This window comes from uncultured Algibacter sp. (assembly GCF_947495675.1).
GTDB lineage: Bacteria > Bacteroidota > Bacteroidia > Flavobacteriales > Flavobacteriaceae > Algibacter_B.
Genome location: NZ_CANLZX010000024.1, coordinates 1 through 56,564, shown reverse-complemented (window position 1 = coordinate 56,564; position 56,564 = coordinate 1). Strand labels below are relative to the sequence as shown.

Here is a 56,564-nt window from a genome sequence, read left to right as displayed (position 1 = left end):
AAGTATGTTATATGCTTTTTCAACAGTATCTATTGAGAGGTATAAATATTCACTTAACCTATTTATAGATGGTATTTTATGATCAATTTTAAAGTTTCCTGAAAAAATATTGTCAATGATTGAGTCTACAATTTGTTGATACTTCGGAATTCGAGAATCTTCGTCAATTTTAATAAACTTAAGTGTTTCCATAATTAATTAGAAAATAAATATCTTTTGTTAATGAAGCAATCATTAACTATGATATAGTAAATAAACAAATATAGGTTTTGAAAAAACCGAAAGAATCCTGCGCTGTCCTGTCGATAATAATTAAATACCTTTAGATATTTTAATAATGTAAATATACATTTTATAAAATGTAACAGATTTATTAAAAAAATGGGAATAATTATAACAATATGATTTTTTTGTAATAATAATAAAAGATTAGAGTGTTAGTTTTAATTCGCTGTAAATCATTGTATTAATAGAAAAATGTATATAAAAACATACATTTTTATATGTAATATTAACAATTACCACATAGTACAGGATAGAAAAGTTTATTTTCAAATATATTTTTGATATCATTATTCATTATAACATTAAATATGGAGAAAAGTACAAAGAGTTTTAAATATGTTGATTATTTATGGGACGAAGAAAAAGCATTAGCTCTCGGTGATAATCAAGTAGATTTATTTTTATACCGTTCTAATATTTTAGGAGCAGATTTAAGAATCACTAATTATGGTGGTGGTAATACAAGTTGTAGAACCATAGAAAAAGACCCACTAACTAATGAAGATGTTGAAGTGATGTGGATTAAAGGTTCAGGAGGAGATATTGGTACCTTAAACAGAGCAGGTATTGCTGGTATATATACAAAACGATTACGAGATTTAAAGAATGTTTATGGTGGTTTGCAAGATGAAGACCGTATGGTTGGGTTGTTTAATCATTGTATTTATGATTTAAACAGTAAGGCACCATCAATTGACACTCCTTTACATGGTTTATTACCATTTGCACATATAGATCACTTACACCCAGATGCTCTTATTGCAGTAGCAGCTGCAAAAGATAGTGAGCAAGTAACCAAAGAAATTTGGGGCGATACTATGGGGTGGGTGCCTTGGCAACGTCCAGGTTTTGATTTAGGGCTTCAAATAGAAAAATGTTTAGCTGATAATCCAGGGATTCGTGGTATCGTATTAGGTAGTCATGGTTTATTTACTTGGGGAGATACTTCTTATGAATGTTATATGAATAGCTTAGAGGTTATAGAAATGGCCTCTGAATTTATAGCCAAAAAAATTAAGGAAAAAGGAAGCGTATTTGGTGGGCAAAAAATCGAGAGTTTACCAAAGGCAGAGCGTTTAGATAAAGCAGCTCAAATTATGCCTTTATTAAGAGGGTTATGTTCCTCTGAAAATAGAATGATTGGTCATTTTTCTGATACCGATGTGGTAATGGAATACATAAACAGTCATGATTTAGAGCGTTTGGCGCCAATGGGTACCTCATGTCCAGATCATTTCTTAAGAACTAAAATACAACCATTAGTACTAACTTTAGATAAGAATGAAGACTTGTCAGATTCTGATGCTATTTTGAAAAAACTAGAGCCGGCGTTTGAAACTTACAGACAAGAATATGCTAATTACTACAATACATGTAAGAAGGCTAATAGTCCTGCAATGCGTGATGCAAACCCGGTAATTATTATATATCCAGGAGTAGGGATGTTTAGTTTTGCAAAAAACAAGCAAACAACTCGTGTAGCTAACGAATTTTATATTAATGCTATTAATGTAATGCGTGGTGCCGAGGCGATTACAGCCTACACTTCATTACCAAGACAAGAAGCTTTTGATATTGAATATTGGTTACTAGAAGAGGCTAAATTACAACGTATGCCTAAAGAGCAACCATTATCTCGTAAAGTAGCTTTTGTAACAGGAGCAGGTGGTGGTATTGGTAAAGCCATAGCTGATAAATTAGCAGCAGAAGGCGCCAATGTTGTATTAACAGATATCAATGAAGACAGTCTAAAAGAAGCACATGCTACTTATAAAAGAGATGTTTCAACATATGCTATTTGTGATGTAACTAGTACAGAGTCTATCGCATCAGCTTATAAAAAGGCATGTATTGAGTTTGGAGGTGTAGATATTATTGTACATAGTGCAGGTTTAGCAATTTCTAAACCTCTAGAAGATACTACAGATAAAGATTGGAATATATTGCAAAATATTTTAGTAAAAGGCCAATTTGATTTGGCAAAACAATCAGCAGCAATTATGCGTAAGCAAGGATTAGGAGGGAATTATATTGCTATAGCCAGTAAAAATGGATTAGTAGCAGGACCTAATAATGTAGCTTATGGTACTGCAAAAGCAGCACAACAGCATATGGTACGTTTATTAGCTGCCGAATTAGCAAAAGATAAAATAAGAGTAAATACTGTAAATCCTGATGGCGTAATTGTTGGAAGCAAAATATGGGAAGGAGCATGGGCAGAAGGTAGAGCTAAAGCCAATGGAATTACAGTCGAAGAATTGCCAGCTTTTTATGCAAAAAGAAACTTGTTAAATGAAATTATAACTCCAGATGATATTGCCAATGGCGTATTTTCTTTAGTTGGAATTCTTGATAAGTCTACAGGAAACATTATTAATGTTGATGGTGGTATGGCAAATGCATTTGTAAGATAATAATAGTAAAAATAATTTAGTAAGTTGTTTAGTTTAGTAAAGGAAAACTTCCATGGTTTCAATTTGAAGTTTATGGAAGTTTCTTTTATTTAGAAGATGTTTAAATCATGAAAATACAAAAAGAACAAATCGCAGATTACAATCAAAAGGGGTTAGAAAGTCACAATGAAAGTTTTGATTTTTTAGCAAGTAAATTAACTAAAAACGGTCATGATGTAAAGACTATCGTTTCAAAATTAGCCGAATTTCAGGTGGCTATTCCAAGCTGGGCATTAGGCGCAGGTGGAACTCGTTTTGGACGTTTTTCTTTTTATGGAGAACCTTCAAGTTTAGAACAAAAACTAGATGATGTTGGTGTGCTTCATAGTCTAACTCAAACAGCTGGAGCAGTATCACTTCATATACCATGGGATATTCCTTCTGATTATGCTGCTATTAAAGAACAAGCAGATGCTTTAAATATCAAATTTGATGCTGTAAACTCAAATACATTCCAAGATCAAAAAGATGCTGCAGAAACATACAAATATGGTTCTTTAAGTAACACAAGTCAGGCTGTAAGAGAACAAGCCATTCAGCATAACTTAGATGTTATTAAAATTGGAGATAAATTAGGTTCTAAAGCATTAACAGTTTGGTTAGCAGATGGTTCTAGTTTCCCTGGTCAAAACAACTTCCAAACAGCATTCCAAAATACACAAGACAGTTTAATAGACATATACAAAGGTTTACCAGACGATTGGAAAATGTTAGTAGAGTACAAGCCATACGAGCCAAACTTCTACAGTACAGTAATTCAAGATTGGGGTGCATCACTTATGTTAGCAAATGGCTGTGGTGATAAAGCATATACGCTTGTAGATTTAGGGCACCACTTACCAAATAGTAATATCGAGCAAATTGTTTCAATATTACAATTAAAAGGTAAATTAGGTGGTTTCCACTTTAACGATAGTAAATATGGTGATGATGATTTAACTGTTGGAAGTATCAAACCTTATGCGTTATTTTTAATATTTAACGAATTAGTTTATGGTATGCAAAACAACCCACAGAATCCAGATTTAGCTTGGATGATAGATGCAAGTCATAACATAAAAGATCCTTTAGAAGATTTAATACAGTCTCTAGAAGCTATTCAAGAAGCTTATGCTAAAGCATTATTAATAGACCAAAACGAACTAAGAACAGCACAATTAAATAACGATGTTGTTAAGTGTCAAGAAATCTTACAAAGCGCTTACAGAACAGATGTAAGACCATTATTAGAAAAAGCCCGTTTAAATAGCGGAGGTGTTATAAGCCCAATAAATGCATACAGAGCCCTAGATGTTAGAGGCGGACTTATAAAAGAAAGAGGTAAACATACTGTAGCTACAGGACTTTAAGCAATGTAGTATGAAAAAGGTAACCGCAGTTTTTGATATAGGTAAAACCAATAAAAAGTTCTTTTTATTCGATAAGAATTTTAAAGAAGTTCACAAAGAATATATTTCTTTTGAAGAGATAAAAGATGAAGATGGACATCCAACAGAAAACCTGCCAGAACTACAAAAGTGGTTAAAAAAGGTTTTTGATAGAATTCTAAAATCTAATAAGTTTGAAGTTAAGGCCATTAATTTTTCAACTTACGGAGCAAGTTTAGTTCATATTGATGAAAATGGAAATCCATTAACACCATTATATAACTATACTAAACCACTACCAGAAAGTATCATTTCGACTTTCTTTGAAACTTATGGTCCAAAAGAAGATTTTTTAAAAACCACAGGTTGTGCTGATTTAAGTATGTTAAATTCTGGTTTGCAGTTGTATTGGTTAAAAAAAACTAAACCAGAAGTTTATAAGAAAATAAAATATTCTTTACACTTACCACAATACTTAAGTTACATATTTACAAGTATTGCTTTAAGTGAATATACAAGCATTGGTTGCCATACAGCACTATGGGATTATGGTAAGAAAGATTACCATAGTTGGGTTTATAAAGAAGGTATTAATAAAATTTTACCAACAATAGTCTCAACAGAAACCAGTATTAATATGAATTATAATGGCAATCGCATCAAAATTGGTGTTGGTATTCATGATAGTTCTGCTGCACTATTACCTTACGTAAGAAGTATAAGAAAAAAGTTTGTTCTTATTTCTACAGGTACATGGAGCATCGCATTTAATCCATTTACAGAACAACCAATTTCTGAGGATACAGAAGATAAAGATGCTATTAATTACATGCGTATTAATGGAAAACCTGTAAAAGCATCGCGTTTATTTTTAGGTAACGAATATAAGTTACAGGTTGAAAAATTGAATACACTTTTTGGAGTTGATGACGATTATCACCGTAATGTAAAGTTTAATTATGATACATATTACGAAGTTATTGAAGACTTTAAGCATTGTTACAGATGGGAAAGTGTTGAAGACGAAGATATGCCTGAGAAAACACAAATATCTTATAATAATTACGAAGATGCTTATCATCAATTAATGACAGAGTTAGTATTGCTTCAAATTAAATGTATAAAAAAAGCTATTGGTAATGATACCATATCTAGACTTTATGTTGATGGTGGTTTTAGTGACAATGATTTATATATAAAACTATTGACGCACTATTTAAGAGATAAAAAACTAAGGACAACTAATGCCTCTTTAGGATCTGCTTTAGGTGCTGCAATTTCAATTTCAGACACTAAATTGAATTCTAAATTCTTAAAAAAGAATTACGCACTTAAAAAGCATGTACCTTTTATTGTAAAAAGTTAACCTATAATAACACACTAATATTTTTGAGATTTAAATTTTCTCAAAACATTCAATTTTCAAATCATACAAAATGTCAAAAAATATAAAATTAATTCACCCCAGAAACCAGATTACAGAAATTATAGATAGAATCTATAAAAGAGGGATGACAACAACATCAGGCGGTAACATATCTATTATCGATGATAATGGTGATATTTGGGTAACACCATCAGCAATTGATAAAGGGTCTTTAAGATCATCAGATATCATTTGTGTAAAAAAAGATGGAACTATTATAGGAAAACATAAACCATCTTCAGAATTTCCATTTCATAAAGCTATTTATGAAGCTAGACCAGATATTAAATCAGTAATTCATGCACATCCTCCAGCATTAGTATCATTCAGTATTGTACGTCAAATACCTAATACTAATATTATTTCTCAAGCTAAACATGTTTGTGGTCCTATAGGATATGCAAAATATAGATTACCAGGAAGTGAAGATTTAGGAGAGGTTATCGCAGATGAATTTAAAAAAGGATATAAAGCAATTATCATGGAAAACCATGGTACTGTTTTGGGAGGTAGTGATTTAACAGATGCTTTTGAGCGTTTTGAAGCTTTAGAGTTTTGTGCAAGTACTATTTTGTATGGTTCACAAATTGGAACGCCTAACTATTTAACAGATACACAAATTGATGAGTTTGAAGCTCAAGCTACTGGTGTATTACCAGAAATGGAATCTACTCAATATGAATCTGATGAAATTGAAAAGCGTTTAGAAATATGTAAAATTGTACAACGTTCTTGCCAACAAGGTTTAATGATAAGTTCTTACGGAACTGTATCAATGCGATGGAAAGACAACGACTTCTTAATAACACCAACAGGTATTAATCGTTGGGATATAGATCTTGATGATATTGTTCAAATTAAAGATGGACATAGAGAAGCTGGTAAAACACCGAGTAGAGCTACATGGATTCATCAAGAAATTTACAATCGTAATCCAGATGTAAATTCAATTATCATGACACAGTCGCCTTATTTAATGGCATTTGGAGTTACAGGCGAATATCTAAATGTAAGAACAATTCCAGAAAGTTGGATCTTTTTACAAGACATTAGTTCTGTAAAATATGGTGATCATTTTAGAAAAAACAATAACTCACAAATAGTAGATAATTGTTCAACAGCTGTAATTATAGAAAATGATTCAGTCATTATTACTGGAGATAAGCTATTACAAACCTTTGATTATTTAGAGGTTGCAGAGTTTAGTGCCAAATCAATTGTTCTTGGTAATTCTCTTGGAGAAATGGTAGCTATTAATGATGAACAAGTAGAAGATTTAAGGAAAAAGTTTTTAACATAAAAAAAATACATGGCTATAAATTTTGACACCCGTTATCCATCGGTTGATGATTTGAGAACTAAAGCTCAAAAAAAAATCCCCAAGTTTGCTTTCGAGTATTTGGATGGAGGCTGTAATGAAGATGTTAATTTAATTAGAAATACTTCAGAACTTAGAGAGGTGCAACTTAAGCCAAATTATTTAAGAAAACACCATGGCTCATCATTAAAAACCAATTTATTTGGTATTGAATATGATGCGCCTTTTGGTATTGCACCTGTGGGTTTACAGGGTTTAATGTGGCCTAATTCGCCAGAAATTTTGGCTAAAGCGGCTTTTGAGCATAACATACCCTTTATTCTAAGTACTGTAACCACAACAAGCATAGAGCGTGCAGCAGAATTAACAGAAGGCAAAGCCTGGTTTCAATTATATCATCCAACAGAAGATAGTCTTAGAGACGATATAATAAAAAGAGCAGAAACAGCAGAGTGTCCTGTTTTAGTTATTTTATGTGATGTACCAAGTTTTGGTTTTAGACCAAGAGATATTAGAAATGGTCTGGCAATGCCTCCAAAAATGAATTTGACCAATATCTTACAAGCCTTTGGAAGACCTCATTGGAGTTTGCAAACATTAAAACATGGCATTCCAAACTTTGCTAATTTATTACCTTATATGCCTAAAAATTTAGACTTAAAACAATTAGGTAAATTTATGGATCAAACATTTTCTGGTAGGCTAAATGAAGAAAAAATTAAGCCTATAAGAGATATGTGGAAGGGTAAATTGGTATTAAAAGGTGTTGCTTCGCATTATGATGCAGAACAAGCTATTAGATTAGGTTTAGATGGTATTATTGTATCTAATCATGGTGGCAGACAGTTAGATGCTGGAGAATCAACAATAAAACCACTTTCTAGTATTGCCGAAAAATACGGCGACCAAATTGAAGTCATGATGGATAGTGGTATCCGTTCTGGTCCTGATGTAGCAAGAGCCATGGCAAGTGGTGCTAAATTTACTTTTATGGGCCGTTCTTTTATGTATGGTGTCTCTGCACTTGGTAATAAAGGTGGCGATCATACTATATCATTATTAAAAACCGAATTACAACAAGTTATGGAACAATTGTGTTGCGAAAAAACAACAGATTTTCCATTTCATTTAATTAAATAAATTTTACTTATAAACTGATTTTTAAAAAATTTAAGCTCACTATATTTTATTAAATAGAAATAAGTTTTTATGCTTTAAAAAGATACAAAAAAACCAACATAAACTTTATGAAACATTATAAGCAATATATTAACGGAAAATTCGTAGACTCAAAGTCTACATCGGTTATTGAAATTTTAAACCCTTGTACAGAAGAGGTCATTAGTACCATTTCTACTGGTACAGTTGAAGACGCAAATAATGCACTTGAAGCGGCACAAGCTGCTCAACCAGCATGGGAAGCTTTACCAGCTATTCAAAGAGCAAGCTTTTTACATAAAATGGCAGATGTTATTAGAGAAAACAGAGTTTTTCTAGCAGAAACATTATCAAAAGAACAAGCCAAAGTTATTGGTTTAGCTCAAGTTGAAATTGATGTAACTGCAGATTATTTTGATTATAATGCAGGATGGGCAAGACGTATTGAAGGAGAGATTATACAAAGTGATCGTGAAAAAGAACATATATATCTTCATAAAGTTCCTATTGGAGTAGCTGTAGGTATTTGTCCTTGGAACTTTCCATTTTTTGTAATGGCTCGTAAAGTTGCAGCTTCTTTAATTACAGGTAATACATGCGTTATTAAACCTAGTTCTGAAGCACCAAATACAGTCATGGAATTTGCTGATTTTATTCAAAAAATTGATTTGCCTGCTGGTGTTTTAAATTTTGTTTGTGGAGCAGGTAGAACGGTTGGTAATGCACTTTCAAAAAGTCCTATTACAGGAATTATTAGTTTAACAGGTAGTGTAGGTGCAGGTCAACAAATTATTACCGCTGCAGCAGAAAACATTACTAAAGTATCTTTAGAGTTAGGAGGTAAAGCACCAGCAATTGTTTGTGCAGATGCTAATATGGAATTAGCTGTAAACTCAATAGTAGCTTCAAAGGTGATTTTTAGCGGACAAGTTTGTAACTGTGCAGAACGTGTTTATGTAGAAGATAGTATTTATGATGAGTTTGTTGAAAAAATTACTAAAAAAATGAGTGAAGTAACTGTTGAAGATGCTTTAACAGGAACAAATGCTGATATGAGTAGTTTAGTATCAAAATCTCAGATAGATAAGATTTCTGAAATGGTAGAATTTGCTAAAAAAGAAGGTGCCGAAGTTTTAGTAGGAGGTAAGCGTCATGAAAAATTTGACAGAGGTTATTTTTATGAGCCAACACTTTTAACTAATGTGTCTCAGCAATCTGAAATTATTCAAGAAGAAGTTTTTGGACCCGTATTACCAGTTATGAAGTTTGATACTTTAGATGAAGCTATTGCGTTATCTAATGACTGTCAATTCGGATTAACATCTTCAATATTCTCTGAGAATTATAATAATATTATGCGTGCAACAAATGGGTTACATTTTGGTGAAACCTATGTAAATAGAGAGCATTTTGAAGCCATACAAGGTTTTCATGCAGGTTGGAAAAAATCTGGAGTTGGTGGAGCTGACGGTAAACATGGTATGGAAGAGTATTTACACACACGTGTTGTATATGCTAAATACTATTAATTTAAATAAATTCACATAAAAAAAACTCAGCTAATTTTAGCTGAGTTTTTTTTTATAATATTTTAAATAATTTTTACACTAATAGAACGGTTAAGCTCATAGCTCCATGAGCACCAACAACCAAACATTGTTCTATATCTGCGGTTTTAGATGGACCAGAAATAAAAACTCCAAAATCTCGTTCTCTTTTGTCAATTAAACTATAGGCTTGAAGCATATGTAAACATATCTTATCTTTTTCAAGAATAATAACCAAGTCATTTGTAATAAAAGGAAGTGCTCTTACAATGCTGTTGTAGGCAGTAACCCAGATTGCACCATTTTCTGAAACTCCAAGTTCACCTTCAACAATTGCTAGGTCTATATGTTCTAGACTATGAGGGTCTGTGTTTTTTGAAATTTTAATGCTTCCTAAACTGGTTTTTGCACTAGTGTTTGCTATTTGTGTTGCATTTGGGTACAGAGTCTTAATTTCAGCATCTATAGCTTTGGTTTCAATTTCTTTTATGGAACCTCCTACTAAAGCAATATTATTTTTAAATACTTCTAATAAATTAATGTCTTCATCAAACGCTTTTTCGTTAATTTGTGGTAATGGTAACAAATCTGGTTTGTTTTTTTTAATTGACTGTAATATTGCTTCTCTACCCATTTTTATTTCTTTTTTTATACCATTCATCAAAATTCTCATTTTTCACTTCAGGCAAATCTCTTGCTTTTCCCCAAGCATTTAATTTATTATAAATCATAAATCTTGGAAAATGTTTTAAAGCAAATCTGGCCGATTTTCCTGCTAGTCCATATAAGCTTGGTTTAGATAATACTACACCGGCAACTTTTAAAATCGATTTTTTTACTACAGGTTGTTTTTGTTCTTTAACAATTACTTGTCGCCATTTATAAAGTTGCTCATGAATATTAATTTTTACAGGACATACATTAGAACAAGATCCGCATAAGGTAGATGCAAACGGCAAAGAACTGTGTTTTTTCATATCTTTTCCTGGTGACAAAATAGAGCCTATAGGTCCAGGTATGGCATAATCATAACTATGGCCACCGCTTCTTCTGTAAATTGGACATGTGTTCATACAAGCACCACAGCGAATACAATGTAACGATGCTCTAAAATCTTCTCTACTTAGTTGTTCGGTACGCCCATTATCAACAATTACAATATGCATTTCTTTTCCATCATCAGGTTTATTAAAATGCGAAGAATAAGTGGTAATAGGTTGCCCTGTAGCACTTCTAGCTAGTAAACGTAAAAATACTCCTAAGTGTTTTTCTTGAGGTATAATTTTTTCGATACCCATACAAGCAATATGTACTTTTGATAAGTGCACACCCATATCGGCATTTCCTTCATTGGTGCAAACAACAAAACCACCAGTATTCGCAATTGCAAAATTAACACCTGTTATTGCCACGTCTGCTTTTAAAAATTTATCTCTTAAGTGTTTTCGGGCTTCACTAACTAAATATTCTGGATTTCCTTGGCTAGGTTTTGTATTTAAATGTTCTTGAAATAAAACATCAACTTCTTCTTTTGTTTTATGTATGGCAGGCAGTACAATATGACTTGGGGGCTCTTCTGCTAATTGTACAATACGCTCACCCAAATCGGTGTCTATAACTTCAATGCCCTTTTTTTCTAAAAATGGATTTAAATGGCATTCTTCAGTAAGCATAGATTTACTTTTAACAACTTTTTTTGCTTGATGCTTTTCAAGAATGCTATTAATAATGTTGTTATGTTCTTCGGCATTTGAAGCCCAATGTACATGTACCCCATTTTTTTTGGCATTAGTTTCAAACTGAATTAAATACTCGTCTAAATTTGATAAAACGTTTGCCTTGATGCTAGATCCTAATTCACGTAAGTATTCCCAGCCTTGAACTTTATGGGCAGATGTATCTCGTTTTTCTCTTACATACCACAAAGCCTTATCATGCCAGTTAACTTTAGCTTCATCTTTATTAAATACCTCTGCTTTTTCTGCGTGATTCATAATTATAAACTGCTATTTAATATTTCGGCAATATGCATCACCTTTAAGGGTTGTTTATTTCTATTAATCAAACCTTCAAGGTGCATTAAACAAGAATGATCTGCTCCTGTTATTACTTGCACGTCGCTATCTAAATGATCTTTAATACGGTCTTTACCCATTTTAACAGATATGGCTTCTTCAAAAACCGAAAATGTGCCTCCAAAACCACAGCATTCATCTTTTCTATTTAAAGGCATTAATTGAAGTCCTTTAACTTCATTTAATAAATCTTCTTCAGTAGAAAAATGTTCGCCCATTACCTCAGAGCAAGATCCTAGTTTTAAACCTCTTAATCCATGACAACTTTTGTGTAAACCAACTTTATAAGGGAATGAGGCTCCTATATCTGTTTTACCAAGAATTTTTACAATGAATTCACATAGCTCATAAGCATTGTTTCTAACTCTTTTAACTTCAGGAGTTTGTTCTAAAATATCAAAATGATGTTTAACATGATATATGCAGCTACCTGATGGCCCTACTATATAGTCATACGCTTTAAAGTTTTCTACAAAAACCTGGCAAGCTCCTTTTGAGTCGTCCTCGTAACCAGAGTTGCCTAAGGGTTGTCCACAACAGGTTTGTCCTTGCGGATAGTAAACATCAACCCCCAGTTTTTCTAATAATTCTAGAGTGGCTATTCCTACTTGTGGATATAACTGATTGATATAGCATGGTATAAATAAACCTACTTTCATCTATATTTTAATTAATTTTTTAATCTTTTATAAACTATGATAAAAATAGACTATTATTAAAAACTAGCTATCCTGCTCTCTCCTGAGATACGTTAGTTTTCTAGATTAGTTTTTTCTAAGTATTTAAAGTATCATTAATTGATAAATTTTTGAAAAAGATTTTAAATTAGCACTAGATTTTTCAACTTTTAATATAACCATACAGTACAGGATAGAGTCTTAATCTTCAAAGTTTATTTTCGTATCAAATATTTTTAATATTTCACGAATAAGCGTTGCTTATTATAAACAGGATAAAGCATTCTACTTATAAATATTATAAGCAAGTACTTTAGTTACTTCATACCATTGCTAAATAGCATGTTGTAAATAAAATTGATAAACTAGTGAAATAATTAAATATGCGATATTTAAGAATTTGTTAAAAAACTAAACACAAAATTATGCAAGCAATATTAGGAGTATTATTTCATTCATTAGGAGGGGTTGCCTCGGGGAGTTTTTATATGCCTTTTAACAAAGTTAAAGGTTGGGCATGGGAAAGCTATTGGATGGTTGGTGGTTTAATGTCGTGGTTGATTGTACCACCCTTAGCGGCCTATTTAACCGTTCCAGGATTTATGGATATTATTTCTGCGGGTTCTAGTACTATTGTTGGTTTTACCTTTTTAATGGGGTTATTATGGGGCGTAGGCGGATTATCCTATGGGCTTGGTGTTCGCTATTTAGGTATGTCTTTAGGTAATTCGGTAGTTTTAGGGTTTTGTGCTGCATTTGGAGCTGTTGTACCTTCTATATACTATAATTTTTATCCAGAGGCAGGAAAGGTGTCTTTTACAGATATGTTAGGGTCTTCTGGTGGTCAATTAGTTTTACTAGGTGTTTTAGTCTGTTTAATTGGTATTGGTCTTTCTGGGAAAGCCGGAATTATGAAAGAAAATGAGCTAACAGATGAACAAAAAAAGGAAAGTGTATTAGAATTTAATCTAGTAAAAGGGTTAATTGTAGCTGTGCTTTCTGGTATTTTAAGTTCTTTTTTTAGTTTTGGAATTGAAGCTGGTAAACCTTTAGCAGATGCCGCTGTAGAAGCAGGTTACGATCATTTATTTGCTAATAATGTTACTTTTGTTGTTATTCTTTGGGGTGGTTTAGTTACCAATTTAGTTTGGACAACCATATTAAGTATTAAAAACAAATCTTATAAAGATTTTACTAATAAAAGTACACCAATTCGTAACAATATTATATTCTCTGCATTGGCAGGAACCATATGGTTTTTACAATTCTTTTTTTACGGAATGGGTGAAAGTAAATTAGGTAGTGGTGCAAGTTCATGGATTTTGCATATGTCTACTATTATCCTAACAGCAAACTTTTGGGGTATTTACCGTAAAGAATGGAAAGGTGTTGCTAAAAAAACCAAATATACCATTACAGCCGGAATTATAGTGATTCTTTTATCTGTTGTTTTGGTTGGAATTGGTAATTCTATTTAATGTAAAAATTTGTAATTCAATAGCCCATTTATCTTATTAAAACGGTGTTTTATACGTGGGCTATTGGCTTTATAAAATTATATGTATGGCATTATACTTAATGCATATTTATAATTTCTAACACCTCCTGCGTGGTTATTTAATATATTCTTTTGTTGGTATTTTTTCAGCATCTAAAAATGTTTACAAAATTTAAAAAATATAAATACTTATTCTCTCATTTGTTATATGAAAATTTTTGTAATCATAATTATAATACTACTTCTAATAAATATTTTTCTTGTTATTTTTAGTTCTAATTCTGATACAAAACCAGATGATAAAATGTAGTTTTTCTCATTTTTAATATCATGGTTTGTAGAGATTTATTTATTATATTTTTTTCTAGAATAAACACCCTAAATAAATATTACTAAATTTTAAAAATCTTTTATTCTTTGCAGATGTATTTTTTTATCATGTAATCTGAAATTTCTCTAAGTGTTTTATTTGTTTCTGGATGTTTAGCGATAGATGTAAAATATTCTAATTCTCCAGAGTTGTTTTTTCCATACCATATATTTACAGCACCATCATTATTAAAAAACTCTGTTTGACAATCTGGTATAACTCTTTTAAAATTATCAATGTGATCCTGATTGTAAATTTTAAGCTGTGATAACGAGTATTTTTCAGCATCAAAATCAACTTCAATATATTGTATATCATCCCAAATCATCCAACGCTGTTTATTAAATGTTGTTACAGATAAAACAATAATAATAGTTAGTACACTTATAATTAAAGTAGCCTTATTTTTTTTGATAATTGCTAATAGTTTTTGGTCATTTGATCCTACCAAATCATTAGGATATTCTTTTAGGAATTCATTGTAATTTTCAAAACCTAAATACAAGCATAATTTTTGGATATAATTTGAATTAATAGAAATATCTTCTTTATCGTTTTTTTTAACGGAATCATCATAGAGGTTACGTAATGTCCGACTACTAATTTGATACTTGTAATCTTCTAATAAAATATTCGAAATATGTTCAGACCGATTGGTCTTATTACTTCTTCCCGGAATATCATGTTTAGCCTTATCAAAGGCTTGTTTTACTACTTCTTTATACATTAATAGTATATTAAATTCACTTTATAAATCTACAAATTTTGATGGAAAATATAAGGAAATTCTTTTCCATATTATTTCCATTTACTTTCTCTTCTTTTCAAGTATACCTTACTTTATTTGCTTCATAATTGATTTACTAATAGCTCTTGTTAGGGTTACAAATACAATCAATTTAATTAAAGGATTACTAAGGTAAGGTTATATAAATTTCTGGGAAGTAAATTATATACCCTTACTAAAGTACTCCAAACTTCCCAGCTCGAAGAGACGTCTTCACATTAAAGCGTGTTGCAAGTATAAATACATCTGAGAAAAACTCGGACAGCAACACTAGTGTTCAATTTTAAATATACAAAATGAAAAAAATAATTTTAATTACACTTACGGTTTTCCTCAATATGGGAATGTTTTCATGCACACCTAACGCAGTTTCAGATGGTGCTCAAGCAACAGTTGAATGTTGTGGAGACGATGTTCCTATTCCACCACCATCTTCTGAAAATGGTGATTAATATTAACTAAAAAATTGTTGTTATTTTAGAGGCATGAAAATATTTGAAAATTCATGCCTCTTTTTATGTGTTATACTTATTAATATTATTTCAATATGTAATATGTCGTTAGTATCACAAAATTTAAAAGACAGCACTTCATTTTATAAAAAATCTATAACAGAAGTTAGAGATGCAAAGGCAACGGCAAAAGCTTTTGAATTCTTTGAGTATAAAGCAAAAATAGCTGAGGAAAATACAAATGTTATCAAGGCTTCATACTATACTGAATTAATTTCTTTAGGCCAGTTTAAAATGGGGTTGTTTTATGAAAGTGAAGCCAATACTATTAAAGCTTTAAGTCTATTAGATCAATTAAAAAATAATACTGGAACCTTAGCAGCTAGACAAAGACTTACCAATCAGTTGGGGATGATTTATAGAAACTTAGAAGATTTTGATAATGCCTTTCGATTTTATGATGAAGCACTTAAACTAAATGTGGATATTAATGCTAAAATAGCAATCATATTAAATGTCGCTAATATTCATGCTGATAAAAAAGACTACAAAAAAGCTGTATCAATCTTAAAAAAATATTATGATAGTGCTTTTAATATTGATAAGGTTAGCATTAAAGCACATTATTTTGATAATTATGGTTATTATCAAACTAAAAACGGCGATTTAAGTGGTTTAAATAATATGCAATTAGCGTTAAGTATTAGAAGTAATTATCAGGATTTAACAGGTCTTTTTTCAAGCTATAGACATTTGTCTAAATTCTATTCCGATCAAGGAAATAGGAGTAAGGCTCTAAAGTACGCCAATTTAGCTCAAGTGATGTCAGATTCTATTAATAGCCCTTCATATCAATTAGAAGCTTTAGGGTTAAAATTAAAATTAGAAAATCAACCAAGTATAAATAAATATATATCCATTAATAATCAAATTAATAAGGCCAAGTTATTAAGGGAAAATGAGTATGCTGCTATTAAATATAATATCGCTGAAAAGGATCGAATCATTAGCGATAAAGAACTTGAAATTAAAGGCGTAGAGCTAGATTTTGAAAAACAAAAAAGATTTAAATTGACTTATATGCTAATAGGTTGTTTACTGTTTATTAGTTCTATTGGTATATATTTTATATTAAAAATTAAGCATAAAAAAGAAAATATTCAACAGGTTTATAATACAGAAACCCGCATTTCAAAAAAAGTGCATGATGAGGTAGCAAATGATATTTACCACGTTATGAATAAGCTTCAAAGTAAAGACACCAAAAACGAACATGTTTTAGATGATTTAGAATTAATTTATTCAAAAACAAGAGACATTTCCAAAGAAAGTGGCATTATAGATTTAACTGAAAATTTTAATGAGTTACTCGATGATTTATTGCAATCCTTTCATTCCAATAAGGTAACGGTTATTACTAAAGGGCTAAATCAACTAAACTGGAGCCAAGTAAATGATTTAAAAAAAACGGCCATTTATAGGGTGCTTCAAGAATTAATGACCAATATGAAAAAGCACAGTAAAGCCACAATTGTTGTGTTAAAGTTTGAAAAATTAAAAGATAACATACACATTAATTACAATGATAATGGCGTAGGATGCCCCATAAAAAAACATAACGGACTCCAAAATGCGGAAAACCGTATCGTATCACTAAACGGAACTATTACTTTTGAATCAGAGATTGATAAAGGATTTAAAGTAAAAATCACGATGTAAGTTATGTTTAAAAAAGTTTTGGTTTCAGAAGACATGGACGATATAAATAAAGGTATTTATAATACGCTATGCGATTTGGGTGTCAAACAAATTGATCAAGTTCAGTATTGCGATGATGCCTATTTAAAAATTAAAAAAGCCATACTAGACAATGCACCTTACGAATTATTAATTACAGACTTATCCTTTAAATCAGATTATCGAGAACAGCGATTTACTTCAGGAGAAGTACTTATAGAATCTGTAAAAAAAGAATATCCAGAATTAAAGGTAATTGTTTATTCAGTAGAAGATAGACTTCAAAGAGTAAGAACCCTTATTAAAAAGCATAAAGTAGAAGCTTATGTATGCAAAAGCCGAAGAGGTTTAACAGAATTATCCAATGCTATTAAAGCCATTTTAAATAATGAAATTTACCTATCTCCAGAGGTGAACAATGCTTTAAGGCCAAAAAACAATTTAGAGATTGAAGATTTTGATATTAAGTTACTTAAGCAATTATCATTTGGATTATCACAAGACGACATAAGCACTTATTTTAAAAAAAATAATATCTCACCAAGTAGTTTAAGCTCTATTGAAAAACGATTAAATAAACTTCGTATTCAGTTTAAAGCTAATAACGCCATTCACTTAGTGGCTATAGTAAAAGATTTAGGCCTTATATAAATTTTCACGCATACGGTTTCCCGTAAAGTATTTATATAAAAGTATTTTATGTTTGTAAGGCTATTAATACCTGATCTTATCAACAAACATTTTAGGGATTTCAAAGCATGCTTAATTAAGCATGCTTTTTTTATGCAATACATTTAAAAAAATGTAAGGTATTACGGGTTTCCGTAAGTTTTTTGTGTGTATTAGAATTATGTTTGAATTAGTTAAAAATTGAAAAGAAAAAATAAATACATGTGAATAAGGTATTTACCAGCAGATAAGCTCATAATTGGCGAAAAAGGAGGTATAACATGTTGTAGGCTTTGACACCAATGAATATTTAAATCATTGGATAAATACCAAAGAAAAGATTAGTTGAAATAAAAAAATGTAGTAAAAACTAATAAATAAAACAATTAGAATAATTTTCAGATAGGATTATTTTAAAATTTAAAAAAGAAAGATGTGTTATATTTTTTTATTCAGCTTTTAAAAAAAATAATTTATGGCATATAGAAGGGGATATTATAAAAAAGATGGAACATATGTAAGGGGACATTACACCAAGTCAAATGGGGTTAATACCACTAAAAATAATAAAAAAAATGGATGCGCTAATTTTATTTTAGCATTCTGTTTATTAAGTATAATAACGTATTTAACTTATAATTTATGATATCAACAGAATTAAAAAGCCACTTTTTGAGGCTTTATCAAATGGCATTTTCCGATGATAACTTTGATGTACTTGAAATGCAAATGCTATATAAATTTGCAAATGATCGTGGATTTACAAAAGAGCAATTAGATCATATCCTATTAAACCCCTCACATGAATCAATTATTCCGGAATCACTTGAAGAAAAAATAGAATATTTGTATGATTTAGCCTTAATGATTTGGGCTGATGAAGTAGTCACAGAAGACGAAAGAATTACTCTTAAAAAATATTGTTTAAAATTTGGTTTTGTTGAAGAAAATATTGAAGAACTTTCTCAATTTCTTTTAAAACACGCCAAAGATAATTTGCCAAAAGCTGAATTACTTGATTTAATAATGGAATAATTATGAGTGCACTAAAAAAAATTTTTACCCTAAAAAATAACGAGCCTAAAAAGATTGAAAAAGAAAAAGAGGAAGATATTAAACAAATAAAGCTAACTTTTTTTGAAAGTGGTTATGGGTCTTCTAAACAAGCAGAAGGAAATCATATGGTATTTAAAGCCTGTTTGCAGAATGTTTATATGGACTATAAAGGCAAATGTAGAGAAAATGAAAATTTGCAAAGAGAATTGAAAGCCCCTTATATAGACGAAAAGGGGAAAAATGAAACGGAACTCAAAAAACGCAAAACAGCTTTAGGCTTATTAGAAGAATCTATAGCAAATGAAGAAGAGAAAATCGTTACTTACAAAAATGATATGGTAGAAGTTAAAAGAGAACCTGAAAAATATGGACTTGAAGTTGATAAGAAACCAAAAGCTCAATTTTATTTGGGTTTAATAGTATTGATACCTATTACATTTTACTTGTTAGTTTTTTATGTTTCAGCTTCTTTTTCAGCTTTTTTCAAAAACTTTGAAACAGACGATTTAACATCTGCAATTTTTGATGGTAATGCTTTGACAAAGGCAGTTAGAGATGGTTGGTTAGAGGCTGTATTTGTTGCTACAATACCATTTGCTTTTATGGGTTTAGGTTATCTAATACATATGTTTCAAAAGCATAAAAGTTGGACGTCATATTTTAAAATTGCAACTCTTTTTGCAGTAACTTTTGTTTTTGATGCAATATTAGCTTACCAGATTGAAAATAAAATTTATGAAATTCAAAAAACTCCAGATTCACCCAATTTTGATTTAAAAATAGCATTTTCGTCTGTAGAGTTTTGGGGTATCATTTTTGCAGGTTTTATAGTTTATATTATTTGGGGACTTGTATTTGATTTTATCATGAAAGAATATGACAATTTTGATAAAATTAAATCATTTATAAGAACAAAAAGAGAGGATGTGAAAAATTGTGAAATTAACATTACTAAGTTAACCAGTAAAATAAATCCAATTAAAGAAGAGGTATCTGGTATTGAAGGAAAAATAAATGATTTACAACGTACAATTGATGGGTTTGTTTTTTCAAATAAACATTATTTAACTTTTCATTCAGAATATGTTAAAGGATGGTTTTTGGCAATAACAGATAATTTTGAAGCCTTAAAAAGGAGAGACGAATTGCTTTCTATGTGTAAAGAAGAAGAATTAAAGCATCTTCAAGAACATAATATTGATAATGAAGATTATGAAGGGAGATTATATAAATTAATTAATTAAAAACTATGAAAACATATTGCATATTATTTTTATCGTTTATTATTTTAAGTTCCTGTAAAACTGATAAAGAACAAAGTAATGAGGAAAATTCATTATCAATAAATAAAGTTAAGTCTTCTAAAAGTGAATCAAATTTAAACATAAGTATATTATTAGATTTGTCAGATAGAATAAATCCTAAAAAACACCCTAATCCAGCAATGGAATTTTATCAAAGGGATTTAGGTTATATTCATTCGATTGTTGAAAGTTTTGAATGGCATCTTAGAAATAAGAGAACTATTAAAATTAATGACCATATTCAACTTTATATTGACCCAGAGCCATCAGATAGTAGTTTGAATAAGAAAATAAATTCTCTTAATATTTCTTTCACAAGGGATAATGCTAAAAAGGATGTAATTCTTCAAACCTCCGTGTTATATGATAGTATAACAAAAATGATATATAAATCCGCAATAGAAGACGATCACTATGTTGGATCTAATATCTGGGGGTTTTTTAAAACTAACGTAGAAGACTTTTGTATAGAAAAAGATCATAGAAATATACTTGTTGTTTTAACAGATGGATATCTTTTTCATAAAGATGCTAAACTAAAAGAAAAAAACCTGACCTCATATTTAACTCCACAGGTTATAAGAAACTTAAACCTAAATAATTCTAATTGGAAAGATATTATGAATACTAATAATTATGGTTTTATACCAACCAGAGATAATTTAAACGAATTGGAAATATTAGTTTTAGGAATAAATCCATATACAACAAATCCATATGAGCAAGATGTTGTTTTTGAATATTGGAATGATTGGTTGACTAATATGAAAGTTAAAAATTTTGAAATTAAAATGGCTAATTTACCTGCAAACATGGATAAAATTATTAAAGATTTTATTTTAATAAAATAATTTATTATTCATTAAATTAATTACATTTAAATTAAATTTTTTAGAACCTGAAACTTAATGATAAAATTAAAAGTTAGTTTTATACTATTACTATTTTTATCGAGCTTAATTGCTCCATCAAAAATCATTAAAGGTAAAGTAGTAGCCATAACAGATGGAGATACTTTTAAGCTTTTAACTAAAGACTCAATTCTAATTAAGGTTAGAGTGGCAAATATTGATTGTCCTGAAAGAAAACAACCATTCTCAAATAAGTCAAAACAATTTACTTCCAATGCTATTTTTGGAAAAAAAATTATAATAAAAGAGTTATCAAAAGATAGGTATGGTCGTTCAATAGCTAATGTTATTTACAACGATTCCCTAAATTTGAGTCAAGAACTTATTAAATACGGTTTAGCATGGCATTATGTAAAATATTCCAAAGACTCAATATTACAAAGTCTAGAAGACAACGCACGTAATAATAAAATTGGTTTATGGCAAGATCCAACATCCATACCACCATGGGAATGGCGAGCAAATAAGAGGAAAAAGAGAAAAGAATGAAATTTTTTAAATTATTATTTTTCATACTTTCAATAACATTTGCAACACAGATTGTAGCCCAAACTGTATACACCACAAAAACAGGAGAGAAGTATCATAAAGCAACTTGTCATTATTTAAAATATTCTAAAAAGGAATATAGTCTAGATAAAGCAAAATTTTTAGGCTTTAGTCCTTGTTCCGTTTGTAAACCTAACGCCAATAATACCACGGCAACAACATCTACAAATTTCTTAACAGAACGCACTATAACAAAAACATCTACTGCAACCCAATGCACAGGCAAAACAAAATCTGGTAATCGCTGCAAGCGAAAAACAAAAAATGCTAATGTTCGCTGTTATCAGCATTAAGTTTATTGGATTACGGATATCCGCATAGATAACTAAATCGATAATGGTAAATTAGATTTCTGTTTGCTTCACCCAATAAATAGAGGCAATTTACTTGTGGAATTAGAGTAAAACAAATATTCAAATAAATATAAAAATGAAAAAGTCTATCACAATTGTAGCATTACTTATTACTGCTTTAAGTTTTTCTCAAGAGCCAAAAAAAGAAGCTATAAAAAAAGAAACAAAAATGGAGAGATTTGCTTCTAGAACAGGAGTAATAACAAAATTTACAGATGTTAATCTAAGTGATTTAAAGAGCTCTTATACAGTAGCAGAAACAAGAATAAGAATATTGAATAGTGGAGATGAAATAAGTTATTTTTATCAAATAGAGAAGCCTGGGAAGTATGGAAAATCAACAGCCTCTATAGAATATTCTGATTTGCTTGAAGTTATAAAAGCATTTAATAGCTTAAAGGCAGAGGTAGATAACGATGTAACTCTTAATCCCGATTACTTAGAAAATAAGTTTATTACAGAAGATGGATTTAAATTAGGGTATTATGTAAAAAAAGGAAAAGCCACTTGGTATATTAAATTAGAAAAATATAGTTCAGATAGCACGTTGTATATAAACGATTTAGATAAAATTGAATCTAATTTCAATGAGGCTGTAAACAAAATTGAGGAATTAAAAAGCTAACTATAACTCTGTGATTTATGATTATTAAATTTTAAGAGGGTAAAATGAATTTTATAAATACACAATTAAAAAATATGGGATTGCTAAATAAAATATTAGGAAATGCAAGCGAAGTTTCTGCAGAAAAATTAAGCGAGAAATATGGGCGCTTATTAATAGATAATGAGCAAATTGAACTTGGTTTTGTAATGTTTAGAGATGTGTTTATGTTTACTAATAAGCGCTTAATTTTAATAGATATTCAAGGTTTAACAGGAAGTAAAATAGAGTACAAATCGATGCCATATAAAAGTATTTCTAGATTCTCGCTAGAAACAGCTGGAACATTTGATTTGGATGCCGAATTAAAAATCTGGATATCAAGCGAAAACATGCCATCCGTAAGTAAAAAGTTTAATAAAAGTATTGATGTTTACGAGGTGCAAAAGTATTTAGCATCAAAAGTAATGTGAGATATTACTTTAAGATTCATATAATAAAACCTATTTTTAAATCGAAAACAAATTCAGCGATTTAATGGCTAAAAAAGCAACAACCAAAAAAACAAAATCCATAGAAGAAACCCTTTGGGATTCTGCAAACAAACTTAGAGGTACAGTAGAAAGCTCAGAATATAAACACGTCGTACTAGGTTTAATATTCCTAAAATTTGCGAGCGATAAATTCCAGAAACGTCGTCAAGAATTGATTGATGATGGTAAGGAGAAGTTTCTAGACATGGTAGAATTCTACGCACAAGACAATGTATTCTATCTAACCGAAGAATCACGTTGGAGCTACATTATATCCAATGCCAAACAAGACGATATTGCCTTAAAAATAGATACTGCTTTATATACCGTAGAAAAAAACAATACATCGCTTAAAGGTGCCTTGCCAGATAACTATTTTTCGCGTTTAAATATGGACGTCAGTAAACTAGCTGCTTTACTAGATACCATAAACAATATAGACACACTAAAAGACCAACAACAAGATATCGTTGGGCGTGTGTACGAGTACTTTTTAAGCAAGTTTGCTATTGCAGAAGGCAAAGGAAAAGGCGAATTCTACACACCAAAAAGCATTGTAAACCTTATTGCAGAGTTAATAGAACCGTATAAAGGTAAAATTTACGATCCTGCTTGTGGTTCTGGTGGTATGTTTGTGCAGTCTATGAAATTTATAGACAGCCACAATGGTAACAAAAAAGACGTCTCTATTTATGGGCAAGAATACACAGCTACCACATATAAGTTAGCAAAAATGAACTTGGCCATTCGTGGTATTGCTGCCAATTTAGGCGATGTGCCAGCAGATACTTTTGCCAAAGACCAACATCCAGATTTAAAGGCAGATTATATTATGGCAAATCCACCATTTAACCAAAAGGATTGGAGAGCCACAGACGAGTTACTGGACGACCCACGTTGGAGAGGCTACGAGGTACCACAAACAGGAAATGCCAATTATGGTTGGATACTAAATATGGTGTCTAAACTTTCAGATAATGGTGTTGCAGGTTTTATACTAGCCAATGGTGCTTTATCTGGTGGAGGAACCGAATACGACATACGTAAAAAACTTATTGAAAATAAGTTGGTGGAAGCTATTTTAATTTTACCACGTAACTTGTTTTATACCACAGACATTTCTGTAACGCTTTGGATTATTAATAACAATAAAAAAGAACGTCAAGTTAAACTGAATACCATAGAGAAAAACTACAGAAACAGAGAAGATGATATTCTGTTTATGGATTTAAGAGAAGTTGGAATCCCTTTTGAAAAAAAATACAAACAGTTTTCTGATGAAAATATAAATGATATTAGTGAAACCTATCATTTATGGCAACAGGATGCTGAAACTTATAAAGATATTCCAGAATTCTGCTATTCAGCAAGTATTGAAGAAGTACGTAAAAAAGACTACTCTTTAGTACCAAGCAAATATGTAGAATTTGTAAACAGAGACGAGAACATCAATTTTGATGAAAAGATGTCAAGCTTACAAACAGAATTTGCAGAATTATTAAAAGAAGAAGCACAATCTAAAACCGAATTACTAAACGTGTTTAAAGACTTAGGTTATGAGATTAAACTATAAACGTTTAGGCGATTACATACAACCAATAAACCAAAGAAATATTAATCTTGAGGTTGAAACTTTGTTAGGTGTAAGTATTAGAAAAGTACTCATGCCTTCTATTGCTAATACTATTGGTACAGATATGTCTCGCTATAAAATTATCAAGAAAAATCAATTTGCTTATGGTCCCGTAACTTCTAGAAATGGAGATAAAATATCTATTGCCCTTTTAGAAGAATACGATAAAGCATTAGTCTCACAAGCTTATACTGTTTTTGAAATTATAGATGATGAAGATTTAAATGCCGAATATTTAATGATGTGGTTTAGACGACCAGAGTTTGATAGGTATGCACGTTTTAAATCACACGGAAGCGCAAGAGAAACTTTTGATTGGGAAGAGTTAGAAGAAACAGAACTACCCATCCCATCCATAGAAAAACAACGCGAAATCGTAGCAGAATACAACACCATTGTAAACCGTATTAGTTTAAACGAAACCCTAAACCAAAAACTAGAAGACACAGCACAAGCCTTGTATAAACATTGGTTTGTGGATTTTGAGTTTCCAATTACAAAGGAAAGTTGTCCTGAACTCGTTTCAGGAGCACCTGAATTAGAAGGTAAACCTTATAAATCTTCTGGTGGTGAGATGGTTTATAATGCCGAGTTGGATTGTGAGATTCCTTTGGGTTGGGAAGATGGAAACTTAATTGATATTTCTCAGATTACTATGGGTCAATCTCCAAGTGGTGAAAGTTATAATGTTGATGGAGTCGGTGAAATATTTTATCAAGGAAGAACAGATTTTGGTTTTAGATTTCCTAATGTGAGAAATTATACTACAGAGCCAAAGCGAAGAGCAAAAAGAGGAAATATATTAATGTCTGTAAGAGCACCTGTTGGTGATTTAAACATTGCGAATAATGATTGTTGTATTGGACGAGGTTTATCAGCGTTAGATTCCTTGGACAATTGTAATTCTTTTCTCTATTATTTAATGCTAAGTGTTAGAAATCAATTTGATGTGGCTAATGGTGAAGGAACTATTTTTGGTTCTATTACAAAAGATGGACTTCACGAAATTAAAATATTAAAACCAAAGATTACATTAATAAAAGAATTTGAGAATTTAGCTAGTAAAATCGATTCTAGAATTGAAAATATTTCAATTGAAATTTCAATATTAAATCCAATGAAAGATTTACTTCTTTCTAAAATGTCAAAAGTAGAAACGAAAATAGTAGAAGTTTAAAGCCTATGAAATCATATTACGAGCACATTACAGATTTTACAGATGCAGAAATGCTAGAAGGTTTATTGGGTTTTGGTATGTTTCCAAATAAGATTCCGCCTTTTTTAACAAGTAAACCGTTTTATAACTATGTAATAGATAAGTCAGCTGTTTTTGCTAAAAAAGAATATGATTATGTGAGTTACGAAAATATGCGAAATATTAATGTGCCTCGTATGTTAGCAATTCCTCATCCTTTTGGATATGCTAATTTGTGTCAGTTTATAGCTAAAGAGTGGACTAATACTCAAAACTATTTTAAGGATAAAACCGAAAATCAAACGCATAAAATAAGTAGAGTTCATTTAAGAAAAATGATAGATAAACAATCATTATTCGAAATGAATTATAAGAATTTTGATGATGATGGCTTTCCAGAGAATGATTTATTAATTAGAAGTAACTATATCGCAAAAGCAGATATTTCAAACTGTTATCCTAGTATTTATTCGCATTCTATTTCTTGGGCTTTAGTGGGTAAAACAGAAGCTAAATTAAAATCGGGCAGGAAGTTTGATAAAGAATGGTTTAATAAATATGATGAATTAAGCCGAAAGATTAAAAATAATGAAACCAATGGAATTTTAATTGGTCCACATACTTCAAATTTAAAATCAGAAATTGTTCTTGTAGCAATTGATTTAGAAATGGAGAATAAAGGGTATCGCTTTACAAGATATATTGATGATTATACTTGTTATGTAGAAACATATAACGATGCAGAACAGTTTTTTATTGATTTATCCGTAGAGTTAAAAAAGTTTGAATTGTCATTAAATCATAAAAAATCAGAGATTTTAACCTTGCCATTTGCATTATCTGAAACTTGGCTTCGTAAACTAAAGGCGTTTCACTTTCCAGAAATAAAGACTAAAGAAGGAAAGCACGTTTTAAAAATAGCCGAGTTAAAGTCTTTTTTAGACTTAACACTAGATTTAATGAAGTCTGAAAAGGAGAACTCAGCAATTTTAAGTTATTCAATTAAGATAATATCAAGTAAATATTTAGGTGTTCAAGCAAAAGCTTTTTACTTTAAAAGGTTACATCACTTAATACTTATGTATCCTTATTTACTGCCTTATGTAGATGAGTATGTACTTACTGCTTTTAATTATTCAAACACTCAAATAAAAGAACTTTTAGATGATGTTTTAGATTATAGTATTCAAAAAAACATACCAGAAGCTACAAGTTATGTGCTTTATTTAGCTTTAAAACATAATGTTTTATTAGATAAAGATTATACAAGTGAAATTTTAAATAGAGAGGATTGTGTTTCTATGTTGTTAGTATATTTATACACATTAAAACAAGGAGCTAGCATAAAAGTCTTTAGAAAAAAAGCGAAAGATTTAAGTGTATTGGAACCAGATAAATATTGGTTATTTATATATGAAGTTTTGCCTTACAATAGTTTGAAAGATAATTTTAAACAAATGAAAAAAGATAAATTATCATTTATAGACGATGATTTTAGCAGAAAATATTTAGTGCCAATTAAGAAAGGTTGCGTTAGTACTCTTTCAAGTGTTATAAGTTCAGTAATAAAAAGCAAATGAAGAATATAATTATATAAAACATATGGCAGATTTACACGTAAGTAAGAAAAATATCAGCAAACTTTTTAGCGAAATGCAAAATAGAAGGTTTGTAATTCCAGACTTTCAACGTCCTTATAAATGGAATATAGAAAAATGCGAAACTCTTTGGGACGACATTGAAAACTTTACAAATACAGATGCAAAGAAAGGTTCAGATTACTTTTTAGGAACCATTGTATCCTATACAAACGATGATAACAATCAGGAAATTATAGATGGTCAGCAACGTATAACTTCATTCTTTTTACTTTTAAGGTCTTTTTATAAAAAACTAGAGGCTATGCCAGAAGATGATGACGTTAAAGGCTTAAAGAACCAATTAGCGCCTTGTATTTGGGATATTAATCCTATTTCTCAAAAGGTGTCTGATATGAGTAAAATACATATAGAATCACTTGTAGCTACTGAAGAAGATAATGATACATTTCATAAAATTTTAGAAACAGGAAATGTTAATGAATTTGCAACAGATAATTATTCAAATAATTATAGATTTTTTAAAGAACGATGTGATCAGTATGCATCAACAAATCCATTACAATGGAAGGAGCTATGCGTTACTATATTACAAAAGTGTATTATTTTGCCAATAGAATGTGACACACCAGAAACTGCACTAACCATTTTCTCTACGCTTAACGATCGTGGGATGCCACTATCGGATTCAGATATTTTTAAAGCACAAATTTACAGAAGTAAAAATACATCAGATAAACGTAAGGAGTTTACAGAGATTTGGAAAGAGTTGAGCCAGGTATGTAAACAGGGAAATCTATCTATTGATGATGTTTTTAGATATTATAGTCATGTTTTAAGAGGAAGAAAGCAAGATAAATCTAAAGAAGTTGGACTTAGAAAGTTTTATGCCGAGGATACTTATCAAAAACTAAAAGAGTCTACATTAGTTCCTGAAATTATGACTTTGGCTAATTTTTGGCGCTATGTTAATAAGAACATAATTCCAAATGATGATGTGTCATACTATATTTCGAATGAGAGTAGAAAGTATTTACATTGTTTAAGTCGTTATCCAAATGACTTTTGGAAATATATAGTTAGCACGTTTTTTATAAATAATCTAAAGAGTGAGTCTTTCGATACCGATTTCATTATTCTTTTAAAGAAGTTAATTGCTTCCCTATTTGTTAAGTTTATTCACGCACCAACTGTCAATGCAATAAAAGATGATACCTATCAAGCATGTATAAATATTAGCCAAGGAAATCTATTTAATTTTAGAATTAATTGGAATGAAGATTTATTAATACAAGATATAGATGGACACCATTCATCTAGAATTTCAAGGGCATTACTTTTATTACATGCCTATTTAAATAGAAAACAAGTTGACTTAATTCCTAAAACTTTTGATATTGAACATATATTTCCCAAAAAATGGCAGAATACCAATTATAATGGTTGGAATCAAGAAGATGCATGGGAATATTTAGATAGACTTGGTAATAAAATTGTTTTAGAAAAAAAGCTAAATATTCAAGCTGGCAATGGCTATTTTGGTGTAAAAAAAGCAAAATATGAATTATCTAAAATTGCAGTAATAAAAGAATTGGCTGCTATTTCTCAAAATGATTGGGTAAAAAATGATATTGAAAAAAGAGAATCTAAGTTTATAAGTGATTTAATATTCTTTTTCAAAGAACAGTTAAGTATTAGTTAAGCTTAAATGAAAACTTCAATTAATAAATTAAATATAAACACCTTAATTAAATGAAACCAATCTACCTACTACTATTACTAACTTTTTCATTACAATTAAAAGCAGAAACGAATCCGATAAATGTTGTCGATTTAAATTTTAGAATGATGGCCATGACAACACAGCAAATGGTGTATGGCTTTGCAGAAGGCGATAAGTTAGTAATAAGTTATTCTGAAGAACGAGGCAAAAAACTAAAGAATTTTGAGATTTTTGAATATGGTGCTTCTAAAATTTATTCAGAGTTTAATGTTATAAATATAGATAAAAAGGAGATTACAATAAAAAGAACAGGTATTTACATATTCAATTTTGAAAACAGCTCGTTAGCCCGACGTATCTGCAATTTTAAAGTAGATAGAATACCAGCATCAGAAGATTTAATATCTTTTAATACCACCGTTAAAGAGCGTACATTAACCGATACAACATATACGGTTAGACAAGAATCTTTTGTGAAAAGTGAAACTTATAAGGTAAAAGATGTTACTACCAATCAGTATTTTTATGTAAATAGTGGTTCTAATGCCATGTTTAAAGGTGGTAAATCTAGAATAGCAATACCTTTTAATTTACCCATAAATACTGTAAAATGGTATTATAGGGTATCTTCATTTAGAGATAAAACTATGATTGAAAGTACCTCTAAGCAAATTAATTTAGTTTCAGATTTAACTAAATTGGTTGATAATACAGGTGGATTAGGTTTTGTAATTGATCAATTAGGTAATCCACCAGGAGCAGATTATTGCGATGTTTATTTGATAGATCATAATAACTTGAATTTGTTTATAAGTAAACAAGTTTTTAATCATTTTCCTATAGGAACAAGAGAAAATATTATAGCAGCAAATGTTGAGGTGGAAGATCGTTTTTCTGAACAAATGTATTTAGGAATTAAAAACCCAGACACTTCGCATGGTATTAATGTGTTAGTGAGTATAGCAGCGGTAGTTTTAGAACGAGAAATGGGGACAAAGGAAATTAAAGAGCCACATGTAACTTATACTAAAGAATTATATTTAGAGAACTAAACCTTATAATCTTTTAAGATGGGTAAATTTACAGAAGCACAATTAGAAAACGTTTTTATTGAGTTATTGGGTAACGAAGGTATACCTCATGTTTTAGGTAATACCATTGAGCGAAACCAAAACGAAGTATTAATAAAAGCAGATATTAAAAGCTATTTGCAAAACCAATATAAAAATGAAAACCTAACAGATAATGAAGTTAATAGCATTATTAGAAAGTTAGAAGTTTTTAGTGCTTCAGATTTGTACGAGTCTAACAAGCAAATAATGAAATTGGTTTCTAATGGCTTTCAGTTAGAGCGCGAAGACCGCTCTAAAAAAGACTTATACATTCATCTTATAGATTATTCAAATCTAGATAACAACACTTATAAAATTGTAAACCAGTTAGAAATATATGGGTATGAAAAACGTATTCCAGATGGTATTTTATATATCAATGGGTTGCCCTTAGTAGTTTTTGAGTTTAAAACAGCTATTAGAGAAAACACAACTATACACGATGCTTATGTACAATTAACTACACGTTATAGACGCGATATTCCAGAACTATTTAAGTACAATGCATTTTGTATTATTAGTGATGGTGTAAATAGTAAAATGGGATCATTCTTTTCTAACTATGAGTTTTACTACGCATGGCGAAAAGTATTAGGCTTAGATAAAGAGGTAGATGGTATTAATAGCATGTATACCATGATACAAGGTTTGTTTAACAAAAACAGACTGCGTGAGGTAATTCATAATTTTATATACTTTCCAGATAGCAACAAACACGAGTTAAAAATAGTATGTCGTTATCCGCAGTACTATGCTGCAACCAAGCTACTTGAAAATATAAAACAACACCAAAAGCCAGAAGGAGACGGAAAAGGAGGAACTTACTTTGGAGCAACAGGTTGTGGTAAAAGTTACACCATGTTGTTTTTGTCTAGATTGTTAATGCGTAGTGCGTATTTTAAAAGTCCTACATTAATAATCATTACAGATAGAACAGATTTAGACGACCAATTGTCTGGTCAATATACCAATGCTAAAGAATATGTTGGTGATAATAATATAATTAGAGTTCAAAGTAGAAATGAATTAAAAGAATTACTTCAAAACCGTAAAAGTGGTGGGGTGTTTTTAACCACGATACATAAATTTACTGAAGACTTAGATGTGTTAACCGATAGAACGAATGTCATTTGTATTTCAGACGAAGCACATCGTAGTCAAATTAACTTAGACCAAAAAGTAACAGTAACCGAGAATGGCGTAAAAAAGACCTATGGTTTTGCTAAATACTTACACGATTCTCTACCAAATGCCACCTATGTTGGCTTTACAGGCACACCTATTGATGCCACTTTAAATGTGTTTGGAGATATTATAGATTCGTACACCATGACGGAGTCCGAAAAAGATGAAATTACGGTACGTATAGTCTATGAAGGTCGTGCAGCTAAAGTAGTCTTAGAGAACTCCAAATTAGAAGAAATTGAAGCCTATTATAATCAATGTGCAGAAGAAGGTACTAACGATTATCAAATAGAAGAAAGCAAAAAGGCTTCTGCCAATATGAATGCCATAATTGGCGATCCCGATAGACTAAAAGCGGTTGCCGAAGATTTTGTAAAACATTACGAAACTAGAATAGAGGAAGGGGCAACTATAAAAGGGAAAGCATTATTTGTATGCAGTTCTAGGCCTATAGCCTATAATTTGTACCTAGAAATTATTGCTTTAAGACCAAAATGGGCGGAGGTTAAAGCATTTGAAGAAGGGTCTACACTTACAGAAAAAGAGAAAAAGGAAATTAAGCCAATGGAGCGCATTAAAATGATAATGACACGTGGTAAAGATGACCCTAAAGAAATGTACGATTTGTTAGGTACAAAAGAGGATAGAAAAGAGTTAGATAGGCAATTTAAAAACGAAAAATCGAACTTTAAAATTGCTATTGTGGTCGATATGTGGTTAACAGGATTTGATGTACCTTTTTTAGACACCATGTATATAGATAAACCCATTCAGCAACACAATTTAATACAAACCATTTCTAGAGTTAATAGAAAATACAAGTCTAAAGAAAAAGGTTTGGTGGTTGATTATATTGGCTTTAAAAAACAAATGAATTTAGCATTAAAGCAATATTCTGCGGTTGATGGTCAAAATTTTGAAGACATACAAACCTCTATAGTCGTGGTTAAAGACCAATTAGATCTGTTAGCCAAATTGTTTCATAAGTTTGATGCTTCTGAGTATTTTTCTGGAATTGGTATTAAACAATTAGAATGTTTAAATAATGGAGCTGAATTTATACAACTAACCAAAAACATAGAAACACGTTTTATGAATATTGTAAAGCGCTTAAAAGCTGCTTACGATATTTGTTGTGGTGCTGATGCATTTACGGAGCTACAAAAGGACCATATTCACTTTTATTTAGCCATTCGTTCCATAGTTTTTAAACTTACCAAAGGTAACGCGCCCGATACTGCTCAAATGAATGCAAGGGTTCGTGAAATGATAAAAGAAGCCTTGTTAAGTGATGGTGTAGAAGAGATTTTTAAATTAGGTGAAGATCGACAAAATGAAATTGATATTTTTGATGATGCATATTTAGCAAAAATTGAAAAAATAAAATTGCCAAATACTAAGATTAAACTATTGCAACAGCTATTGTTAAAAGCAATAGACGAGCTTAAGAAAACAAATAAAATGCAAGGGATTGATTTCTCAAAAAAGTTTAAAAGTATAGTTGATAAATACAACGAGCGTAGTGAGCAAGATATTTTGCAAAGTAATGTTCTTGAGGATTTTACAGATGAAATTATAGATTTGTATCATGAGCTTAGAAAAGAAAAAGATTCGTTTTCTGATTTAGGTATAGACTTCGAAGAAAAAGCATTTTATGATATATTAAAAACAATTGCACATAAATACGATTTTAATTATCCAGAAGATAAATTAATACACCTAGCTAAAGAAGTGAAAAAGGTAGTGGATGATAAAGCTAAATATACAGATTGGAATCAAAGAGATGATATAAAAGCAGAGTTGAAAGTCGATTTGATAATTCTATTAGCAGAAAACGATTATCCGCCAATAACAAAAGATGAGGTCTTTAAAGAAATCTTTGAACAAGCTGAGAATTTTAAAAAGTATAAAAATTAATATTATTTTAAACTTTAAACCCAAATATATTATGAAAGACGACAGAGACGAAGATCAAATTCAAGCAGACAATGACAATCATTCAAATCAATTAAATCCCAACAATGATGAATACCATCATTCTAGGGAAGACTAAGTAATTGTATTATTAAGTGATTAAGACGCCAACATATTTTGTTTGGCGTTTTTTGTTTTGTTAAAGATTAACCATAAGAATGAAGAGATGTTTAAAAAACAAAAAAAAACGGTTTAGAATAAACTAAACCGTTTTAAATTAAGAATTTAAATCTTGTAGCGAGAGCGGGGCACGATCCCGCGACCTCCGGGTTATGAATCCGACGCTCTAACCAGCTGAGCTACCTCGCCATAATTTAAGGCTGCAAATATAAAAACATTATTCATGTAAGCAAACAGAACTTAAGGAAAATATTATTAATTTTTCTTGCTAAACTTATCAATTTATGTATATATTGAGCATCATAATATTTAAACACACTTATGGACGATAAAGTTAAATTTGAAATTGAATTTCCTATTCATGCTTCGCCACAATTATTATATCAATATATATCGACACCATCGGGTTTGTCTGAATGGTTTTCTGATAATGTAAACTCTCGTGGAGAGCTATTTACATTTATATGGGATGATAGTGAAGAAAAAGCAAAATTATTAAATAAAAAAACCGGCGAACGCGTTAAATTTAGATGGATAGAAGATGAAGAAGATGGTTTATCTTGTTTTTTTGAAATTAGAATTCAAGTGGACGAGATAACTAAAGATGTGTCATTAATGATTACAGATTTTGCTGAAGATGATGAGGTGGATGAAGCTAAAATGTTATGGACTAATCAAATATCTAGTTTAAAGCAAGTATTAGGTTCTGCCTAACTTAAAATAGTATATTTTAAATTATATTTGTCCCGCTTTTCAAATTAACGAAAGCGGGATTTTTTATGATAAATTTTAACGGATCACTTTTAGAAGAACATACTATTTTATCAACTCAAAACAGAGGTTATGCTTATGGTGATGCCCTTTTTGAAACTATAAAAGTTATAAATGGTAAAATTTTATTTTGGGAAGATCATTATTTTCGATTAATGGCCTCTATGCGTATTATGCGTATGGAAATACCCATGAATTTTACTATGGAGTTTTTGGAAGATGAAATTCATAAAACCATAGCTACTAATGAGCTTTCAAAAAAATCTTCGCGAGTTAAAATACAAATACATAGAAATGATGGTGGCTTATATGCACCAACAACAAACGATATTAGTTATGTAATCTCTGTAAAAGCAATTTCAGACGATTTTTATTTAATAAACGATGCTTTTTACGAGGTAGATTTATTTAAAGATTTTTATGTGTCTCCTAGTTTGTTATCTACTTTAAAAACAAACAATAAAGCCATAAACGTGGTTGGTAGTATTTATGCTAAAGAGAATGCTTTAAATAATTGTTTATTACTAAATACCAATAAGCATGTTGTTGAGGCCCTAAATGGTAATGTGTTTTTAGTAAAAGGCACAGTAATTAAAACACCACCATTAACAGATGGGTGTTTAAAAGGGGTTATGCGTACACAACTCCTTAACATTGTTAAATTATTACCAGAATACCAATTGGTAGAAGAATCGATTTCGCCTTTTGAAATTCAAAAAGCAGACGAAATGTTTATTACAAATGTTATAACAGGAATACAACCAGTAAGCAAATACAGAAAAAAGCTATTTAAAAATGACATAGCGAGCTTGTTACTGCAAAAATTAAACGTAAAAATAAGATTGGCTTAATTATAACTAGGGTTTTCTGGTGCATTAGACCAAATACTATATTCGCCACCAAACTCTAACATTTTTTCTTTCCAAAATGTTTCATAATCTTTTTCTATGATGTTTTTTTCATAGGTGTTTTTTGATACCACCCACGAATTGGCTTTTAACTCATCTTCTAATTGGCTAGTTTCCCAACCAGAATAGCCTAAGAAAAACTTAATATCATTTTCTTGAATAATATTATTTTTAATAAGTTCTGCTACTTTAGTAAAATCGCCACCCCAATAAATACCTAAAGAAATTTCAATACTGTTAGGAATTAAGGTTGGTATTTTATGAATAAAGTATAAGTTATCTTGTTCTACAGGACCGCCATTATAAACTTTAAAAGTAGCTTCAACTTCAGGTATTAAATCATTAATATTATACTCAAGAGGTTTATTAAGAATAAAACCTATAGAACCTTCTTTTGAATGATCTGCAAGTAAAACTATAGAGCGATTAAAAGAAACATCGCCAATTATTGCTGGTTCAGCAATCAATAAATCTCCTTTTTTGGGTTTTGTTGTAACCATATTTTTGGCATTTAATAAATAAATCTAAGATTAATTTATTAAAAAAACAACTCTTTAGTGTATATATAAAAAAAGCTTCCATAAATATGGAAGCTTTTTAATATTAAAAAGGAGTAAATAATTAGTTTACTGCACTTGATAAATCAGATCCAGCTTTAAACTTTACTACGTTTTTTGCTTTGATTTTGATTGTTGCACCAGTTTGAGGGTTTCTTCCTTCTCTTGCAGCTCTTTTAGAAACTGACCAAGATCCGAAACCAACTAAAGAAACTCTGTTACCTTTTTGTAAAGCACCTTCAATTTCTATAATGGCACACTCTAAAGCTTTTTTAGCAGCTGCTTTAGTAATTCCAGCGTGTTCTGCCATTGCATCGATTAAATCTGTTTTGTTCATAATATAAAATTTAATTATTAATAAATCGGTTAAACATTTTTGTAATAACCTTTACAAATTTATACGGATTATGTAACCACACAAGTAACAGCAAGGGAAAAACGCTTATTTGTTGATAACTTATACCATTTGTTAATAAAGGAGACTCCTTTTATCGATTTTTTTAGAAAATGAGTGAGGATAAGGGTTTAGAGCATTTTAGCATTTTCATGAAATGTATATCCATTTAAAAGCGATTTTATTTCCATGGTTCGCTTTCCTGGTAGTTTAATTTCTTTAATTATTATGTAACCATTTGTTACTGCTACCTTTAATTCCTTTTTGGTTGAAAGTATGGTGCCAATTTCTAAATCATGCTCTAAAACTTCTTTTTCTACCTTATATAATTTAACATCTAAAGTGTCTTCATTATTAATTAACGTACACCAAGCAGCTGGATAAGGTGATAAACCACGAATATGGTTGTAAATGTTATCTATAGAGTTTGTCCAATCAATTTTACAGTTGTCCTTATTAAGCTTGTAAGCTGTTTTAATTTCTTTAGTTTCTTGTTGCTTTATAGTGGTAACAGTATCGTTTTTAATGGCATCTACGGTCTTTAAAACTAATTGGCTACCAAGGGCCATTAATTTATCATGTAGCACACCTGCATTTTCATTGGGCGTAATTTCAACTTCTTCTTGAAGAATCATATCTCCAGTATCTATTTTTTCATCAATAAAAAATGTAGAAACACCTGTTTTAGTTTCACCATTTATAATAGCCCAATTTATTGGAGCTGCACCTCGGTAATTAGGAAGTAGTGATGCGTGTAAGTTAAAGGTTCCATATTCCGGCATTTGCCAAACCTGTTTTGGTAACATTCTAAACGCTACAACTATTTGTAAGTTAGCATTAAGGGCTTTTAATTCTGCAAGAAAAGCTTCGTTTTTTAAATTAGTTGGCTGTAAAATTGTTAAATCTTGCGATTTGGCATATTGCTTAACAGCGCTCTCATTAAGTTTTCTGCCGCGTCCTGCGGGTTTATCTGGTGCAGTAATAACACCAACTATATTATAATTATGTTCTACTAATGTTTTTAATGTGGCAACAGCAAAATCTGGCGTACCCATAAAAACAATTCTTAAATCTTTCATCTCTTTTTTTCTTTTATATTTTGGCGTTACCCATAAAGGGTCGGGCTATTCGTTACAAGTCCTCGCACCTCCAAAGTCGGGCTGTGGGCTATTCACTACTATCCCTAACGCATCTGTTTACTATGGCCAGTTTTAGTTCAATATTTTTTTAAGTGTCTGTTGTCATTTCGACTAAACACGGAACGAGCAACGAGAAATCTTGTAATAAATAAATTCCTCTTCGTGCCTAATTCTAAATAACAGGCTAACTTAATTATATTTCTAACTATAAATGACTTAATTTATATGTGTTTGTTGGCGTAATGCCAATAATTTGATGTTCTAATAATAATTTTAAAACCTTTTTAAATACTTCAGGCTCACAATTTAATTTTTCGAGCATAACTCTCGATGATTGTTCTCCATTTTCTAATAACTCAATAATACGTTTTTTTAATGTATTTATATCTTCTGGTTTATTTCCTTTTTTTGATCGAATACAAACCGAACAAATGCCACATTTTTCCGAATCTTTTTCTCCAAAATAGGATAGGAGTTGTATGCTTTTACAAACAGTATCATTCTCTATATAATCCAGTATAGATTTTACTTGTTGTTGTTTTAATTTGTTTTGCTGCTCTATGGTTCTTGCAATTCTGTTTATGGTTTTATCGTCTTCTCTAGGCTCAATAAATGTTACTTGCGCATCTGTTTTTGCAAGATTTAATGATATAATTTCATCTTGTTCTAAGCCTTTTAGTATATGTGTTAATCTGCCTTCTGATACCGAAGCTTTTTCAGCAATTTTAGATAAATCTATTTTTGTAACATGATCAAAAACCCCGCCATATAATCGTAAAATGGATTTAACAATAATGGCAATGTCTTGGTGTGTGTTTAAATAATTAAATAATGATTTATTTGAAATTATAAATTGTACAGATACTTTGTTTTTAAACTGTTTAGATAGCGTTATTATGCTATTTCTGTCTAATATTAAAAGGGCATTGTAACATGTAATAGAACTAAATTTATAAGTTTTACAAAAGGTATTAAAATCAAAATCGAAAGTTAGGTAGGCACCTTCTCCATATGATATTTGAAAATAATTGCAAAGCTTTCTATATACTTGCTTAACTAAACTTACTGTGGGTAAAACGCTTAAAAATTGGTTTTTAACCAATGTTATATCACTATCGTTTTTAAGAATAACAGCAAACGCTTTTTCGCCATTTCTACCTACACGACCAGCTTCTTGAAAGTAACTTTCTATACTTTCTGGTAAGTTTAAGTGAATAACGGTTTTTACATCTGGCTTATCAATACCCATCCCAAAGGCATTGGTTGCTACCATAACTTGTTTTTGGTTGTTTAACCAAGCTGTCATGTTTGCATCTTTATCAATATTTGAAAGTCCGCCATGATAATGCGTCGCAGTAATTTTTTTTGAGTTTAAAAATCCACTTATTTCAAGTGTTAGTTTTCTGTTTCGCACATAGATTATTGAAGACGCTGGATGTTTTTTTAATATGGTTTCTAGCCTATAATATTTATCATTTTCATGAAAAACCATATATGCTAAATTAGGTCTGTAAAATGATTGTTTAAATATTTTAGGGTCTATAAAATCTAATTCGGCCACAATATCTTTAACCACTTCTGGTTTTGCAGAAGCTGTTAATGCTACCACGTTTACACTTGGCTGCAATTGGCGTAATAGGGTTATGTTTTTGTAAGCGGGCCTAAAATCGCTTCCCCATTGCGATATACAATGGGCCTCATCTACAGCTATTAAATTGACATGCATTTGCCTTATGCGGTCTTGTACTAACTCTTGCTGTAAACGTTCTGGCGAGAGATATAAAAATTTATAATTGCCGTATATACAATTGTCAAGTAGGGTGTCTAATTGACTATAGCTAATGCCACTTGTAATGGCCATGGCTTTTATGCCTTTATTGTTTAAAGCAAGCACTTGATCTTTCATAAGTGCTATTAAAGGCGACACAACAATACAAATGCCTTTTTTAGCTAATGCTGGTATTTGGAAGCATAAAGATTTGCCACCACCTGTAGGGAGCAATACAAAAGTGTCCTCACCATTTATTACCGAATTGATTATTGCTTCTTGTTGGGGCCTAAAGCTTGTATATTTCCAATAGCGTTCTAATATGTTAATGGGATGTTCCATGATTACATATCAATGCTTTTTAATATGAAATCTGTACGTTCTTTAACAGTACCAAAAGGCACATCTATTAATTTATAATTATATGATTTGTAGGTTTCGACTAGGTGGAGATGTATTTTTTTTGCTTGATCGAAAGTTTCGTATCGCTCGTTATCACTAGTATATATGGCTTCCCAAGGTTTTAAAATAAATACATAATTGTAAGTTGCGTTTTTACAGGTTTCAATAAAATTATCTGGGTAAGTATCGCCAATAAAATCCATGTAAGCTAAAACATCATGAACACCTCTGTCAAAAAAAACGGTTTCTTTTTGTAATTTATCTGCTTCAATAAATTGTTGCTGCCTTCCTTTTAAAAGCAATTCGCTAAATAATAGGGGATTGGTTAAAAATAGTTGATCGATACCATTTTTTTTTGCATCTAAGGTAACTTGACGAGAAATTTCTTCAAGGCATACTTGTCCTCTTTTTATTAGTTCATTTACTAAAGTAGATTTTCCTGTTCCTGGACCTCCTGTTATTACTATTTTTTTTGTGATCAATGCTGTTTTATTTGCTGTAAAAATCGGAATTTTAATGATGAAAAAAAAACAGAAGCGTAACTATTGCAAATAGGAAGTATTTTTTGGTTAAGTTTTTAATGGTTGATGGTTGCGCTAGGGATTGCAGCGGATAGCCCACAGCGACCTTTTTTGGGAGCGAGGACTTGTAGCGTAAAGCCCGACCCTTTTTTGGGTAGCGCCCAAATAATAATTAATTTAAATTTTAAAATGTGTTTTGGTGCCGTATATTTGTACTCAATATTTTATTTATGAGCACACCTCCAAATTCAGAAGAATTTTATAAAAAACTAAAAGGGCAGTTACAAGATACGGCGCTTTGGCCTACAGAATATCTATATAAATTTATTGTTTTAACTGATAAAGAAAAGATTTTAAATATAGAATCTATTTTTAATCATTTAGGGGCTGTTATAGAAACTAAGGAATCTAAAAATGGTAAATACACTAGTGTTTCTATTAATGTTAGAATGAAAAACCCTGATGCTGTGATTAATAAATACAAAGAAGTTGCAGAAAAGATTGAGGGTGTGATTAGTCTTTAGTTTTTTTTCGTATTTTGCGCATGCATAGAAAACTACTTGCAAAAACCTTAATCTCTACACACATTTATTTTGATAGATAATTTAGAATACAATACTGAGCGTGAACATCTTATCATTCCTGAATATGGTCGCCATATGCAAAAAATGATTAATCATGCTAAAACACTTGAAACAAAAGAAGAACGTAATAAGGTAGCTAAAGCTATTATTGCCGTAATGGGTAATATGCAACCGCACTTAAGAGACGTGCCAGATTTTCAGCATAAGCTTTGGGATCAATTATTTATTATGTCTAATTTTGAATTAGATGTAGACTCGCCTTATGAAATTCCTACTAAAGAAATATACGAAGAGCGCCCAGAACCATTAGAATACCCACAAAATTTCCCGAAATATCGTTTTTACGGAAACAATATTAAAACGATGATTGATGTTGCTAACACATGGGAAGAAGGAGAGCTTAAAGAGGCTTTAACCTATACCATAGCAAACCACATGAAAAAGTGTTTTTTAAATTGGAATAAAGATACAGTTGAAGATGCTGTTATTTATGATCATTTATTTGAGCTATCTAATGGTAAAATAAATTTAAAAGATTCTGATGAAGATTTATCAGATTCTACAAGTTTATTACGCACTAAAGGGAAATACTCTAGCTCTAACAAAAAGCATCACAAAAAGAATTCTAGTAATCGCCAAAGAAAACGCTACTAATCAAAGCATGGGAACATTTAAAATTGAAGGTGGTCACCAATTAAAAGGTAAAATACAACCTCAAGGTGCCAAAAACGAAGCATTACAAATTTTATGTGCTGTTTTACTAACTCCAGAACTGGTAACCATTAACAATATACCAGATATTGTTGATGTAAATAAACTTATAAATTTATTAAAAAAGTTAGGTGTTAAAGTAGAAAAACTGTCTAAAGGCAGTTATACTTTTCAAGCTGATGATGTTAACTTAAAATATTTAGAGTCTGACCAATTTAAGATTGATGGACGTGGTTTACGTGGGTCAATAATGATTGTAGGTCCTTTATTAGCACGTTTTGGTAAAGGTTATATACCTAAACCTGGTGGCGATAAAATTGGACGAAGACGTTTAGATACCCATTTTGAAGGGCTTATTAAATTAGGTGCAAAATTTAGATACAGTAAAGAAGACCAGTTTTATGGTGTTGAAGCTGATAAGCTAAAAGGAACTTATATGTTGCTTGAAGAAGCTTCTGTAACTGGTACTGCAAATATTGTAATGGCTGCCGTTTTAGCCGAAGGACAAACCACTATTTATAATGCTGCTTGCGAACCTTATTTGCAACAACTATGTAAAATGCTTAATAGAATGGGCGCCAAAATTAGTGGTGTTGGTTCTAATATGCTAATTATTGATGGTGTTGATAGTTTAGGTGGAACCGAGCATAGAATGCTTCCTGATATGATTGAAATAGGAAGTTGGATTGGTCTTGCCGCTATGACTAAGAGTGAATTAACAATTACTAATGTGTCTTGGAATGATTTAGGGTTGATTCCTGAAACGTTTAGAAAACTTGGTATTACTGTTGAAAGACAGGGAGATGATATACATATACCTGCACATACTGATGGTTACGAAATACAAAATTTTATTGATGGTTCTATATTAACAATTTCTGATGCTCCTTGGCCTGGATTTACGCCAGATTTATTGAGTATTATTTTGGTTGTTGCTACACAAGCTAGAGGTAGTGTGTTAATACACCAAAAAATGTTTGAAAGCCGTTTGTTCTTTGTTGATAAATTAATTGATATGGGAGCAAAAATTATACTTTGCGATCCGCATCGTGCTACAGTTATAGGTCATGATTATAAATCTACGCTTAAAGCTACCACAATGACTTCTCCTGATATTCGTGCCGGTGTTTCATTATTAATTGCAGCACTTTCTGCTAAAGGAACCTCTACAATACAGAATATAGAACAAATTGACCGTGGCTACGAAAACATAGACGAACGCTTACGTGCAATTGGAGCAAAAATAGAACGTTTATAATTTTTTAAGAAGCTTTAAAATTAGAATAAACTACTTTTAAATTTGATTGTAAAGAATCATCATTTTCTATACCTTCTTCACTTCTTATTGTCTCAACATATTCCTGTAAAACAGATAAAGGAATATTTAAGCAATCTGTAGTTTTAATATGTTTTTTAAACTGCACATCTAAAGTTTTAAGGCGTTTATTAAAACTAAGACTTTTAATAATTGAAGGTTTTAGGTAAAGACGTATCATAACTATTTGGTTTTAAAGGGTGTTATGTAAAGTTAACCTTTAATTTATTACTGTGAAATACGCATTACTACGTATTTTTAATAGTTTAATATACTTTAATGTATTGAGTAGAATTCGTAGTTTATTTTAATTTTATCATTTCAAGTTCTAATTCTTTCATTTGATAATTAGTACTATTGGTTACACATTTGTAACTATCAATATAAGTTTCATTAATTGTCACATTAAAAACTTTTCCAATAATATTTTTTTTATCGGCATTTAAAACTTTATAACAAGTTAATATAAAGTTACAATCATTTGTCCATTCAATTGAACTAAAAATTTCCATTCCCGATTTGTTACTTATTTCTACTTGAACAGAATCATTTCTTATAACAATCCATTCAGAATATTTTGGGTTTGCAAATTTAAATTCACCTGTTTTGAAGTTAGAACAAGTATTGTTTTGACTAAAAATTGATATCGTGGCAAAAAGTAAAGCGGTGATAAATATATTTTTCATTTCAGTAGGTTGATTGGTTGAGTAAATATATGTATTTATTTACAAATAATAATATACATATGTTAATTCTGTAAAAAAAAGTGTGATTTTTTTACTATATATGTGAGATTATTATTTTATAAATAACTTTTGCGGCTTCTTTACTGCCTTTTAATGAAGGATGAAAATTATCAGGTGCGTAATAATCGAATTTTTTGGTTTTATCAAAATACGTTTTCCAAGCTTTTCCTACAGGTAAAATTATGGCATTATTTTCTTTTGCTGCTAATTCGTAATTTTTAATTACATCATTAAAAGTATCGTAATTATCAAGAGATGGCCACACCATAAAAAAGGCTAATAACACGTTATTTTCTTTACAAATTTGGGTATATCGTTTACCATATTCTACAAGCATTTTTTTTCCATTGGTTTGTGAAGAAGGACCTTGTTGTATAATTACAATATCATACTTTTTACTTCTAATAAGTTTTTGTACGTCTCCTTTTTTCCAATGATCAGAAATTGAATAATTAGCTTCTGTAAGCATTTCAGTTTCTAGATTATAGCCTGAATATTTAGCTTTTGTTTTAACTAATAATGGTAAATCGTTTGTATAAGTTAAGCTATTACCTATAAATAAGATACTATGCGACTCTTTACTAACTTGTCCTTGAGTAGTATATACAAGCGTTAAAATAAATATGAGTGAAAGCAGGTATTTGGATAATTTAAAAATCATATAGCCTAATATATTTATAAATATTTGTGAAATACAAATACTTAATTACATGTGTTAGCACAGTAGTTCTTTAATGCTTTGTGCCTTATTTGTTTAGGGAAAATGAATAAATAGATTGATATTTAATAACGTATAAACATATCTATTTAATTTTTTTTGAATTTTTCAAATTCTGATGTAACTGCTGTTTTAGGAAAACTATTATTATCCAAATTTGTATCTGCAAATTCAAAATTAGGATCTAAATTTACATGAGTAACTTCTTTTTCTTTAATAAATGTTTCTTGAATTTCATATTCATTTCTTCTCCATATGTCTGAAGGCAGCCTATCAATTTCTGTAGTGCCATCTGCAAATATCCATTCAATAGTAACAGGCATAACTAAACCGCCCTTATTTTTAATTGTTACTTCATATATATTTTTACCAGATAATTGTTTTCTTATTTGTGGTTCGTCAATTCGAGATAAAAATTGACCATACGCTTTATCTGGAGTAGTAGTCATAGTAACAACTTCAGGACCGTTTGAAAAATCTTTTTGTTCCGTTTCTTTTGTGGATTTGTTTTGAGAAGCAATTTTAACTTTTAAATTACTTGTTTTATCTTCAATATTAGCGTCTTCTTCATAAACCTTAAACCATTTTACGTTACTCAATTCCATGTCTACATAATCAGTAGTAAAAAACCAACCTCTGTAAAACCAATCTAAATCTGTTGCTGTTGCATCTTCTAAGGTTCTAAATAAATCACCTGGGTTAGGGTGTTTGTATTTCCAACGGTTAGCATATTCTTTAAAAGCTTCGTCAAATAATTCTTTTCCAATTATAGAGTTTCTAAGCATTTGTAAACCTACTGTAGGTTTTAGATAAAAATTAGCTCCAAATTGCGACATAAGTTCGTTATCTGAATTTGTCATTATTGGTCGTAAAATATTTTTATCACCACTCATAAATGGAACGATACTTTTTGGAGTAACACTATTAAAATCAGGATAACGCTCTGCAACAGTTCTTTGGTGTAAAAAGGTGTTTAAACCTTCGTCCATCCACATCCATTTACGCTCATCAGAGCTTACAATCATTGGAAACCAGTTATGTCCAACTTCATGTATTATAGTCCCAATCATTCCTTGTTTGGCTCTATCGCTAATTTTTCCATCAATTGGTCTTCCTCCGTTAAAACTAATCATTGGAAATTCCATGCCTATATTTGAAGTATTAACAGATATGCAAACAGGGTACGGATAATCAAAAGTAGCTTCAGAGTACACTTCTAAAGCATTAACAATAGCATCAGTAGAAGTTTCTTGCCAAACTGGCAAACCCTCTTTAGGATATAAAGACATGGCCATAACCGTATTAGTTGGAAGTTTTACTGCTTGGGCATCCCACATAAATTTTCTAGAAGAAGCAAACGCAAAATCTCTAACATTTTTAGCTTGAAACTTCCATGTTTTTTGTTTTGTAGATTTCTGTTTTTCATTAGCTTCAGCTTCTTCTTTTGTAATAACCATAACAGGTTTGTCAAATGATTTTCTAGCTTTACCTAATCTTTTACGCTGTGTTTTAGTTAATACAGATTCACTATTTTGAAGCTCACCTGTAGCAGCAATAATATGGTCTTCTGGTACAGTAATTTCAACATCATAATCACCAAACTCTAGAGCAAATTCTCCTAATTTTTGAAATTGCTGGTTTTGCCAACCTTCTGTGTCATTATATACTGCCATTCTAGGAAACCAATGTGCAATAAGGTAAACTGTATTATCATCTTCAGGAAAATATTCATAACCTTCTCTAGATAGTAAATACATACTTCTGTCTGTAATAGGGTACGACCAATCAATAGAAATAGTAGTAGATTCACCAGATTTTAAAACGGAATTTAATTTTACTTTCATCATGGTATTATTTACCATAGTTTTAATATTATTTCCGCTATTATCTTTTACAGATTTTATAGTATAGCCTGCAGGAAAATCAATAGCTCTAGTAAGAAATTGCAATTGCCTAGTGGTTATAGAATCTCTCATTCTATTTTTAATTGCACCAAAATCTTCATTTTCTTTTTTATTTACATTTTGTTCTAGCTGAATCCATAAATAGCTTAAATTATCTGGCGAATTATTAAAATAGGTAATAGTTTCTTCACCAGAAAGCGTGTTGTTTTTTTCGTTAATAACAGCTTTAATTTTATAATTTGCTCGTTGTTGCCAATAGGCATTTCCAGGTGCACCACTTGCAGTTCTATATATATTAGGAGGAGCAATCATGTTGTCAATTGGTTCGAATTTTCCTTGCCAAGGTTGATTTTGTGCTTGAGTATTAAACACAAAAAATAAAAGTATACATATTAATATTCGCATATTCAGAAAGTTGTATGAGTTATTGAAGCACAATATAACAAATTATGTAATGAGTTTTTTACAATTTCACATTAACGTTATCATAATATGAAACTTTAGTAAAAATGTATGAGTGTAAGGTTTTAAAGTTGTTTAAAGAAAAAGTGTTCAGTACATTTGTAATCTTAATTTTGAAAATCATTTTGCCAATTAAAGGTGATTAAAATATATTTATATGACTGATAAAAAAAAGAAAGCTGTAACTTTTGATGTGTTAATAGAAATTCCTAAAGGAAGTAGAAATAAATACGAGTATGATTTTGCTTTACACAAAATTAGGTTTGATCGTATGTTATTTTCTTCAATGATGTATCCAGGTGATTATGGTTTTATTCCTGAAACTTTAGCGCTCGATCAAGATCCTTTAGATGTATTAGTTTTAGGTCATCAACCAACATATCCAATGGTTGTAATGGAAGTAAGACCAATAGGTGTTTTTTATATGACTGATGAAAAAGGACCAGATGAAAAAGTAATATGTGTACCAGTATCAGATCCTATTTGGAGTAATAAGATGGATATTGCAGATTTGAATCCACACAGGTTAAAAGAAATAGAACATTTCTTTCAAGTTTATAAAGATTTAGAAAAGAAAAAAGTAGATACAGGAGGTTGGGGAAATGCTGATGCTGCTGTTAAAATTTATCATGAATGTGTAGAACGTTATGATAATAGCGAACACAAGAAAAAGCGAACTTTTACAATTTAGTTGTTAATTTAATATAAACAAAAAACCACCTTAATAATTAAGGTGGTTTTTTTTGTTTATATAGCTTAAGTTTTTTGCCTAGTATTGATATAAGTTATACAATAACGGGGTGTTAATACGTAATTTCTATTAAAATAACAACTATAAACTAACAAATGTCATAGTATTGAAAATATTATATTTTAACAGGCTTTTAAATACTATATCTTTAATTAATAGCTGCTTTTTTTATCACATTAATTTCCATACTTTTGAATTTGAAAAAAAGTAATTGATTTAATAACTAACTAACTAATTTAATATGGAATTAATAGTAAAATTTTTACCTCTTTTTGGCGTTGTCGCTTTAATATTTGTTTTTCTTAAAAGTGGATGGGTTTCTAAACAAGATGTAGGAGATGAAAAAATGGCTCGTATCGCTAAGAATATTGCAGATGGTGCCATGGCCTTTTTAAAAGCTGAATATAAGGTACTAGCAATTTTTGTAGCTGCAGTAGCCGTTTTATTATATTTTAAAGGTGTTTCAGAAGTAGGGTCTAGTGGTATGGTAGCTATATCATTTATTGTAGGAGCCATTTGTTCGGCTTTAGCTGGATTCATCGGGATGAAAGTAGCAACCAAAGCAAATGTAAGAACGACACAAGCTGCAAGAACATCATTAGGACGCGCACTAGAAGTTGCGTTTGCAGGTGGTGCTGTTATGGGATTAGGTGTTGTAGGTCTAGGAATTTTAGGATTAAGTGGTTTGTTTATGATATACCAAGGCATGTGGCCTGGAGCTGAAAATTTAGCTATGGTATTAAATGTGCTTTCAGGATTTTCATTAGGAGCATCATCTATAGCCTTATTTGCTCGTGTTGGTGGAGGTATTTATACAAAAGCAGCAGATGTTGGAGCCGATTTAGTAGGTAAAGTTGAAGCTGGAATTCCAGAAGATCACCCTTTAAACCCTGCTACTATTGCAGATAATGTAGGTGATAATGTTGGAGATGTTGCTGGTATGGGAGCCGATTTGTTTGAATCTTATGTAGGTTCTATTATTGGTACTATGGTTTTGGGAGCATTTATTTTAACTCCAAATCTTGATGGTTTAGGGGCTGTTTATTTACCTTTAGTACTAGGTGCTGTAGGTATTTTAATGTCTATATTAGGATCCTTTTTTGTAAAAGTTAAAGATGGTGGAAATCCACAAACTGCCTTAAATATTGGAGAGTTTGGTTCTGCAGGTTTAATGGTTGTTGCTTCTTATTTTATTATCAATGCCTTAATTCCTGAATCTGTTGAAGGTTTGCCTTTTGGAGCTATGGGAGTGTTTTGGGCTACTATTGCTGGTTTAGTTGCAGGTTTAGGTGTTGGTAAAATAACAGAATATTATACTGCTACAGGTAAAAAACCCGTATTATCAATTGTAAAGCAATCTGAAACAGGTTCTGCTACAAATATTATTGCTGGTTTAGGTGTTGGTATGATGTCTACAGCAATTCCTATTCTTTTAATTGCTGCAGCTATTATGATTTCGCATCATTATGCAGGTTTATATGGTATTGCTATTGCCGCAGTTGGTATGTTAGCTAATACGGGTATTCAATTAGCAGTAGATGCTTACGGGCCTATTTGTGATAATGCTGGTGGTATTGCTGAAATGGCTGAATTACCAAGTGAAGTTAGAGAGCGTACAGATAAATTAGATGCTGTTGGTAATACAACTGCAGCCGTTGGAAAAGGTTTTGCTATTGCTTCTGCTGCACTAACAGCTTTAGCATTATTTGCAGCCTTTATGAAAACTGCTGGTGTAACTGCAATTGATGTTTCTCAACCTAAAATTATGGCAGGATTATTAATAGGTGGTATGTTACCATTTGTATTTTCTGCATTATCTATGAATGCTGTAGGTAGAGCTGCTATGGCAATGATTGAAGAAGTTAGACGCCAGTTTAGAGATATACCAAAATTAAAAGCGGCTTTAGAAGTTATGAGAGCAGTTGATTCTGATATGTCTAAAGCTACTCCAGCACAAAGAGCCATTTTTGATGATGCTGATGGTGTTGCTGATTATGGGAAATGTATTGATATTTCTACTAAAGCATCTATTAAAGAAATGGTTTTACCAGGATTATTAGCTATAGTAGTTCCTGTTGCTGTTGGATTTTTAGGTGGTGCTGAAATGTTAGGAGGTCTGTTAGCAGGTGTTACAACTTGTGGTGTTTTAATGGCAATTTTTCAATCTAACGCAGGTGGTGCTTGGGATAATGCTAAGAAAACTATTGAAGAACAAGGTAGAAAAGGAACAGATGCTCATAAAGCGGCTGTTGTAGGAGATACAGTTGGAGATCCTTTTAAAGATACTTCAGGTCCTTCTTTAAATATATTATTAAAATTAATGTCGGTTGTAGCGCTAGTAATTGCTCCAAGTATTGCAATGTCTTCAGATAATGTAACTGCTTACGCAAGTAATACAAATTCTATTAATCAGGTTGAAGTTTCTAAAGAAGTTAAAGTAGAAATGACTAAAATGGATGATGGAAAAACTAAAGCTGTGGTTACTACTGTAACAACTAAAAACGGGGAGTCTTCAACAAATTATGAAACTTTTGAAGGTACTGAAGCAGAAGTTAATGCTAGTATTAGTGCTTTAAAAGATAACGGTACAGATATTTTAGTTGAGACTAAAAAAATTGTAAAAGATGTTAAAAAAGAGGTTGTAGAATAGACAATTAATTTTTTATTTTTAATATAAATTAAAACCACGCATTCGCGTGGTTTTTTGTATTTTTCAAATGAATTGATAGCGCTTATGTTTAAAAAAGATCCACTTCAAATTATTGCCTTTCAAACCTACGGCACGCCCAAACATTTATACTTAAGAGGCAGAGCAATAGAGGATGAAAGTATAAATTTGGAACAGCGCGGTGCTTTCAAATTACTTTTTAATGCCTGGAAACGTTTTGAAACTGATGAAATTAAATTCGCTAAACTTCGCATAAAAATAGGGGACGATAAATATTATTATGTCAAAACAGATAGTAATGGTTATTTTTTATTAGATGAAAAAGTTGAAGATTTAAGTAATTATACCAATTCTGAAGGCTGGATAAATTTAGAATTCTCTTATCAAAAAGAACAATTAACAAGAACCATTCAATCTGAAAATAAATTCCCAGGAGAAATGCTTATTCCATCAAGCAAAGCCTCTTTTGGAGTTATTAGTGATATTGATGATACTATTTTACATACTGGATTAACTTCAATTTTAAAGTGGCGTGTTTTAATAAATACACTACTAACATCTGCGGGAAAGCGTTTGCCACTAGAGGGTGCTCCAGAATTTTATCATTTATTACATCAAGGAAAAACTGGACAAGAAGTAAATCCTATTTTTTATGTTAGTCATAGCCCTTGGAACTTATATCGCTATTTAGAGTATTTTTTAAATAAGAATAATTTTCCTAAAGGCCCTATTGTACTTAGAAGTTTCCCTAGTCCTTTTTCTAAAAAAAGTAAGGGAGAAAAACCTCAAAAACATAAAGAGATTGTTAATATTTTAAAGACTTACCCAAAACTTAAATTTATACTTATTGGAGATATTGGCGAACATGATCCTAAAATTTATCTAGAAATAGCTACAAAATATAAAAATAGAATTTCGGCTATATATTTAAGAAGTGTAAATCATAAACGTAAAATGGAAAAAGTAAAAAAGCTTTATGAAAATTTCAATTCTATTCCAGTACTATTAATTGAAAATCCAGAACAAGCTTTGCAACATGCCAAATTTCATGGGTTTATAGAAAAGCATTCATTGGTGTAACCATACCTTAGTTACAATAATTTAGAATATCTAACCTATATTATTATATCTTAAAATGCTTAAAAAAATTTTTGCAATAAATTAAAAAGTTAGCTTCTTAGAATAAGCCATTAATTTCAGCATCAATGGTATTTATAACATTACCTAAATCTTCAGGATTATCTACAAAGTCTAAGTTATCTACATCAATAATAAGTAATTTACCTTTGTTATATCCATGTATCCAAGCTTCATAACGTTCATTTAATCGGCTTAAATAATCAATACTTATAGAATTCTCATAATCGCGACCACGTTTATGAATTTGAGAAACTAAATTAGGAATCGAGCTTCGTAAATAAATTAAAATATCTGGCCCTTGCACCAAAGATTCCATTAATTCAAAAAGTGATTTGTAATTTTCAAAATCACGGTTAGTCATTAAACCCATGGCGTGTAAGTTGGGTGCGAAAATATGGGCATCTTCGTAAATAGTTCTATCTTGAATAATTTCTTTACCACTTTCACGAATTTGTAAAACTTGACGAAATCTACTGTTTAAAAAATAAACCTGTAAATTAAAACTCCAACGTTCCATTTGTGTATAAAAATCATCTAAATATGGGTTGTCTACCACGTCTTCTAATTGCGCTTCCCAGTTATAGTGTTTTGCTAATAATTTAGTGAGAGTCGTTTTTCCAGCGCCAATATTTCCGGCAATAGCAATGTGCATGGTGTTAATTAGTTTTTAGTTGAAATTTTTGTAAGGTTTTATCTGTGTAAAGATACAAGGTTTCATTGGTTACAAAAAACTGATTTATTAACAAATTTGTAGACCTTATAGGTGTTATTTTGTTACTATTTTTTGCTAAATAAAATAATGTGTTTTCTTTTTTCAAAATAATGTTTCCATTACTTTCAATGAGTGCTGTATAACCTGTATTTTTAATTTTACTAACCAGACTACCAAAATAATTATAGGTGTATAGATAGTTTTTGGTAAGCAACCAACAAAAATTATAATTACTCTTTAAATCAAGAACTTCACTTTGTACAGGTACCGTTTGGGCGCGTGTTGTTTGGTTTTTATAATCAAATAACTCTAGTTTTTGTAAGTCTTGATTAAATATCCAAATAGTGTTATCGTAGCCTGTAGAAATATGCGATACGTTTTTGTATGCATTAATTGCATTGAAATCTATTTTAAATATTTCGGCTAAACGATTGTCAAGTATAATTACCGTATTAAAATCTTTATAAAAAAGATTTATTTTTAAAGGATTAAAAGCATTTGCAGATTGAATTGTACCTAATTGTAAGTTGCTATAAGTAATGTTTTTTATATCTGTTTTTTTATGAATTACATTTCCTTTTAAATAATAATAAGTACCAAAATTATCAATAGATATTAAAGTATCTGCATTTAAAACGGTTTCACCTAAAAACTTAGCCTCGATAGATTCTTGTGCGAATCCAGAAACAGAAAAGATTATATAAAATAATAAGGTATACTTCATTTCAGTTTGAAAAATACAAAAATCAAACCACTTTTAAACGTAGTTAAGAATAAATCAATTGGTCCTTTTTTTAAATTTTTATTTAACATTTAATTAACCTTTCTGAATTAAACGGTCGGTTATTATTAATGTCTAAAAACATAGTTTAATACCACTAAATTTCAAAATAATAATCACATCATACTTCTTTATATTATGAAAAACATCTTCATTAAATTCAATATTTTAATTGTAATGCTGTTATTTTCTGCATCATTTCAGGCACAAGAATTTCAGGGTCAAGCTTATTATTTTTCTAAAACAACCATGGATATGAGTCGCTTTAATAGAGGAGGCGGACAAATGACAGAACAAAGAAAAAAAGAAATAGCTGCCCGTTTAAAATCCATGCTAGAAAAAACATACATATTAACTTTTAATAAAGAAGAATCTATTTTTAAAGAAGATGAAAAACTATCGTCTCCTGTTTCAGGAAGAGGGTTTGGAAGTTTTGGTAGTAATTTTTCTCCCGGACCTCAATACAAAAACATTAAAGAGCGTTTGTTTTTACAAGACCAAGAATTTTTTGGAAAGCAATTTTTAATTAAAGAAGATATGCAGCCTTTAGAATGGCAAATGGGCACTGAAACCAAACAAATAGGGCAATATATGTGTTTTAAGGCAACTGCTAAAAAAGTGTCTACAAATATTGAATTTGGCCCACCTAAAAGAGATAACAACAAAAAAGAATCAGATTCAATTAATAATAAAGATGCTAAGGATATTAAAGAAGATAACAACAAAGCTCCCGAAATGATTGAAGTCGTTGCTTGGTACACCCCACAAATACCGGTTAGTCAAGGTCCAGCAGATTATTGGGGATTACCAGGTTTAATACTAGAAGTTAGTGCAGGAAATAATACAATGCTTTGTTCTAAAATTATTTTAAACCCTAAAGAAACATTAGAAATTAAAGCACCCAAAAAGGGAGAAGTTGTAACCCAGTTGGAGTATAAAGAAATAACCACTAAGAAAATGGAAGAATTTAGAGAAAGCCGCGGAAGAGGAAACGGTAGACCAGGTGGTGGCGGAAGACATTAAAAAAAACGAATTCATTTATACCAATCAATAATGATAAAAAATCTAACTTTTATAATGCTACTTTGTGTGGCAAACATAACTATGGCACAGGTTAAATTTCAAGGTGTCGTAAAAGATAGTATTGGCGAACCTCTAGAATTAGCCAATGTTATAGCCATTAATCAAGAAACAAAAACATTACAATCTTATGGTATTACCGATAATAAAGGCTATTACAGATTAAGTTTATCTAAAAACACATCTTATAGCATTCAGGTTAGCTATATAGGAATGAAAACACATACCGAAACCGTATCTACTATAAATGATGATATCACAAAAGATATAACTTTAATAGCAGATAATGCTTTAGATGCTGTTGAGTTAACTTATGAAATGCCAGTAAGCGTAAAAGGTGATACTTTAGTTTACAATGCAGATTCTTTTAAAAGCGGCACAGAACGAAAACTTGAAGATGTTTTAGAAAAACTTCCAGGTGTTGAAATTAATGACGATGGCCAAGTAGAAGTAGAAGGCAAGGTTGTTAACAAACTAATGGTTAATGGAAAAGATTTTTTTGATGGCGATACCAAGTTAGGTATTAAAAATATTCCATCAAATGCTGTTGATAAAATACAAGTACTGCGAAATTATTCTGAAGTTGGGCAATTAAGCAGCGTTACCAATAATCAAGATAACGTAGCTTTAAATATCAAGCTTAAAAAAGGAAAGGAAAACTTTTGGTTTGGTAACGTTACTGTTGGCGGTGGCGCATCTGCAGACGAGGAACTTTATTTGGTACAACCAAAACTATTTTATTACAGTCCTAAATTTAGTTTAAATTTTATTGGCGATTTAAATAATTTAGGAGAACAAGCTTTAACACGAAGAGATCTTAGAGGTTTTGGTGGTGGTTTTAGAGCACCAAGTAGGAGTAGTGGTACCAGTATTAGCTTAGGAGATAACGGATTAAATTTTCTAACTACACAAAATAACGCGTTGGAAATTGAAAATAAACTAGCAGCTACTAACTTTAGTTATTCGCCAAGTAAAGGGTTAGATATTAGTGGTTTTGCTATATTTAATAGTAGCAGAATAGAATCAAAAGAAACAAGTTTTGTACAATATACCGACTCAGATTTAGGGATTCCAGATGAAACCACAAACCAAAGTAGTTTAGAGCGCTCAGATCAAGGTTTATTAAAACTAAGTGCATCCTACAAACCAAATGTTAATAATCAATTAGATTATGATATTTTAGGGCGTTTTTCAAAAGATGTTCAAGATCAAAACTTTTTATCGTCTGTAGTTGGTAATACCAATCAATTAGATGAAGTAACACCCTTTAGTATCAATCAAAATTTTAATTATTACTACACTTTAAACGATTCTAATATTTTTGCTTTTGAAGTGCAACATTTATTAAAAGATGAAGACCCATTTTATAACGCATTGTTAGTTAATAATCCAGATAATAATGATGAAGAGAACCCAGATGATAGAGATGCTTTTGATACAACTGCTGAAGCTATTGGATTTGTAACCACATTAGATAATTATGATATTGGTCAAAACAAAACAATAAAATCGAATCAAATTGATGCTAAATTAGATTATTATAATATTCTTAATGCCAAGAGCAATATTAATTTAACATTAGGAACCATATATAGTCAACAAAAATTTAACTCTAATATTTTTCAATTTTTAGATGATGATTTAGAGTTTGAGCCTACACCAACTTTTAATGATGGACTAGCTACTAACGATACCGAATACAATTTTACAGATGTGTATTTAGGGACGCATTATACTTTAAAAATGGGTATTTTTACAATTACACCAGGCTTTTCTGTACATGCTTACGGTAATAAAAACAGCCAATTTGGAGAAACCTACGAAGATAATTTTTTCAAGTTTTTACCAGATTTTGAAACCATTATACAGTTTAAAAAGAGTGAAAGCTTAACGCTACGTTACCAAATGCAAAATCAATTTACAGATGTAACCCGTTTGGCTCAAGGTTTAGTTTTTAATAACTATAATAGTATTCAATACGGTGAGCCAGAATTACAAAATGCCTTATCTCATAATGTGAGTTTGTTTTATAGAAGTTTTAACCTATTTAATTATACTAACGTTTTTGCTAGACTTTCTTATAACAAGAATATAGATCAAATTCGTGGACTTACTGATTTTGAAAATGTAATAAGAACAAGCACCTTTTTTAACTCTAATTTTGCCGATGAAAGTGTTTCTGCAAGCGGGCGTATACAAAGAACTTTTGGTAAATTAAGAGCTGGGCTTACAAGTAGTTTTAATTACAGCAAGATTAACCAGTTTATACAAGGGCAACAATCTTTAAATGAAAGAATTACCCAAACGTATACACCAGAATTACGTACCAATTTTAAAGAAGCACCCAATGTAAGACTTAGGTATCGTTATAGAGTTTCTAATAGCGATCAAGGCTCTAACTCAACAAAATTTATAACAAATGCGCCATCAATAGATTTTGATGCTTATATCTGGAAGTCGCTAACATTTCAAACAGATTTTGCTTATACAAATCAAGATGATGGTGTTAACCCGTCGCAGTCATTTAAAACCTGGGATGCATCATTATCATATAAAAAGGCAGAAGACTCAAAGTGGGAATATCAAATTAAAGCCACAAACTTGTTAGATATCGATTCAAGAATAACCAATAGTGCTAATAATTTATCTGTAATAAATTCTGAAACGTTTATACAACCACGATTTGTTTCATTTAGAGTGCGTTATGAAATTTAAAAAATATTCTAATTAAATTTTTAAATTTCTCTTTGCAGAATTAATAAACAATAATATATTTGCGGTCAGTTTTGGGGAGATACTCAAGCGGCCAACGAGGGCAGACTGTAAATCTGCTGACTACGTCTTCGCAGGTTCGAATCCTGCT

Annotated in this window: 48 protein-coding genes, 1 tRNA gene and 1 pseudogene; 33 read left to right on the top strand and 17 right to left on the bottom strand. The window is 30.6% G+C overall.

Annotated elements, in window-relative coordinates:
• Positions 1-192: pseudogene (locus tag Q0842_RS14820) on the bottom strand (GntR family transcriptional regulator); the annotation flags it as partial.
• A 401-nt stretch (positions 193-593) separates the two neighbouring features.
• Here Q0842_RS14820 and Q0842_RS14815 point away from each other — a divergent pair.
• The 6 genes from Q0842_RS14815 (at position 594) to aldA (ending at position 9,536) form a co-directional block, all read left to right on the top strand.
• Positions 594-2,699, top strand: a complete 2,106-nt coding sequence (locus Q0842_RS14815; RefSeq protein ID WP_298499869.1) for a bifunctional aldolase/short-chain dehydrogenase — start codon at positions 594-596, stop codon at positions 2,697-2,699.
• 107 nt (positions 2,700-2,806) lie between these two features.
• Positions 2,807-4,087 (top strand): sugar isomerase, encoded by a 1,281-nt coding sequence (locus Q0842_RS14810; RefSeq protein ID WP_298499866.1) that lies wholly within the window; start codon positions 2,807-2,809, stop codon positions 4,085-4,087.
• A gap of 10 nt (positions 4,088-4,097) precedes the next feature.
• Positions 4,098-5,471, top strand: coding sequence for an FGGY family carbohydrate kinase (locus Q0842_RS14805; RefSeq protein WP_298499863.1), 1,374 nt, complete (start codon positions 4,098-4,100; stop codon positions 5,469-5,471).
• A gap of 70 nt (positions 5,472-5,541) precedes the next feature.
• Positions 5,542-6,831 carry a class II aldolase/adducin family protein gene (locus tag Q0842_RS14800; protein ID WP_298499861.1) on the top strand — a complete coding sequence of 430 codons (1,290 nt, stop codon included), beginning with the start codon at positions 5,542-5,544 and terminating at the stop codon, positions 6,829-6,831.
• A gap of 9 nt (positions 6,832-6,840) precedes the next feature.
• Complete coding sequence (locus Q0842_RS14795) at positions 6,841-7,989, top strand: alpha-hydroxy acid oxidase (RefSeq protein ID WP_298499858.1); 1,149 nt, start codon at positions 6,841-6,843, stop codon at positions 7,987-7,989.
• 107 nt (positions 7,990-8,096) lie between these two features.
• Entirely contained in the window at positions 8,097-9,536 is a 1,440-nt protein-coding gene (gene aldA / locus Q0842_RS14790) for an aldehyde dehydrogenase (RefSeq protein ID WP_298499855.1), read from the top strand.
• 73 nt (positions 9,537-9,609) lie between these two features.
• Here the strand turns inward: aldA and Q0842_RS14785 are convergent, their stop codons facing one another.
• Genes Q0842_RS14785 through Q0842_RS14775 form a run of 3 tightly spaced genes read right to left on the bottom strand, consistent with a single transcriptional unit; the run spans position 9,610 to position 12,288 of the window.
• Positions 9,610-10,215, bottom strand: a complete 606-nt coding sequence (locus tag Q0842_RS14785) for an LUD domain-containing protein (protein WP_298499852.1) — start codon at positions 10,213-10,215, stop codon at positions 9,610-9,612.
• Complete coding sequence (locus Q0842_RS14780) at positions 10,181-11,548, bottom strand: LutB/LldF family L-lactate oxidation iron-sulfur protein (protein WP_298499847.1); 1,368 nt, start codon at positions 11,546-11,548, stop codon at positions 10,181-10,183. The genes Q0842_RS14785 and Q0842_RS14780 overlap by 35 nt, the downstream gene beginning before the upstream one ends.
• 2 nt (positions 11,549-11,550) lie before the next feature.
• Positions 11,551-12,288 (bottom strand): (Fe-S)-binding protein, encoded by a 738-nt coding sequence (locus tag Q0842_RS14775; RefSeq protein WP_298499844.1) that lies wholly within the window; start codon positions 12,286-12,288, stop codon positions 11,551-11,553.
• Positions 12,289-12,731: 443 nt separating this feature from the next.
• Here Q0842_RS14775 and rhaT point away from each other — a divergent pair, with 443 nt between their 5' ends.
• Positions 12,732-13,784 carry an L-rhamnose/proton symporter RhaT gene (rhaT, locus tag Q0842_RS14770; protein ID WP_298499841.1) on the top strand — a complete coding sequence of 351 codons (1,053 nt, stop codon included), beginning with the start codon at positions 12,732-12,734 and terminating at the stop codon, positions 13,782-13,784.
• Between the two features lie 430 nt (positions 13,785-14,214).
• On the opposite strand, the gene Q0842_RS14765 is transcribed toward rhaT, so the two are convergent.
• Positions 14,215-14,901, bottom strand: coding sequence for a hypothetical protein (locus Q0842_RS14765; protein WP_298499838.1), 687 nt, complete (start codon positions 14,899-14,901; stop codon positions 14,215-14,217).
• Positions 14,902-15,257: 356 nt separating this feature from the next.
• Here Q0842_RS14765 and Q0842_RS14760 point away from each other — a divergent pair, with 356 nt between their 5' ends.
• From Q0842_RS14760 to Q0842_RS14685, 16 genes are all read left to right on the top strand, one after another.
• The gene (locus Q0842_RS14760; protein WP_298499835.1) at positions 15,258-15,413 is read left to right on the top strand and encodes a hypothetical protein; all 156 of its coding nucleotides are present in this window, start codon (positions 15,258-15,260) and stop codon (positions 15,411-15,413) included.
• A gap of 102 nt (positions 15,414-15,515) precedes the next feature.
• Positions 15,516-17,132 carry a tetratricopeptide repeat protein gene (locus Q0842_RS14755; protein ID WP_298499832.1) on the top strand — a complete coding sequence of 539 codons (1,617 nt, stop codon included), beginning with the start codon at positions 15,516-15,518 and terminating at the stop codon, positions 17,130-17,132.
• A 3-nt stretch (positions 17,133-17,135) separates the two neighbouring features.
• Positions 17,136-17,801 (top strand): response regulator, encoded by a 666-nt coding sequence (locus Q0842_RS14750; protein WP_298499829.1) that lies wholly within the window; start codon positions 17,136-17,138, stop codon positions 17,799-17,801.
• Positions 17,802-18,461: 660 nt separating this feature from the next.
• Positions 18,462-18,854 carry a hypothetical protein gene (locus Q0842_RS14745; protein ID WP_298499826.1) on the top strand — a complete coding sequence of 131 codons (393 nt, stop codon included), beginning with the start codon at positions 18,462-18,464 and terminating at the stop codon, positions 18,852-18,854.
• Between the two features lie 2 nt (positions 18,855-18,856).
• A complete protein-coding gene (locus Q0842_RS14740; RefSeq protein WP_298499822.1) occupies positions 18,857-20,119 on the top strand; it encodes an ABC transporter permease in 1,263 nt (420 codons plus the stop codon).
• Between the two features lie 5 nt (positions 20,120-20,124).
• Positions 20,125-21,030: a hypothetical protein gene (locus tag Q0842_RS14735; protein WP_298499819.1), complete on the top strand. Its 906-nt coding sequence runs from the start codon at positions 20,125-20,127 to the stop codon at positions 21,028-21,030.
• Between the two features lie 57 nt (positions 21,031-21,087).
• On the top strand, positions 21,088-21,579 hold the full coding sequence (locus tag Q0842_RS14730) for a thermonuclease family protein (RefSeq protein ID WP_298499817.1): 492 nt from the start codon (positions 21,088-21,090) through the stop codon (positions 21,577-21,579).
• Positions 21,576-21,932 (top strand): hypothetical protein, encoded by a 357-nt coding sequence (locus tag Q0842_RS14725; protein WP_298499813.1) that lies wholly within the window; start codon positions 21,576-21,578, stop codon positions 21,930-21,932. Before Q0842_RS14730 ends, Q0842_RS14725 begins: the two co-directional genes overlap by 4 nt.
• Before the next feature lie 136 nt (positions 21,933-22,068).
• On the top strand, positions 22,069-22,617 hold the full coding sequence (locus tag Q0842_RS14720) for a hypothetical protein (protein WP_298499810.1): 549 nt from the start codon (positions 22,069-22,071) through the stop codon (positions 22,615-22,617).
• Between the two features lie 74 nt (positions 22,618-22,691).
• A complete protein-coding gene (locus Q0842_RS14715) occupies positions 22,692-23,069 on the top strand; it encodes a PH domain-containing protein (protein WP_298499875.1) in 378 nt (125 codons plus the stop codon).
• A 64-nt stretch (positions 23,070-23,133) separates the two neighbouring features.
• Positions 23,134-24,702, top strand: a complete 1,569-nt coding sequence (locus Q0842_RS14710; protein ID WP_298499806.1) for a class I SAM-dependent DNA methyltransferase — start codon at positions 23,134-23,136, stop codon at positions 24,700-24,702.
• Positions 24,686-25,939 (top strand): restriction endonuclease subunit S, encoded by a 1,254-nt coding sequence (locus tag Q0842_RS14705; protein WP_298499804.1) that lies wholly within the window; start codon positions 24,686-24,688, stop codon positions 25,937-25,939. Before Q0842_RS14710 ends, Q0842_RS14705 begins: the two co-directional genes overlap by 17 nt.
• 5 nt (positions 25,940-25,944) lie before the next feature.
• The gene (locus tag Q0842_RS14700) at positions 25,945-27,537 is read left to right on the top strand and encodes an RNA-directed DNA polymerase (protein WP_298499801.1); all 1,593 of its coding nucleotides are present in this window, start codon (positions 25,945-25,947) and stop codon (positions 27,535-27,537) included.
• A gap of 22 nt (positions 27,538-27,559) precedes the next feature.
• Positions 27,560-29,257 carry a DUF262 domain-containing protein gene (locus Q0842_RS14695; RefSeq protein ID WP_298499798.1) on the top strand — a complete coding sequence of 566 codons (1,698 nt, stop codon included), beginning with the start codon at positions 27,560-27,562 and terminating at the stop codon, positions 29,255-29,257.
• A gap of 50 nt (positions 29,258-29,307) precedes the next feature.
• On the top strand, positions 29,308-30,330 hold the full coding sequence (locus Q0842_RS14690; RefSeq protein WP_298499795.1) for a hypothetical protein: 1,023 nt from the start codon (positions 29,308-29,310) through the stop codon (positions 30,328-30,330).
• A gap of 18 nt (positions 30,331-30,348) precedes the next feature.
• Positions 30,349-33,492 carry an HsdR family type I site-specific deoxyribonuclease gene (locus tag Q0842_RS14685; protein WP_298499792.1) on the top strand — a complete coding sequence of 1,048 codons (3,144 nt, stop codon included), beginning with the start codon at positions 30,349-30,351 and terminating at the stop codon, positions 33,490-33,492.
• Positions 33,493-33,784: 292 nt separating this feature from the next.
• Here the strand turns inward: Q0842_RS14685 and Q0842_RS14680 are convergent.
• Positions 33,785-33,858, bottom strand: a tRNA-Met gene (locus tag Q0842_RS14680).
• 132 nt (positions 33,859-33,990) lie between these two features.
• Between Q0842_RS14680 and Q0842_RS14675 the strand changes: the two genes are divergently transcribed.
• Together Q0842_RS14675 and Q0842_RS14670 are read left to right on the top strand one after the other, a co-directional pair.
• Positions 33,991-34,383 (top strand): START-like domain-containing protein, encoded by a 393-nt coding sequence (locus Q0842_RS14675; RefSeq protein WP_298499789.1) that lies wholly within the window; start codon positions 33,991-33,993, stop codon positions 34,381-34,383.
• Between the two features lie 65 nt (positions 34,384-34,448).
• Positions 34,449-35,291 carry an aminotransferase class IV gene (locus tag Q0842_RS14670; RefSeq protein ID WP_298499786.1) on the top strand — a complete coding sequence of 281 codons (843 nt, stop codon included), beginning with the start codon at positions 34,449-34,451 and terminating at the stop codon, positions 35,289-35,291.
• On the opposite strand, the gene Q0842_RS14665 is transcribed toward Q0842_RS14670, so the two are convergent.
• The 5 genes from Q0842_RS14665 to Q0842_RS14645 all read right to left on the bottom strand — a co-directional run bounded on the left by Q0842_RS14665 (position 35,288) and on the right by Q0842_RS14645 (position 40,090).
• Positions 35,288-35,848, bottom strand: coding sequence for a YqgE/AlgH family protein (locus Q0842_RS14665; protein ID WP_298499783.1), 561 nt, complete (start codon positions 35,846-35,848; stop codon positions 35,288-35,290). The genes Q0842_RS14670 and Q0842_RS14665 overlap by 4 nt on opposite strands.
• Before the next feature lie 121 nt (positions 35,849-35,969).
• Positions 35,970-36,242, bottom strand: coding sequence for an HU family DNA-binding protein (locus Q0842_RS14660; protein WP_034040429.1), 273 nt, complete (start codon positions 36,240-36,242; stop codon positions 35,970-35,972).
• Between the two features lie 188 nt (positions 36,243-36,430).
• A complete protein-coding gene (gene fmt, locus Q0842_RS14655) occupies positions 36,431-37,378 on the bottom strand; it encodes a methionyl-tRNA formyltransferase (protein WP_298499774.1) in 948 nt (315 codons plus the stop codon).
• A gap of 265 nt (positions 37,379-37,643) precedes the next feature.
• Positions 37,644-39,548: an ATP-dependent DNA helicase RecQ gene (locus Q0842_RS14650; protein WP_298499771.1), complete on the bottom strand. Its 1,905-nt coding sequence runs from the start codon at positions 39,546-39,548 to the stop codon at positions 37,644-37,646.
• A 2-nt stretch (positions 39,549-39,550) separates the two neighbouring features.
• A complete protein-coding gene (locus Q0842_RS14645) occupies positions 39,551-40,090 on the bottom strand; it encodes an ATP-binding protein (RefSeq protein ID WP_298499769.1) in 540 nt (179 codons plus the stop codon).
• 269 nt (positions 40,091-40,359) lie between these two features.
• Between Q0842_RS14645 and Q0842_RS14640 the strand changes: the two genes are divergently transcribed.
• The 3 genes from Q0842_RS14640 to murA all read left to right on the top strand — a co-directional run bounded on the left by Q0842_RS14640 (position 40,360) and on the right by murA (position 42,682).
• Positions 40,360-40,653 (top strand): DUF493 family protein, encoded by a 294-nt coding sequence (locus Q0842_RS14640; protein WP_298499766.1) that lies wholly within the window; start codon positions 40,360-40,362, stop codon positions 40,651-40,653.
• Between the two features lie 69 nt (positions 40,654-40,722).
• Positions 40,723-41,367, top strand: coding sequence for a DUF4290 domain-containing protein (locus Q0842_RS14635; protein WP_298499763.1), 645 nt, complete (start codon positions 40,723-40,725; stop codon positions 41,365-41,367).
• Positions 41,368-41,374: 7 nt separating this feature from the next.
• Positions 41,375-42,682: a UDP-N-acetylglucosamine 1-carboxyvinyltransferase gene (gene murA / locus Q0842_RS14630; RefSeq protein WP_298499760.1), complete on the top strand. Its 1,308-nt coding sequence runs from the start codon at positions 41,375-41,377 to the stop codon at positions 42,680-42,682.
• A 4-nt stretch (positions 42,683-42,686) separates the two neighbouring features.
• Here the strand turns inward: murA and Q0842_RS14625 are convergent, their stop codons facing one another.
• The 4 genes from Q0842_RS14625 to Q0842_RS14610 form a co-directional block, all read right to left on the bottom strand.
• A complete protein-coding gene (locus tag Q0842_RS14625) occupies positions 42,687-42,920 on the bottom strand; it encodes a hypothetical protein (protein ID WP_298499758.1) in 234 nt (77 codons plus the stop codon).
• A 121-nt stretch (positions 42,921-43,041) separates the two neighbouring features.
• Entirely contained in the window at positions 43,042-43,425 is a 384-nt protein-coding gene (locus Q0842_RS14620) for a hypothetical protein (RefSeq protein ID WP_298499755.1), read from the bottom strand.
• A 94-nt stretch (positions 43,426-43,519) separates the two neighbouring features.
• The gene (locus Q0842_RS14615) at positions 43,520-44,146 is read right to left on the bottom strand and encodes an SGNH/GDSL hydrolase family protein (RefSeq protein ID WP_298499752.1); all 627 of its coding nucleotides are present in this window, start codon (positions 44,144-44,146) and stop codon (positions 43,520-43,522) included.
• 146 nt (positions 44,147-44,292) lie between these two features.
• Entirely contained in the window at positions 44,293-46,512 is a 2,220-nt protein-coding gene (locus tag Q0842_RS14610) for a M1 family metallopeptidase (RefSeq protein ID WP_298499749.1), read from the bottom strand.
• A 214-nt stretch (positions 46,513-46,726) separates the two neighbouring features.
• Here Q0842_RS14610 and Q0842_RS14605 point away from each other — a divergent pair, with 214 nt between their 5' ends.
• From Q0842_RS14605 to Q0842_RS14595, 3 genes are all read left to right on the top strand, one after another.
• Positions 46,727-47,260 carry an inorganic diphosphatase gene (locus Q0842_RS14605; protein WP_298499746.1) on the top strand — a complete coding sequence of 178 codons (534 nt, stop codon included), beginning with the start codon at positions 46,727-46,729 and terminating at the stop codon, positions 47,258-47,260.
• Between the two features lie 301 nt (positions 47,261-47,561).
• A complete protein-coding gene (locus Q0842_RS14600; RefSeq protein WP_298499743.1) occupies positions 47,562-49,970 on the top strand; it encodes a sodium-translocating pyrophosphatase in 2,409 nt (802 codons plus the stop codon).
• Positions 49,971-50,054: 84 nt separating this feature from the next.
• Positions 50,055-51,068, top strand: coding sequence for an App1 family protein (locus Q0842_RS14595; protein ID WP_298499739.1), 1,014 nt, complete (start codon positions 50,055-50,057; stop codon positions 51,066-51,068).
• A 97-nt stretch (positions 51,069-51,165) separates the two neighbouring features.
• Here the strand turns inward: Q0842_RS14595 and Q0842_RS14590 are convergent, their stop codons facing one another.
• Together Q0842_RS14590 and Q0842_RS14585 are read right to left on the bottom strand one after the other, a co-directional pair.
• Positions 51,166-51,780 carry a deoxynucleoside kinase gene (locus tag Q0842_RS14590; RefSeq protein ID WP_298499736.1) on the bottom strand — a complete coding sequence of 205 codons (615 nt, stop codon included), beginning with the start codon at positions 51,778-51,780 and terminating at the stop codon, positions 51,166-51,168.
• 4 nt (positions 51,781-51,784) lie between these two features.
• A complete protein-coding gene (locus tag Q0842_RS14585; protein WP_298499733.1) occupies positions 51,785-52,564 on the bottom strand; it encodes a hypothetical protein in 780 nt (259 codons plus the stop codon).
• A 195-nt stretch (positions 52,565-52,759) separates the two neighbouring features.
• Here Q0842_RS14585 and Q0842_RS14580 point away from each other — a divergent pair, with 195 nt between their 5' ends.
• Positions 52,760-53,644, top strand: coding sequence for a GLPGLI family protein (locus Q0842_RS14580; RefSeq protein WP_298499731.1), 885 nt, complete (start codon positions 52,760-52,762; stop codon positions 53,642-53,644).
• Between the two features lie 81 nt (positions 53,645-53,725).
• On the top strand, positions 53,726-56,416 hold the full coding sequence (locus Q0842_RS14575) for a TonB-dependent receptor (RefSeq protein ID WP_298499728.1): 2,691 nt from the start codon (positions 53,726-53,728) through the stop codon (positions 56,414-56,416).
• Positions 56,417-56,564 lie beyond the last annotated feature (148 nt).

What these genes read in the sequence shown, in the direction of transcription:
- Q0842_RS14815 (WP_298499869.1), top strand. Translation starts at nt 594, where the DNA reads ATGGAGAAAAGTACAAAGAGTTTTAAATATGTTGATTATTTATGGGAC.
- Q0842_RS14810 (WP_298499866.1), top strand. Translation starts at nt 2,807, where the DNA reads ATGAAAATACAAAAAGAACAAATCGCAGATTACAATCAAAAGGGGTTA.
- Q0842_RS14805 (WP_298499863.1), top strand. Translation starts at nt 4,098, where the DNA reads ATGAAAAAGGTAACCGCAGTTTTTGATATAGGTAAAACCAATAAAAAG.
- Q0842_RS14800 (WP_298499861.1), top strand. Translation starts at nt 5,542, where the DNA reads ATGTCAAAAAATATAAAATTAATTCACCCCAGAAACCAGATTACAGAA.
- Q0842_RS14795 (WP_298499858.1), top strand. Translation starts at nt 6,841, where the DNA reads ATGGCTATAAATTTTGACACCCGTTATCCATCGGTTGATGATTTGAGA.
- aldA (WP_298499855.1), top strand. Translation starts at nt 8,097, where the DNA reads ATGAAACATTATAAGCAATATATTAACGGAAAATTCGTAGACTCAAAG.
- Q0842_RS14785 (WP_298499852.1), bottom strand. Translation starts at nt 10,215, where the DNA reads ATGAATGGTATAAAAAAAGAAATAAAAATGGGTAGAGAAGCAATATTA.
- Q0842_RS14780 (WP_298499847.1), bottom strand. Translation starts at nt 11,548, where the DNA reads ATGAATCACGCAGAAAAAGCAGAGGTATTTAATAAAGATGAAGCTAAA.
- Q0842_RS14775 (WP_298499844.1), bottom strand. Translation starts at nt 12,288, where the DNA reads ATGAAAGTAGGTTTATTTATACCATGCTATATCAATCAGTTATATCCA.
- rhaT (WP_298499841.1), top strand. Translation starts at nt 12,732, where the DNA reads ATGCAAGCAATATTAGGAGTATTATTTCATTCATTAGGAGGGGTTGCC.
- Q0842_RS14765 (WP_298499838.1), bottom strand. Translation starts at nt 14,901, where the DNA reads ATGTATAAAGAAGTAGTAAAACAAGCCTTTGATAAGGCTAAACATGAT.
- Q0842_RS14760 (WP_298499835.1), top strand. Translation starts at nt 15,258, where the DNA reads ATGAAAAAAATAATTTTAATTACACTTACGGTTTTCCTCAATATGGGA.
- Q0842_RS14755 (WP_298499832.1), top strand. Translation starts at nt 15,516, where the DNA reads ATGTCGTTAGTATCACAAAATTTAAAAGACAGCACTTCATTTTATAAA.
- Q0842_RS14750 (WP_298499829.1), top strand. Translation starts at nt 17,136, where the DNA reads ATGTTTAAAAAAGTTTTGGTTTCAGAAGACATGGACGATATAAATAAA.
- Q0842_RS14745 (WP_298499826.1), top strand. Translation starts at nt 18,462, where the DNA reads ATGATATCAACAGAATTAAAAAGCCACTTTTTGAGGCTTTATCAAATG.
- Q0842_RS14740 (WP_298499822.1), top strand. Translation starts at nt 18,857, where the DNA reads ATGAGTGCACTAAAAAAAATTTTTACCCTAAAAAATAACGAGCCTAAA.
- Q0842_RS14735 (WP_298499819.1), top strand. Translation starts at nt 20,125, where the DNA reads ATGAAAACATATTGCATATTATTTTTATCGTTTATTATTTTAAGTTCC.
- Q0842_RS14730 (WP_298499817.1), top strand. Translation starts at nt 21,088, where the DNA reads ATGATAAAATTAAAAGTTAGTTTTATACTATTACTATTTTTATCGAGC.
- Q0842_RS14725 (WP_298499813.1), top strand. Translation starts at nt 21,576, where the DNA reads ATGAAATTTTTTAAATTATTATTTTTCATACTTTCAATAACATTTGCA.
- Q0842_RS14720 (WP_298499810.1), top strand. Translation starts at nt 22,069, where the DNA reads ATGAAAAAGTCTATCACAATTGTAGCATTACTTATTACTGCTTTAAGT.
- Q0842_RS14715 (WP_298499875.1), top strand. Translation starts at nt 22,692, where the DNA reads ATGGGATTGCTAAATAAAATATTAGGAAATGCAAGCGAAGTTTCTGCA.
- Q0842_RS14710 (WP_298499806.1), top strand. Translation starts at nt 23,134, where the DNA reads ATGGCTAAAAAAGCAACAACCAAAAAAACAAAATCCATAGAAGAAACC.
- Q0842_RS14705 (WP_298499804.1), top strand. Translation starts at nt 24,686, where the DNA reads ATGAGATTAAACTATAAACGTTTAGGCGATTACATACAACCAATAAAC.
- Q0842_RS14700 (WP_298499801.1), top strand. Translation starts at nt 25,945, where the DNA reads ATGAAATCATATTACGAGCACATTACAGATTTTACAGATGCAGAAATG.
- Q0842_RS14695 (WP_298499798.1), top strand. Translation starts at nt 27,560, where the DNA reads ATGGCAGATTTACACGTAAGTAAGAAAAATATCAGCAAACTTTTTAGC.
- Q0842_RS14690 (WP_298499795.1), top strand. Translation starts at nt 29,308, where the DNA reads ATGAAACCAATCTACCTACTACTATTACTAACTTTTTCATTACAATTA.
- Q0842_RS14685 (WP_298499792.1), top strand. Translation starts at nt 30,349, where the DNA reads ATGGGTAAATTTACAGAAGCACAATTAGAAAACGTTTTTATTGAGTTA.
- Q0842_RS14675 (WP_298499789.1), top strand. Translation starts at nt 33,991, where the DNA reads ATGGACGATAAAGTTAAATTTGAAATTGAATTTCCTATTCATGCTTCG.
- Q0842_RS14670 (WP_298499786.1), top strand. Translation starts at nt 34,449, where the DNA reads ATGATAAATTTTAACGGATCACTTTTAGAAGAACATACTATTTTATCA.
- Q0842_RS14665 (WP_298499783.1), bottom strand. Translation starts at nt 35,848, where the DNA reads ATGGTTACAACAAAACCCAAAAAAGGAGATTTATTGATTGCTGAACCA.
- Q0842_RS14660 (WP_034040429.1), bottom strand. Translation starts at nt 36,242, where the DNA reads ATGAACAAAACAGATTTAATCGATGCAATGGCAGAACACGCTGGAATT.
- fmt (WP_298499774.1), bottom strand. Translation starts at nt 37,378, where the DNA reads ATGAAAGATTTAAGAATTGTTTTTATGGGTACGCCAGATTTTGCTGTT.
- Q0842_RS14650 (WP_298499771.1), bottom strand. Translation starts at nt 39,548, where the DNA reads ATGGAACATCCCATTAACATATTAGAACGCTATTGGAAATATACAAGC.
- Q0842_RS14640 (WP_298499766.1), top strand. Translation starts at nt 40,360, where the DNA reads ATGAGCACACCTCCAAATTCAGAAGAATTTTATAAAAAACTAAAAGGG.
- murA (WP_298499760.1), top strand. Translation starts at nt 41,375, where the DNA reads ATGGGAACATTTAAAATTGAAGGTGGTCACCAATTAAAAGGTAAAATA.
- Q0842_RS14625 (WP_298499758.1), bottom strand. Translation starts at nt 42,920, where the DNA reads ATGATACGTCTTTACCTAAAACCTTCAATTATTAAAAGTCTTAGTTTT.
- Q0842_RS14620 (WP_298499755.1), bottom strand. Translation starts at nt 43,425, where the DNA reads ATGAAAAATATATTTATCACCGCTTTACTTTTTGCCACGATATCAATT.
- Q0842_RS14615 (WP_298499752.1), bottom strand. Translation starts at nt 44,146, where the DNA reads ATGATTTTTAAATTATCCAAATACCTGCTTTCACTCATATTTATTTTA.
- Q0842_RS14610 (WP_298499749.1), bottom strand. Translation starts at nt 46,512, where the DNA reads ATGCGAATATTAATATGTATACTTTTATTTTTTGTGTTTAATACTCAA.
- Q0842_RS14605 (WP_298499746.1), top strand. Translation starts at nt 46,727, where the DNA reads ATGACTGATAAAAAAAAGAAAGCTGTAACTTTTGATGTGTTAATAGAA.
- Q0842_RS14600 (WP_298499743.1), top strand. Translation starts at nt 47,562, where the DNA reads ATGGAATTAATAGTAAAATTTTTACCTCTTTTTGGCGTTGTCGCTTTA.
- Q0842_RS14595 (WP_298499739.1), top strand. Translation starts at nt 50,055, where the DNA reads ATGTTTAAAAAAGATCCACTTCAAATTATTGCCTTTCAAACCTACGGC.
- Q0842_RS14590 (WP_298499736.1), bottom strand. Translation starts at nt 51,780, where the DNA reads ATGCACATTGCTATTGCCGGAAATATTGGCGCTGGAAAAACGACTCTC.
- Q0842_RS14585 (WP_298499733.1), bottom strand. Translation starts at nt 52,564, where the DNA reads ATGAAGTATACCTTATTATTTTATATAATCTTTTCTGTTTCTGGATTC.
- Q0842_RS14580 (WP_298499731.1), top strand. Translation starts at nt 52,760, where the DNA reads ATGAAAAACATCTTCATTAAATTCAATATTTTAATTGTAATGCTGTTA.
- Q0842_RS14575 (WP_298499728.1), top strand. Translation starts at nt 53,726, where the DNA reads ATGGCACAGGTTAAATTTCAAGGTGTCGTAAAAGATAGTATTGGCGAA.